49 protein-coding genes (2 of these 49 running past the window's edge) are annotated in these 57,430 nt (G+C 66.8%); 33 read left to right on the forward strand and 16 right to left on the reverse strand.

The window, feature by feature from the left end; genetic code table 11:
* The 3 genes from OSH07_RS14255 to OSH07_RS14265 form a co-directional block, all read right to left on the reverse strand.
* Window positions 1–1,018, reverse strand: the 5' portion of a protein-coding gene (locus tag OSH07_RS14255; protein ID WP_266339329.1) for an ABC transporter permease. Its footprint begins 47 nt before the window's first position; the window shows 1,018 of its 1,065 coding nt (coding positions 1–1,018); its start codon is at window positions 1,016–1,018; its stop codon lies beyond the left edge, outside the window.
* 86 nt (window positions 1,019–1,104) lie between these two features.
* A complete protein-coding gene (locus OSH07_RS14260) occupies window positions 1,105–2,226 on the reverse strand; it encodes a substrate-binding domain-containing protein (RefSeq protein WP_266339330.1) in 1,122 nt (373 codons plus the stop codon).
* A 204-nt stretch (window positions 2,227–2,430) separates the two neighbouring features.
* Window positions 2,431–3,252 carry an IclR family transcriptional regulator gene (locus OSH07_RS14265; protein WP_266339331.1) on the reverse strand — a complete coding sequence of 274 codons (822 nt, stop codon included), beginning with the start codon at window positions 3,250–3,252 and terminating at the stop codon, window positions 2,431–2,433.
* A gap of 441 nt (window positions 3,253–3,693) precedes the next feature.
* Here OSH07_RS14265 and OSH07_RS14270 point away from each other — a divergent pair, with 441 nt between their 5' ends.
* The 9 genes from OSH07_RS14270 (at window position 3,694) to OSH07_RS14310 (ending at window position 15,362) form a co-directional block, all read left to right on the forward strand.
* Entirely contained in the window at window positions 3,694–5,757 is a 2,064-nt protein-coding gene (locus tag OSH07_RS14270) for a hydantoinase/oxoprolinase family protein (protein WP_266339332.1), read from the forward strand.
* A gap of 14 nt (window positions 5,758–5,771) precedes the next feature.
* Window positions 5,772–7,538, forward strand: a complete 1,767-nt coding sequence (locus OSH07_RS14275; protein ID WP_266339333.1) for a hydantoinase B/oxoprolinase family protein — start codon at window positions 5,772–5,774, stop codon at window positions 7,536–7,538.
* A 375-nt stretch (window positions 7,539–7,913) separates the two neighbouring features.
* Window positions 7,914–8,939: a UDP-glucuronic acid decarboxylase family protein gene (locus OSH07_RS14280; protein WP_420909630.1), complete on the forward strand. Its 1,026-nt coding sequence runs from the start codon at window positions 7,914–7,916 to the stop codon at window positions 8,937–8,939.
* Window positions 8,939–9,925, forward strand: coding sequence for a UDP-glucose 4-epimerase GalE (galE, locus tag OSH07_RS14285; protein ID WP_266339335.1), 987 nt, complete (start codon window positions 8,939–8,941; stop codon window positions 9,923–9,925). The genes OSH07_RS14280 and galE overlap by 1 nt, the downstream gene beginning before the upstream one ends.
* Entirely contained in the window at window positions 9,922–11,763 is a 1,842-nt protein-coding gene (locus OSH07_RS14290; protein ID WP_266339336.1) for a glycosyltransferase family 2 protein, read from the forward strand. The genes galE and OSH07_RS14290 overlap by 4 nt, the downstream gene beginning before the upstream one ends.
* A 35-nt stretch (window positions 11,764–11,798) precedes the next feature.
* The gene (locus OSH07_RS14295) at window positions 11,799–13,223 is read left to right on the forward strand and encodes a UDP-glucose dehydrogenase family protein (RefSeq protein ID WP_266339337.1); all 1,425 of its coding nucleotides are present in this window, start codon (window positions 11,799–11,801) and stop codon (window positions 13,221–13,223) included.
* Between the two features lie 49 nt (window positions 13,224–13,272).
* Entirely contained in the window at window positions 13,273–13,767 is a 495-nt protein-coding gene (locus OSH07_RS14300; protein ID WP_420909634.1) for a DUF995 domain-containing protein, read from the forward strand.
* 7 nt (window positions 13,768–13,774) lie between these two features.
* Window positions 13,775–14,731 carry a glycoside hydrolase family 26 protein gene (locus tag OSH07_RS14305; protein WP_266339339.1) on the forward strand — a complete coding sequence of 319 codons (957 nt, stop codon included), beginning with the start codon at window positions 13,775–13,777 and terminating at the stop codon, window positions 14,729–14,731.
* A 121-nt stretch (window positions 14,732–14,852) separates the two neighbouring features.
* On the forward strand, window positions 14,853–15,362 hold the full coding sequence (locus OSH07_RS14310) for a DUF995 domain-containing protein (RefSeq protein WP_266339340.1): 510 nt from the start codon (window positions 14,853–14,855) through the stop codon (window positions 15,360–15,362).
* Window positions 15,363–15,495: 133 nt separating this feature from the next.
* Here the strand turns inward: OSH07_RS14310 and OSH07_RS14315 are convergent, their stop codons facing one another.
* Window positions 15,496–15,759, reverse strand: coding sequence for a hypothetical protein (locus OSH07_RS14315; protein WP_266339395.1), 264 nt, complete (start codon window positions 15,757–15,759; stop codon window positions 15,496–15,498).
* A gap of 457 nt (window positions 15,760–16,216) precedes the next feature.
* Here OSH07_RS14315 and OSH07_RS14320 point away from each other — a divergent pair, with 457 nt between their 5' ends.
* Complete coding sequence (locus OSH07_RS14320) at window positions 16,217–17,281, forward strand: helix-turn-helix transcriptional regulator (protein ID WP_266339341.1); 1,065 nt, start codon at window positions 16,217–16,219, stop codon at window positions 17,279–17,281.
* 37 nt (window positions 17,282–17,318) lie between these two features.
* Here the strand turns inward: OSH07_RS14320 and OSH07_RS14325 are convergent, their stop codons facing one another.
* The gene (locus tag OSH07_RS14325) at window positions 17,319–17,618 is read right to left on the reverse strand and encodes an adenylate cyclase (RefSeq protein ID WP_266339342.1); all 300 of its coding nucleotides are present in this window, start codon (window positions 17,616–17,618) and stop codon (window positions 17,319–17,321) included.
* A gap of 304 nt (window positions 17,619–17,922) precedes the next feature.
* On the opposite strand from OSH07_RS14325, the gene OSH07_RS14330 reads away from it, so the two are divergent.
* The 3 genes from OSH07_RS14330 to OSH07_RS14340 are packed head-to-tail and all read left to right on the forward strand — an operon-like array spanning window position 17,923 to window position 23,301.
* A complete protein-coding gene (locus OSH07_RS14330; RefSeq protein ID WP_266339343.1) occupies window positions 17,923–18,822 on the forward strand; it encodes a polyphosphate kinase 2 family protein in 900 nt (299 codons plus the stop codon).
* Between the two features lie 23 nt (window positions 18,823–18,845).
* The gene (locus OSH07_RS14335) at window positions 18,846–20,552 is read left to right on the forward strand and encodes a Na/Pi cotransporter family protein (RefSeq protein ID WP_266339344.1); all 1,707 of its coding nucleotides are present in this window, start codon (window positions 18,846–18,848) and stop codon (window positions 20,550–20,552) included.
* A complete protein-coding gene (locus OSH07_RS14340) occupies window positions 20,539–23,301 on the forward strand; it encodes a cation-transporting P-type ATPase (RefSeq protein WP_266339345.1) in 2,763 nt (920 codons plus the stop codon). Before OSH07_RS14335 ends, OSH07_RS14340 begins: the two co-directional genes overlap by 14 nt.
* Before the next feature lie 93 nt (window positions 23,302–23,394).
* On the opposite strand, the gene OSH07_RS14345 is transcribed toward OSH07_RS14340, so the two are convergent.
* On the reverse strand, window positions 23,395–23,961 hold the full coding sequence (locus tag OSH07_RS14345; protein ID WP_266339346.1) for an SIS domain-containing protein: 567 nt from the start codon (window positions 23,959–23,961) through the stop codon (window positions 23,395–23,397).
* Window positions 23,962–24,269: 308 nt separating this feature from the next.
* Between OSH07_RS14345 and OSH07_RS14350 the strand changes: the two genes are divergently transcribed.
* The gene (locus OSH07_RS14350; RefSeq protein WP_266339347.1) at window positions 24,270–26,000 is read left to right on the forward strand and encodes an FAD-binding protein; all 1,731 of its coding nucleotides are present in this window, start codon (window positions 24,270–24,272) and stop codon (window positions 25,998–26,000) included.
* Window positions 26,001–26,144: 144 nt separating this feature from the next.
* Here the strand turns inward: OSH07_RS14350 and OSH07_RS14355 are convergent, their stop codons facing one another.
* From OSH07_RS14355 to OSH07_RS14365, 3 genes are all read right to left on the reverse strand, one after another.
* Window positions 26,145–27,626: an aldehyde dehydrogenase family protein gene (locus OSH07_RS14355; protein WP_266339348.1), complete on the reverse strand. Its 1,482-nt coding sequence runs from the start codon at window positions 27,624–27,626 to the stop codon at window positions 26,145–26,147.
* Between the two features lie 55 nt (window positions 27,627–27,681).
* The gene (locus tag OSH07_RS14360; RefSeq protein ID WP_266339349.1) at window positions 27,682–29,313 is read right to left on the reverse strand and encodes a GMC family oxidoreductase; all 1,632 of its coding nucleotides are present in this window, start codon (window positions 29,311–29,313) and stop codon (window positions 27,682–27,684) included.
* A 73-nt stretch (window positions 29,314–29,386) separates the two neighbouring features.
* Window positions 29,387–29,818, reverse strand: a complete 432-nt coding sequence (locus tag OSH07_RS14365; RefSeq protein ID WP_266339350.1) for a MaoC family dehydratase — start codon at window positions 29,816–29,818, stop codon at window positions 29,387–29,389.
* 405 nt (window positions 29,819–30,223) lie between these two features.
* Between OSH07_RS14365 and OSH07_RS14370 the strand changes: the two genes are divergently transcribed.
* The 9 genes from OSH07_RS14370 to OSH07_RS14410 all read left to right on the forward strand — a co-directional run bounded on the left by OSH07_RS14370 (window position 30,224) and on the right by OSH07_RS14410 (window position 40,512).
* Window positions 30,224–31,453 (forward strand): CaiB/BaiF CoA transferase family protein, encoded by a 1,230-nt coding sequence (locus tag OSH07_RS14370; RefSeq protein ID WP_266339351.1) that lies wholly within the window; start codon window positions 30,224–30,226, stop codon window positions 31,451–31,453.
* A gap of 84 nt (window positions 31,454–31,537) precedes the next feature.
* On the forward strand, window positions 31,538–32,002 hold the full coding sequence (locus OSH07_RS14375) for a MaoC family dehydratase (RefSeq protein ID WP_266339352.1): 465 nt from the start codon (window positions 31,538–31,540) through the stop codon (window positions 32,000–32,002).
* 70 nt (window positions 32,003–32,072) lie between these two features.
* Entirely contained in the window at window positions 32,073–33,680 is a 1,608-nt protein-coding gene (locus OSH07_RS14380) for a choline dehydrogenase (RefSeq protein ID WP_266339353.1), read from the forward strand.
* Between the two features lie 92 nt (window positions 33,681–33,772).
* Entirely contained in the window at window positions 33,773–34,753 is a 981-nt protein-coding gene (locus tag OSH07_RS14385) for an ABC transporter substrate-binding protein (protein WP_266339354.1), read from the forward strand.
* A gap of 111 nt (window positions 34,754–34,864) precedes the next feature.
* Entirely contained in the window at window positions 34,865–36,394 is a 1,530-nt protein-coding gene (locus tag OSH07_RS14390; protein ID WP_266339355.1) for a sugar ABC transporter ATP-binding protein, read from the forward strand.
* The gene (locus OSH07_RS14395) at window positions 36,391–37,413 is read left to right on the forward strand and encodes an ABC transporter permease (protein ID WP_266339356.1); all 1,023 of its coding nucleotides are present in this window, start codon (window positions 36,391–36,393) and stop codon (window positions 37,411–37,413) included. The genes OSH07_RS14390 and OSH07_RS14395 overlap by 4 nt, the downstream gene beginning before the upstream one ends.
* The gene (locus tag OSH07_RS14400; RefSeq protein ID WP_266339357.1) at window positions 37,413–38,438 is read left to right on the forward strand and encodes an ABC transporter permease; all 1,026 of its coding nucleotides are present in this window, start codon (window positions 37,413–37,415) and stop codon (window positions 38,436–38,438) included. The genes OSH07_RS14395 and OSH07_RS14400 overlap by 1 nt, the downstream gene beginning before the upstream one ends.
* 129 nt (window positions 38,439–38,567) lie before the next feature.
* Window positions 38,568–39,692, forward strand: a complete 1,125-nt coding sequence (locus tag OSH07_RS14405; RefSeq protein ID WP_266339358.1) for a LacI family DNA-binding transcriptional regulator — start codon at window positions 38,568–38,570, stop codon at window positions 39,690–39,692.
* 10 nt (window positions 39,693–39,702) lie between these two features.
* Window positions 39,703–40,512, forward strand: coding sequence for an alpha/beta fold hydrolase (locus tag OSH07_RS14410; protein WP_266339359.1), 810 nt, complete (start codon window positions 39,703–39,705; stop codon window positions 40,510–40,512).
* Between the two features lie 74 nt (window positions 40,513–40,586).
* Here the strand turns inward: OSH07_RS14410 and OSH07_RS14415 are convergent, their stop codons facing one another.
* The 3 genes from OSH07_RS14415 to OSH07_RS14425 all read right to left on the reverse strand — a co-directional run bounded on the left by OSH07_RS14415 (window position 40,587) and on the right by OSH07_RS14425 (window position 44,461).
* Window positions 40,587–41,804, reverse strand: coding sequence for a CaiB/BaiF CoA transferase family protein (locus OSH07_RS14415; protein ID WP_266339360.1), 1,218 nt, complete (start codon window positions 41,802–41,804; stop codon window positions 40,587–40,589).
* A gap of 276 nt (window positions 41,805–42,080) precedes the next feature.
* Window positions 42,081–43,703, reverse strand: a complete 1,623-nt coding sequence (locus tag OSH07_RS14420; protein WP_266339361.1) for a GMC family oxidoreductase — start codon at window positions 43,701–43,703, stop codon at window positions 42,081–42,083.
* Between the two features lie 29 nt (window positions 43,704–43,732).
* The gene (locus OSH07_RS14425; RefSeq protein WP_266339362.1) at window positions 43,733–44,461 is read right to left on the reverse strand and encodes an FCD domain-containing protein; all 729 of its coding nucleotides are present in this window, start codon (window positions 44,459–44,461) and stop codon (window positions 43,733–43,735) included.
* 219 nt (window positions 44,462–44,680) lie between these two features.
* Between OSH07_RS14425 and OSH07_RS14430 the strand changes: the two genes are divergently transcribed.
* Together OSH07_RS14430 and OSH07_RS14435 are read left to right on the forward strand one after the other, a co-directional pair.
* Window positions 44,681–46,156 (forward strand): aldehyde dehydrogenase family protein, encoded by a 1,476-nt coding sequence (locus OSH07_RS14430; RefSeq protein ID WP_266339363.1) that lies wholly within the window; start codon window positions 44,681–44,683, stop codon window positions 46,154–46,156.
* Between the two features lie 52 nt (window positions 46,157–46,208).
* Entirely contained in the window at window positions 46,209–47,309 is a 1,101-nt protein-coding gene (locus OSH07_RS14435) for a mandelate racemase/muconate lactonizing enzyme family protein (protein WP_266339364.1), read from the forward strand.
* Between the two features lie 64 nt (window positions 47,310–47,373).
* Here the strand turns inward: OSH07_RS14435 and OSH07_RS14440 are convergent, their stop codons facing one another.
* A complete protein-coding gene (locus OSH07_RS14440) occupies window positions 47,374–48,303 on the reverse strand; it encodes an aldo/keto reductase (RefSeq protein WP_266339365.1) in 930 nt (309 codons plus the stop codon).
* A gap of 163 nt (window positions 48,304–48,466) precedes the next feature.
* Window positions 48,467–49,348: a LysR family transcriptional regulator gene (locus tag OSH07_RS14445; RefSeq protein WP_266339366.1), complete on the reverse strand. Its 882-nt coding sequence runs from the start codon at window positions 49,346–49,348 to the stop codon at window positions 48,467–48,469.
* 130 nt (window positions 49,349–49,478) lie between these two features.
* Here OSH07_RS14445 and OSH07_RS14450 point away from each other — a divergent pair, with 130 nt between their 5' ends.
* Entirely contained in the window at window positions 49,479–50,531 is a 1,053-nt protein-coding gene (locus tag OSH07_RS14450; RefSeq protein WP_266339367.1) for an NAD(P)H-dependent flavin oxidoreductase, read from the forward strand.
* Here OSH07_RS14450 and OSH07_RS14455 read toward each other — a convergent pair.
* Window positions 50,528–51,271 (reverse strand): GntR family transcriptional regulator, encoded by a 744-nt coding sequence (locus OSH07_RS14455; protein ID WP_266339368.1) that lies wholly within the window; start codon window positions 51,269–51,271, stop codon window positions 50,528–50,530. The two genes, OSH07_RS14450 and OSH07_RS14455, sit on opposite strands and share 4 nt — an antisense overlap.
* Window positions 51,272–51,519: 248 nt before the next feature.
* Between OSH07_RS14455 and OSH07_RS14460 the strand changes: the two genes are divergently transcribed.
* From OSH07_RS14460 to OSH07_RS14490, 7 genes are read left to right on the forward strand one after another with little or no spacing between them, the layout of a single operon-like run.
* Window positions 51,520–52,410, forward strand: a complete 891-nt coding sequence (locus tag OSH07_RS14460; RefSeq protein WP_266339369.1) for a carbohydrate kinase family protein — start codon at window positions 51,520–51,522, stop codon at window positions 52,408–52,410.
* A gap of 9 nt (window positions 52,411–52,419) precedes the next feature.
* Window positions 52,420–53,265 carry a BtpA family protein gene (locus OSH07_RS14465; RefSeq protein ID WP_266339370.1) on the forward strand — a complete coding sequence of 282 codons (846 nt, stop codon included), beginning with the start codon at window positions 52,420–52,422 and terminating at the stop codon, window positions 53,263–53,265.
* Window positions 53,262–53,999 (forward strand): hypothetical protein, encoded by a 738-nt coding sequence (locus tag OSH07_RS14470; protein ID WP_266339371.1) that lies wholly within the window; start codon window positions 53,262–53,264, stop codon window positions 53,997–53,999. The genes OSH07_RS14465 and OSH07_RS14470 overlap by 4 nt, the downstream gene beginning before the upstream one ends.
* A 1-nt stretch (window position 54,000) precedes the next feature.
* Complete coding sequence (locus OSH07_RS14475) at window positions 54,001–54,300, forward strand: hypothetical protein (protein ID WP_266339372.1); 300 nt, start codon at window positions 54,001–54,003, stop codon at window positions 54,298–54,300.
* Entirely contained in the window at window positions 54,297–55,061 is a 765-nt protein-coding gene (locus tag OSH07_RS14480) for an ATP-binding cassette domain-containing protein (RefSeq protein WP_266339373.1), read from the forward strand. Before OSH07_RS14475 ends, OSH07_RS14480 begins: the two co-directional genes overlap by 4 nt.
* A complete protein-coding gene (locus tag OSH07_RS14485; protein WP_266339374.1) occupies window positions 55,058–56,092 on the forward strand; it encodes an ABC transporter permease in 1,035 nt (344 codons plus the stop codon). The genes OSH07_RS14480 and OSH07_RS14485 overlap by 4 nt, the downstream gene beginning before the upstream one ends.
* A 38-nt stretch (window positions 56,093–56,130) precedes the next feature.
* Window positions 56,131–57,084: an ABC transporter substrate-binding protein gene (locus tag OSH07_RS14490; RefSeq protein ID WP_266339375.1), complete on the forward strand. Its 954-nt coding sequence runs from the start codon at window positions 56,131–56,133 to the stop codon at window positions 57,082–57,084.
* A gap of 54 nt (window positions 57,085–57,138) precedes the next feature.
* Here OSH07_RS14490 and OSH07_RS14495 read toward each other — a convergent pair whose 3' ends face one another.
* Window positions 57,139–57,430: the 3' end of an ADP-ribosylglycohydrolase family protein gene (locus OSH07_RS14495; protein WP_266339376.1), read on the reverse strand. 1,817 nt of this gene lie beyond the right edge of the window; 292 of the gene's 2,109 nt are visible here — the last part of the coding sequence; the start codon falls outside the window, past its right edge; it ends in the stop codon at window positions 57,139–57,141.

The raw sequence follows: 57,430 nt of genomic DNA on the forward strand, positions 1-57,430 counted from the left end.
TGCGGATCAGCTTCTGCGAGACAAGATCGAGCCAGACCGCGCCGATCGTCACCAGGCCGATGAAGAGAAGCTGGACGAAGGAGGAGACGCCGAGAAGCGCGAGGCCGTTGTTGAGCAGCGCCAGCAGGATCACGCCCAGAAGCGTGCCGAGGATGGTGCCGCGGCCGCCATTCAGGCTGGCGCCGCCGATGACGACCGCCGCGATGACCTGGAAGGACAGCGAGCTGGACTGGGTCGGGCCGACCGAGCCGACATAGGAGAAGTCGAGGATGCCGGCGAGGCCCGCCATCAGCGCGCTCAGGATGAAGACGACATATTTGTACTTCTTGAGGGGCAGTCGGGCGACCCGCGCCGCCTCGGCATTGCCGCCCATCGCCATCAGGCGGAAGCCGAAGACGGTGCGGTGGCGCAGGATCCAGAACAGGATGAAGGCGCCGACCAGCCAGAGCGTCTCGACGGGAATGTTGTAGGCCATCAGCGCGCCGCCGAGGCCGTGGAAGAACGAAAGCTCCCACTCCGGCGGCAGCGGGTCGTTATAGGCCGGCGTGAAGGTGGTCGCGTTGCTGATCAGGAGCGACAGGCCGTCGGCGACGTTCAGCATGCCGAGCGTGGTGATGAAGGAGGGCAGGCCGGCGCGCACGGTCAGGAAGCCGTTGAGCAGGCCGGTCAGCAGGGCGACGCCGAGGCCGGCGGCGAGCGCGACCAGCAGGGACGTCGTGAAGGGCAGGCTGCCGCCGCCGAGCCAGAGCGTCGCCGTCACCGTGCCGGCCAGTCCGTAGACGGCGCCGACGGAAAGGTCGATCTCGCCGAGCAGGATCACCAGCATCTGGGCGAACGCCACCATGCCGAGCGCCACCATGGAGCGGACCAGCGTCAGCATGTTCTCCGGGCTGAGAAAGGCCGAGCGCTGCGACTGGACGATGGCGGCGATGAGAAGGATTGCCAGCGCCAGGCCGAGGGTTCGCAGGCTGTTCAGGACTTTTTGCTGCCCCAGGAGGGCAAGGGCGGATTGGGTCATGGTGGCTCCGGGACGGCAGAGTCAGGGGACAGGCGAAAACGGCGCGGAGATGCTGGATCGCCGCGCCGCCATGTCGGCGCTGGAGGCTAGCGGGCGGCCTTGAGGCGCTCGCGGCCTGCGTCCACGGTCAGTTCGTTCTCGCCACCGGCCTGGGTGATGACGATCGGGCGCAGGAACTGCATCGGATCGGCCGGCGTCTCGCCCTTGGCCAGGAACTGGGCGCACTGCTCGACGGGAGCCTGGGCCTGGTTGTCGAAGCCCTGGTCGATCGTGACGAGCGTCGTGCCCTCGCCGATGGAGTCGAGGATGGCGCCGCTGACGTTGAAGCCGGAAGCGTACACCTTGCCGTTGAGCTTCAGGTTGCGGATGACGTTGCCGACGCCCTCGATGCCCTGGTCGGTGTGGAAGAACAAGGTGACGTCGGGGTTGGCGGTCAGGAACGGCGTGACCGAGTTCAGCACTTCCTGCGTCGTGAAGTTCTTGCCGGTCGGGATGCCGCTCTTCACGTCGTTGAAGAACTTCGCGTCCGGGAAGACCGACTTGTAGCCTTCCATGAAGCCTTCCATGCGCGCCTGCGCCCAGGGCTGGTCGGGAGCGCCGCTGCCCATGGCGATCTTGTTGACCTGAACGCCCTTTTCCTTGATCAGCCGGGCGGTCGTCTCGCCGTTGATCTTGCCGGCCTGGACCTCGTTCAGGGCGTAGAAGGCGAAGCGCCTGGCCTTCGGCGCGTCGATGTTCAGCGTGAACACCGGAATGCCGGCGTCGGCATATTTATTGATGATGCCGGTGAACTGGTTTGGCAGCGGCGGCTGCAGCGCCAGGCAGTCGACCTGGCCGGAATTCAGTAGCGTCTCCAGCTCGGAAAGCTGCTTGGCGGTATCGGGATTGACCGGGCCGACCATGCGGCACTCGGCCGAAAGCGCCTTGTTGGCGTTCTCGCAGCCCTTCTTGGTGCCGATGCGCATTTCCGCGCCCTGGATTGGCAGGCCGGTGCCCTCGATGCCGACCACGATGTTGGCGGTCTCGCCCGCCTCGAGCTTCTTGACGATGCGCGGAGCAAGCTTGAACTCGCCCCAGGGCATGGTGCGGCTCTTCGCGCCGTCCGGCACGGTGATGCCGCCGGCATGCGCCGATGTGGCTGCGCCGCAAACGCCGGCAAGCAGCGCGGATCCGATTACCGCGAGCATGCGGCTTCTCAGGCAGGACATGAGGATCTCCGTTCGGTTCTGGAAGGTGTTCTGTTATGCAGAACTATGTTTTGTGCACTTGAACTGTAACGGAGGGCCGACGCTTGTCAATACGGCCTCGGGGGCATCCGATTTCGGGCGGGAGCGGAGGTTCGCCGAGGCGCGCGTCAGCGCGCCCCTGCGGCATTCAGGTGCGGGCCCGGTCGAAAGCGAGGCGGGTAGCGGCTAGCGGCGGGGCGGCAGCGCGGCGTGCGTCGGGCCGCCAAGCAGGACGCTGACCCGGTCGGCGTGGGCGCGGACGATGGCGCCGAGCCGGTGGATATCCTCGTCGGTGCCGAGCTTCATCGTGGTGACGCTGATCGCCGCCACGGCGTCGCTGCTGCGGTCATGGATCGCGGCGCCGACACAGAGCACGCCGACATTGTCCTCCTCGTTGTCGAGGGCATAGCCGCGTTCGGCGACGATCTTCAGTTCGTCGATCAGCGCCGCCGGGGTGGTCAGCGTATGCTCTGTCCGGCGCGGCATGCCGAGCCGTTTCAGGATGGCCTCGACCTCCTCCTTCGGCAGGCCGGCGAGGAGCGCCTTGCCGACCGAGGAGCAATGCGGCAGCTCGCGCCTGCCGAGTGACGACATCATCCGGAACGGGCCGGGCGCATCGACGCGCCCGATCGCCACCGCATAGCCGTCGTCGAGCACGGCGAGGCGCGAGGTCAGCCGCGTCGTGTCGGTCAACTGCTGGAGGATCGGGGTGGCGAACTGGGTGATGCCCATTCCGGCGACGGCCCGGTCGCCGAGATGCACCAGCGCCAGGCCGAGCCGGTAGAGCCGGCCGTTGCCGATGCGGGTGTCGGCCACGAAGCCGCGCGCCACCATCGTCTGCAGCAGGGTGAAGGCGGTGCTGCGCGAGACGCCGATGGCGGCGGCGATCTCGCCGACTCCCATGCCCTTGCTGTCGCCTGCGCCCAGCGCCTCGAGCACGTCCAGCGCCCGGCCGACGCTGCGCAGCGGGTATTTGTCGTTGGGGCTCTCTTCCGGGGTCGTCGACACGTTTGCGCCTCTTGCTTTTTGGTCTCGCCTGAAACTGCAGGTCGGATCGGGCCATTCGTACAACCGATAAGCGGAACGATGGCCCGTTGACAACATCCACGAACTGCTCCTACGATTTGCATAACAGAACCATGTTCGGCTTAACAGAACAGATAATGGTCTCGACAGGGAAATGCAGGATGCGGTCCGAAAGCTCGACTTGCGGGACCGGGGGAGGCGCTTGATGCCGATCCCGTCCGAACTGGCCAATGCCGTCTTGGTTCGAGCCGCCCGGCGCTCCCGGCGGATCGCGATGTCGCCGCCCCGTGACGCGCGCCGGGCGATCGCCACGCTTTTCTAGGTTCAGCCTGTTTCCGGAGCCGCGATCGGCCTCCGGCTTTCACCGATCTCTTCCTGAAGGCGCCGCCGAACTCGGTCGCGCCCGCATCCCTGGAGCCGACAATGGGCCTTCGTTTTGCCGTCGATACCGGCGGCACGTTCACCGACCTGATGGTCGCCACGGAAGATGGCGTGCTCAGCATGCACAAGGCGTCGACGACGCCCTCCGACCCCGTAGCCGGCGTGATCGACAGCCTGCGGATCGCGGCGGAGGCGGCCGGCGAGGAACTCGGTTCCTATCTCGGCCGGGGCGAGATCCTCGTCCACGGCACGACGCACGCGATCAACGCCATCGTCACCGGCTCGACCGCCCGCACCGCCTTCCTGACCACCAAGGGTCACCCGGATACGCTGGTGTTCCGCGAGGGCGGGCGCATCGAGCCCTTCAACTTCACCGTCCCCTATACCGAGCCCTATGTGCCGCGCGCGCTCACCTATGAGGTGCCGGAGCGCATCACCGTCAGCGGCGCGGTCAAGACGCCGCTCGACGAGGCGGCGGTCGTCGAGATCCTCGCTTCCCTGAAGGCGGCCAAGGTCGAGGCGATCGGCGTGTCGTTCCTGTGGTCGGTCGTCAATCCGGCGCATGAGCTGGCGGTCGGCGCGCTGATCGAGAAGCATCTGCCGGGCGTGCCCTATACGCTCTCGCACGAGATCAACCCGTCGATCCGCGAATATCGCCGCGCCTCGTCGACCTGCATCGACGCCTCGCTGAAGCCGGTGATGGGCGCCTATATGCGCGGTCTTGAACAGCGCCTGCGCGACGCCGGCTTCCAGGGCCGCGTGCTCGTTGTCACCTCGCAGGGCGGCGTCATGGACGCCGCGCGGGTGGCCGAGGCGCCGGTGCACCTGATCAATTCCGGACCGAGCATGGCGCCGGTCGCCGCCAAGGCCTATGGCGCCGACGACGCGGCCGAGACCCTGATCGTCGGCGACACCGGCGGCACCACCTTCGACGTCTCGCTGGTGCGGCGCGGCCGCATTCCGCGCAGCCGCGAGACCTGGCTCGGCCAGCCCTTCCGCAGCCACATGACCGGCATGCCGTCCGTCGACGTGAAGAGCATCGGCGCCGGTGGTGGTTCGATCGCCTGGGTCGATGCCGGTGGCCTGCTGCATGTCGGCCCGAAGAGCGCCGGCGCGGTTCCGGGTCCCGTGTGCTACGGCCGTGGCGGCACGCGGCCGACGCTGACCGACGCCTCCGTGGCGCTCGGCTTCATCGATGCCGAGTTCTTCCTCGGCGGCAAGATGGCGCTGAACAAGGCGGGCGCGCTCGACGCCATCCGCACCGACGTCGCCGAACCGCTCGGCAAGACCGTCGAGCAGGCGGCCGAGGTGATCGTCGCGCTTGCGACCGAGCACATGGTCCAGGCGATCATGGACATCACCGTCAACCAGGGCATCGACCCGACGCAGGCGACCTTCGTCGCCGGTGGCGGCGCGGCCGGCATCAACTGCGTCGCGATCGCCCGGCGTCTCGGCTGCAAGCGCGTCCTGGTGACCGAGGCCGGCGCGGCGCTCTCCGCTTCCGGCGCGCTGATCTCCGACCTGACGGCGCACCAGCAGGCGATGTTCCATTCGCGCAGCGACGGCTTCGACGTCGAGGGCGTCAACAAGGTGCTCGCCGGCCTCCAGGCCGCCTGTGACGCTTTCGCGGCAGGCCCCGGCGCCGGCGCCAAGGCGGTCGAGATCGACTGGTCGACGGAGGCGCGCTATCAGGACCAGGCGTGGGAGATCGAGGTGCCGCTGCGGGTGCCGCGCTTCGCCGGCGGCGACGACGTGCGCGAGCTGGTTTCCGACTTCCACCAGATGCACCAGGACATCTTCGCCGTCAGCGACGACAAGGCCGAGATCGAGACGGTTAGCTGGAACGCCGAGGTGCGTTGCCGCATCGGCTCCGGCGTCCCGGGCCGTCTCGCGGCGGACAGCCGCCCGGCCAAGTTGCCGTCGCGCCCGGTCCGCTTCCTCGGCACCGACTGGATCGACGCCGACGTCTGGCGTCTCGAATCCATTCCCGAGGGCCAGCCGCTGCTCGGTCCGGCCATCGTCGAATCCGATTTCACGTCGATCGTCATCGATCCGGGCGCGAAGGCTTGGCGCGACGCTTCCGGCAATCTGGTCATTGAAGTCTGAGCGGAGAGAGAACCATGTCCGACACCAACAAGATGGATGGCTCGACGCTCGCGGTGCTGACCGCCCGCTTCGAGGGCATCGCCCGCAAGATGGCGAACACGCTGCACCGGACCGGTCGCTCCGGCATCCTGACGATCGCGCGCGATTTCTCCTGCGTGGTGCTGACGGCCAAGCACGAACTGCTCGCCACGGCGGAAAGCCTGCCCAACCACGTCCTGCGCGGACCCGACATCATGTCGCGCACGATGACCGACAATCATCCCGTGCTGAAGCGCGGCGACGCGTTCCTGCACAATTCGCCCTATCACGGCTGCACCCATCCGGCCGATCACTCGATCCTGATCCCGATCATCGACGAAGCGGGCGTGCATCGCTTCACCGTGCTCGCCAAGGCGCACCAGGCCGATTGCGGCAACTCGCTGCCGACGACCTACATGGGCGCCGCGCTCGACGTCTATAATGAGGGCGCGCTGATCTTCCCGGCCGTGAAGGTGCAGGACAACTACCAGCACGTGATGGACATCATCCGCATGTGTCAGATGCGCATCCGCGTTCCCGACCAGTGGTGGGGCGACTATCTGGCGACGCTCGGCGCCGCCCGCGTCGGCGAGCGCGAGATCCTGGCGCTCGGCGCCGAGATCGGCTGGGACCGGCTGGAGGATTATTCGCAGCAATGGTTCGACTACAGCGAGAAGCGGATGATCGAGGTCATCCGCGCGCTGCCGAAGGGCCGCGTCACCCGCACCAGCACGCATGACGCCTTCCCGGGAACGCCGGCCGAGGGCGTGAAGATCACCGCGACGGTCGAGGTCAAGCCGGAGGAGGCGATGATCGAGGTCGACATGACCGACAACCCGGATTCGATGCCGAACGGCCTCAACCTGTCGGAAGCCTGTTCGCTGTCGGCGCCGATGATCGGCATCTTCAATTCGATCGATCATACCGTGCCGAAGAACGAGGGCAGCTTCCGGCGGGTGAAGATCCATCTGCGCGACGGCTGCGTCGTCGGCAGGCCGCGCCATCCGACCTCCTGCTCGGTCGCGACCACCAACATCGCCGACCGCGTCGCCAATCCGGTGCAGGCGGCGCTGGCCGAACTCGCCGATGGCCTCGGCCAGGCCGAGACCGGCGCGCTGATCCCGCCCTCCTGCGGCGTCGTCTCGGGCGTCCATGACGGCAAGCCCTTCGTCAACGAGGTCTATCTCGGCTGCACCGGCGGCGCCGGCACGCCGTGGACGGACGGCTGGCTGACCATCCTGCATGTCGGCAATGCCGGCATGTGCTACCAGGACTCGATCGAGATCGACGAGCTTCGCCACCCGATCTTCGTGCATGAGCGGCGTCTGATCGCCGATTCGGAGGGCGCCGGCCGGTTCCGCGGCGCGCTCGGCGCCTATTCCGAATTCGCGCCGGTCGATTGCTCGATGACGGTCGCCTATGTCAGCGACGGCAACGTCAATCCGGCGCTCGGAACGCGGGGCGGCCTCGCCGGCGCGACCTCCGCGCAGTTCCGCCGATTGGCCGATGGTTCGCTGCAACCAGTGCCGGCCTGCGCCGAAGTCGTCATTGGCCCCGACGAGACGATGGTCTCGATCAGCGGCGGCGGTGGCGGCTACGGTCATCCGCACGAGCGCGATCCGGCCCGCGTCCTGCATGATGTGAGGGAAGGCTGGGTCAGTAGCGAGCGGGCCGCCTCCGTCTATGGCGTCGTGCTGACGGATGACGGCCAGGTCGATCCGGAGCGGACCGCGCGCGCAAGGGGCCAACTGGTTCCCGCCTGAGATTCGGCGAACCCGCGTCAACGCGCGGATGGCAGATCGATGAAGTGGAGGCCGGGCCCCTCGCGGGGCTCGGCCTTCATCGTTCTGGTGGTCGGCATCCGGGTGCCGGTGAGGCGTCCGGATGGTCCAGTATTAGTTTTTCGATATGAATTAAATCTTTATTAAAATCTCTCGTCGCGCCGGGGCGAGAAATGGACGCGAAGACAACTTTCCGGATCCCCTGATAACGACCGGCCCCTTCAGGGTTGATACCGTCAATCATCAAACACAAGAACATCTATGGACGTATAGGTGCTCGGCATCGTCGGGCATTGGGGGAATTTTCTGAAGATTTTCTTGTATTCTCGGTGATTGGTCAGAATTTCAACCATTCTGATGGAGGGCGAATTGGGCGAGCTTTTTAGAGCTTCGACTGTAATCTCGGAGAAGAAGCCAAGACGTCGCATACTTGTTGCCGGTGGCGCGGGGTTCCTGGGATCGCATCTGTGCGAACGACTTCTGCAGGAAGGCAACGCAGTCATCTGTGTCGACAGCTTTTCGACGGGCCGGATGGAGAATGTCCAGGGCCTGCTGCGCTCGGATGCCTTCACGGTCATCCGGCACGACATCGTCGATCCGCTCGATCTGCCGGTCGACGAGATCTACAACCTGGCCTGCCCGGCGTCGCCGCCGCACTACCAGGCCGATCCCATCCATACGATGAAGACGAGCGTCATCGGCTCGCTCAACCTGCTCGAGCTGGCGCTCCAGCACAAGGCGCGCATCTTCCAGGCCTCCACATCCGAGGTCTATGGCGATCCGCATGTGCATCCGCAGCCGGAAGCCTATTGGGGCAACGTCAATTCCTTCGGTCCGCGATCCTGCTACGACGAAGGCAAGCGTTCGGCCGAGACGCTTTTCCACGACTTCCACGATCGCCATGGCGTCGATATCCGCATCGTCCGCATCTTCAATACCTACGGTCCGCGGATGCGCGCCGACGACGGTCGCGTCGTCTCCAACTTCATCGTCCAGGCCCTCAAGGGCGACGACATCACCGTCTATGGTGATGGCTCGCAGACGCGCTCCTTCTGCTATGTCGACGACCTGATCGAAGGGTTCCACCGGCTCATGTACAGCCGGAGGGCGATCCGCACGCCCGTCAATCTCGGCAATCCGGGCGAGTTCACAGTTCGCGAGCTCGCCGAGCGGATCATCGCGATGACCGGCTCCTCGTCGAAGATCGTGCATCGGCCGCTGCCGACCGACGATCCGCGCCAACGCCGGCCCGACATCTCGGTCGCCAGGCGAGACCTCGACTGGTCACCGGACATCAGCCTGGTGGAAGGGCTGACATCCACCATCGCCTATTTCGAACGCCAGCTGACCAGGCAGGTCGGGAAACTCGTCGGGGTATCGTGATGAGCAGGCAAGCCGTCCTCGTGGTCGGTGGCGCGGGCTTTATCGGCAGCCACACGGCCAAGCTCCTTGCCGGACAGGGCTATGATCCGGTCGTCTACGATAATCTTTCGACGGGAAGCGCCGGCTCGGTTCGCTGGGGGCCGCTGGTCGAGGGCGACATTCTCGAAACAGACCGGCTGATCGCGACGATCGAGGCATTCGAGCCTGTCGCGGTCATCCACTTTGCCGCCTCCGCCTATGTCGGGGAGTCGGTCGAGAATCCGGCCAAGTACTACCGAAACAATGTCAACGGCACGCAGTCCCTGCTGGAGGCGTGCCGCCGGACCAGTGCGCCGCCCGTCATCTTTTCGTCGAGCTGCGCCACCTATGGCGTGCCGGACCATCTGCCGATCCGCGAGGGCGAGGCCCAGCATCCGATCAATCCCTATGGCCGCACCAAGCTGATCGCCGAGCAGATGCTGGCCGACTACGCGACGGCCTATGGAATCCGCTACGTGGCGCTGCGCTATTTCAACGCCTGCGGCGCCGATCTCGATGGCGAGCTTGGCGAGGCGCATGATCCGGAGACCCACCTGATCCCGCGCGCCATGCTGGCGGCGGCCCGGTTCATCGATTTCCTCGAGGTCTATGGCGACGATTACGACACGCCGGATGGCACCTGCATCCGCGATTATATCCATGTCATCGACCTGGCGCGGGCGCATGTGCTGGCCGTGGATCACCTGATCCGCGGCGGCGGCAATCTCGCCGTCAACCTCGGCACCGGGCGCGGCACCTCGATCAAGGAGATCCTTGACGCGATCGGCCGGCTGACCGGCCGCGAGGTGCCCGTGGCGCTGCGCGCGCGGCGGGCCGGCGATCCGCCGATCCTCTATGCCGATCCGGCGCTCGCGGCGGAGACGCTCGGCTTCCGCGCCCAGCATTCGGATCTCGACACGATCATCCGCACCGCGGCCCCCTTCTTCGGCCTCGAGGTGCGGACATGAAAACGCCCCGCATTGCGGCGCCGGATGGAGCGGAGGCGCCGTTCCTGGAGCCGATCTTCGTCGGCCGCAAGCGGGTCGAGTATTGGGCCATCGTTGCCCTGTGGGCGGCGGCCGTCGGCTATTTCTGGCACTGGTGGTTCTTCACCGCCGTGCATCTCCATCCCATTGGCTCGGCCTTCGTCTCGGTGGTTCTTGCGTGGGTGACGATCCAGCCGGGCTATTTCATCGGCGTCTTCAGCCATGCGCGCCGGCCTTCCGGGCCGCTTCGCATCCCGAGCGACAGCCGTGTCGCCATGGTCGTCACCAAGGCTCCCTCCGAACCGTTCCCGGTTGTCGCGGAGACGCTCAAGGCCATGCTGGCGCAGGACGTGCCGCATGATACGTGGCTGGCCGACGAGGATCCGTCGCCGGAGACGCTCGCCTGGTGCCGCGAGCATGGCGTGTTCGTCTCCACCCGCAAGGGACGCGAGGACTATCACCGCAAGACCTGGCCGCGCCGCACGCGCTGCAAGGAAGGCAACCTCGCCTTCTTCTACGACCACTATGGCTATGATCGGTATGACTTCGTGGTCCAGCTCGACGCGGATCACGCGCCGCAGCCTGGCTATCTCCTGGAAGTCCTGCGCGCGTTCTCGGATCCGGCCGTCGGTTATGTCACGGCGCCGAGCATCTGCGATCGCAACGCCGGCGAAAGCTGGTCGGCCCGGGGCCGTCTCTACTACGAGGCCAGTCTGCATGGCCCGCTGCAGGCCGGGTACAATGGCGGCGGCTTCACGCCGATCTGCTTTGGCTCGCACTATGCCGTCCGCACGGCGGCGCTGAAGGAGATCGGAGGCCTTGGACCGGAGCTGGCCGAGGATCATTCGACCACGCTGTTCATGGCTGCGCATGGCTGGCGCGGCGTGCATGCAATCGACGCGATTGCCTATGGCGACGGGCCGCGGACCTTCTCCGACCTGATCACGCAGGAATTCCAGTGGTCGCGCAGCATGGTGATGATCCTGCTGCAATACACCCCCGGGCTCCTGAAGCGGCTGCCGGCGCGGCTGAAGTTCCAGTTCCTCTTCGCGCAGTTCTGGTATCCGATCTACACGACCTTCCTCGCCATGACGTTCCTGATGCCGATCATCGTCCTGGCCTATGGCGAGAGCATCGTCGACGTCACCTATCCGGATTTCCTGCTTCATTTCCTGCCGCAGACCCTGGTTCTGCTGGCGCTGTCGTTCTGGCTGCGGTCGCAAAAGACCTTTCGCCCGGTCGATGGCAAGATCTTCAGCTGGGAATCGACCTTCTTCGTCCTCGCCCGCTGGCCCTGGGGACTGGCCGGATCGCTGGCGGCGTTGCGCGACTGGGCGACGGGTTCCTTCGTCAATTTCCGCGTCACCCCGAAGGGCGCCTCTGAAGTCGATCCGCTGCCGTTCCGGGTGCTGGCGCCCTATGGCCTGGTGGTCTTCTTCTCGATCCTGCCGGTGCTTTGGGTGGACGAGGCCTATGACACGCGCGGCTTCTATCTCTTCGCGATCATCAATGCATGCTTCTACCTGCTGCTGATCGCCATGATCGTGCTGCAGCACGCCCGGGAAAACCGGGTTCGGACGCGCAGTCGCCTCTATCGCCCGGTTCTGGCGAGCAGTCTCGTCACGCTCTGCGCCTTCATCACCGTCGCATCCGCCGAGCGCGGCATGGACGGCATGGCGGCGCTGACCCGGGGTTCCAAGAGTTTCTCCCTCTTCGACGACCGTTTCGCCGCCGCCGGCGCGGGCGTCGGGCGCCGCGACCTGCACAGAACGGTCTTCAACCCCCGTTGGCGCGACAGTTCGGCCGGCGGGCAGGAATAACCAAGACGAATGAAAATCCAGCAAGGAGGCTCAGCATGAAAGTTGCCGTAATTGGAACAGGTTATGTCGGGCTGGTGAGCGGTACCTGCCTTGCCGCCTGGGGACACGACGTCGTTTGCGTCGACAAGGATGCCCAGAAGATCGCCGGTCTCCAGAAGGCCGTGCTGCCGATCTACGAACCGGGCCTGGCCGATCTGGTCGAGAGCAACGCCGCCGCGGGCCGGTTGAACTTCACCTGCAACCTCGCCGAGGCCCTGGCGGGCGCGGCGCTGGTGCTGATCGCGGTCGGCACGCCGGCCCGAGCCGGCCATGGCGATGCGGATCTTTCCTTCGTCTACATGGCGGCGCGCGAACTGGCGCCGCATCTGGAGACGGGGGCGGTCGTGACGATCAAGTCGACTGTTCCGGTCGGCACGGGCGACGTCGTCGAGAAGATCATCGGCTCGATCCGGCCGTCCGGCAGCTTCTCGGTCGCCTCCAACCCGGAATTCCTGCGCGAGGGCGTGGCGGTCCGCGACTTCCTCGACCCCGACCGGGTCGTGATCGGCGTCGAGGACGAGCGTGCGCGCAAGGCGCTGATGGACCTCTACCGGCCGCCGCTCGAGATGCGTGGCACGCCGATCGTCGTCACCCGTCGCCGCACCTCGGAGCTGATCAAGTACGCCGCCAACGCGTTCCTGGCGACCAAGATCACCTTCATCAACGAACTGGCCGATCTCTGCGAGGAGGTGGGCAGCGATGTCGGCGAGCTTGCGCTCGGCATGGGCCTGGACAAGCGCATCGGCGCGAGCTTCCTGAACGCCGGGCCCGGCTATGGCGGCTCCTGCTTCCCGAAGGATACGCTGGCACTGCTGCGCACGGCGCAGGATCATGGCGTGTCGCTGCGGCTGGTCGAGGAGACCGTCACCGCCAACGAGGCGCGCAAGCGCCGCATGGCCCTGAAGGTGATCGACGCGCTCGACGGCGACGTTGACGGCGCGACGATCGCGGTGCTTGGCCTGACCTTCAAGCCGGACACCGACGACATGCGCGATGCGCCTTCCGTGCCGCTGATCGAGACGCTGCAGCGCTTCGGCGCCAATGTCCGCGCCTACGATCCCGTGGGCCAGGAAAACGCCAGCCGCCTTCTCTCCGACGTTGAATTCTGTCTCGACGCCTATGAGTGCGTTCGCGGCGCCGACGCGGTGGTGGTGGTGACCGAGTGGGAGAGCATCCGCAAGCTCGACCTCGCCCGCGTCAAGCGGGCGATGCGGCAGCCGGTGCTGGTCGATCTGCGCAATGCCGTGTCTCACGGCGTCGCCAGGGAGCTCGGCTTCCACGTTTCGGCGATCGGCCGGTCGGCTTCGGCATGGCGGGAAGCGGAGGGCACGCAGGCGGGCGAGCGGCGCGCACGCGCGCGACTTGGTGGGGGCGACAAACAGACAACGGCAGGAGGTTCGAATGAGAGGATGGAATTCTGAGGCGCGTCGGGCCTCGACCCGGCTGAAGGCCGGCGGGCTTGCGATCCTGATGGCGTCCGCCCTGGCCGGAGCGGCCGCGGCATCCACCACAGCCGCGGCGGACAATGGTTTGCCGGCGGGGGCGACGCCCCTGTCCGCGGCCGAGCTCTACGCGCTCTACCACGACAAGAGCTGGCAGTGGCCGGACGGCGCCGGCCGGATGGACACCGCCGACCGGCGTTTCACCGCCTGGGTCGACGGCGAGAAGGGTAAGTCCTGGGCCGAAGGTCGCTGGCAGATCACCGATGCCGGCAATCTGTGCTTCACCGCCGACTGGCATGTCGGCCAGGAGGTCTTTCCCGCAAGGACCTGCTTCGCCCATCGCGTCGCCGGCGGCACGATCTACCAGAAGAAGGAGCCGGAAGGGCAATGGGTCGTGTTCCGCCACGCCCCCCTCCGCGCCGACGACGAGGCGACGAAGCTCGTCTCGGAGGACATCGTTTCCGGTCGCCTCGATGAGTTCAAGTCGGCGCCTCCGGCTCTGAAGCAACAAGCCAAGCAGTGAGGCGGTCATGAAGCCGCAATTCGTAATGGTCGCGGCCCTGCTGTGCGGGGCCTTCTTCTCCGGCGCGGTCTATGCCGCCAGCGGCGTTTCCGGCGCCAATGTCGACAACCGGAGCCAGTTCCAGGACAAGCGGCCGGTCATCGGGCCGCAGTCGCTGGTTGCCGGCGCCTATGATCCGCACGGCGACTTCGCCACCGACACCAATTCCAGGATCGAGCATCTCTTCCTGCCCTGGGAAGACGTCGACCTGGAGAGCCTCGCCGTGGCGGATGCCTACGCTCTCCAGCGGGGCCGCTCTCTGCTCATCAGTGTCGAGCCCTGGTCCTGGGCCCGGGACTGGCGGGCCACGCCCGAAGACCTGCTGCACGGCATTCTCACGGGACGCTACGATTCCAACATGGCGGGCGTCTGCTCGGCGGCCGCGAAGCTGAAGAGCCCCGTGACGATCCGCTGGGCCCAGGAAATGGACGACAAGTCGGGGCAGTTCACCTGGTCCGCCTGGAAGCCGGAAGACTACATCAAGGCCTATCGGCACGTGGTGGACGTGTGCCGGCAGCATCTGCCTTCCGCGCAATACATGTGGTCTCCGAAGGGCGAGGAAGGTCTCGAGGCATACTATCCGGGCGACAACTATGTCGACACGATCGGCCTGTCCGTGTTCGGCTACCAGCCCTACGATCACCTGACGATGGGGCGGGACGTCGGCTTCGTCGAGCGCACCCGGCCCGGCTATGACCGCGTCAAGGGCTATGGCAAGCCGGTCGTCGTCGCCGAGCTCGGCTATGCCGGCAAGGACGACTATGTCCGCGCCTGGGCGCTGGAGGCGAACCGGCCCCATCCGGAATTCCCGGCCATGACGGCGGTGATCTACTTCAACGACCGGGAAGTCTATCCCTGGCCGAAGAACGTGGGACGCCCGGATTGGCGGGTCGCGAACCATCCCCTCGACTGGCCCATGAACTGATCCTGGAAGCGGCCCCGCTCTTCCGCGCCGGGGCCGCTCCCAAGTCCTTGTTGGCATGCGCATCCGCCCCCGGAATTGTCATCGAGTGTGCGCGGATGCCCCCTGGCGAAAGGAAATCAAGATGTCCCTGATCCGTTTGTCCGTGGTGAGCGTGGCCTTGTCCGCTCTCTTCGTGATGGGGGCTGACGCCGCCCCCCAATCGGCCTCGGCGGCGGCGACCGCCAAGCTCGCGGCCGCCGCCACGCCGATGACCGCCGCAGCGCTGGATGCGCTCTATACCGGCAAGACGTGGAGCTGGAAGGACGGCGCCGGCTATTTCGGCGACGGTCACCGCTTCTCCGGTTGGATCCAGCGCGGCGCGCTCTGGTATTATGGTCGCGGCAAGTGGCAGACGACCAATACCGGCAAGCTCTGCATGCAGGCCGTCTGGTACTATCGCACCGGATACGGCAACAACCCGTCCTGCATCCTGCATCGCGAGAAGGACGGCGTGATCTACCAGAAGCCCGCCCTCGGCGGCGAATGGTATGTCTTCAAGCACAATCCCGCCCGGCCGGACGACGAGATCCGCAAGCTCGTCCCGGGCGACCATGTCGCCAAGAACATGGCCCGTCTCGAGGCTATGCGCTGAACAAGGCAAGGCGGTCTGCCGGCCGCCGGCGTCAAATGACGACATCCGGAAAGCGTGGAAACGCTCTCCGGATGTTTTTGTCTGTCCGCCGGTCGTCGTGGCCGCCCAGAATTGGCCGCCCGGAATTGGCGGCCTAGAACATGTCGCGCCGGAAGCAGCGCGACCTCTGGCCGAAGCCGCTCGCCGTGCAGACGAGGGAGTTGCTGTTCAGATACTCCGTCTCGGAAATCTGGACGACGGTGCCCTTTGCCGCCTTGTTGTAGCGGACATCGCCATTGACGCGGTACTTCACCAGATAGACGGAACGGGTGTCGTCCTTCTTCTTGCGAAGCTCCTTCGCCTCGGCCCCGGCCGACATCGCGACCGTGGCTGCGAGGCCGATCGTGGCGGCCGCCATCCACTTCAGGCTCTTCCGGCGGGCATTGTGAACCAGTTCATTGCGTCTCACGGGATTTGCCTCCAGGCTCTTGATCCAGGGACGTATTACGGCCTGTCCTCTAACATTCCTGCCGGAAAGTCCGGACAATTTTCCTCAAATCCGCGTCATCGCGGGACCAGTTTCGGCGTGGTTGGCCGGTGCCGCGCCGTCGGGTGCCGGAGTCTTAAGGGACTTTGGTAAGGCAATATGACTTCTTGATACAACTTTGTGGTGTGACGTTTTCTCAAGTGAAATTGATAAGTTGTCCATATTTACTTGGCTTCGACATGAGATGGCCGCGCTTGAAACGAGCAAGGTCTGGAATTACTCTGATCTACAGACGTGACGGGGTAGTGTAGTGGTATTCAGCGAGCCCAGGGGTATTCGCCCGAAGTCCGAATTTGTCGAGCGCCGCCGTTCGCCACGCTTGCAGCTGATGCCGCTTGGCGAAGATGTCGGTAAGCCTCCCGCGCTTGTTCCGCAGTACTTCTCGACGGAAAGCCTGCCGGACGACCAGCAGTTCGCTGCTTGGCGGGCGCATCTGTCGCCGGTGCTGGGCGTCCGATTGCCGGACGACGTTCGCGCGGAAGATGGCTTCGTGGCGCACCAGACGATCTGGAACCTGCGCGGCATCCTGCTGGTGGAGCAATCGGCTCCGGCCTTCAGCTATGAGCGGTCGCGGGATCAGGTCCGCTTCAGCCCGATCGACCACTGGCAGCTTACCTTTCTCCGTTTCGGCCAGAGCTGGACGGCGGTCGACCAGCGCGTCGCCGCGAACCGTCCCGGCATGGTCGAGATCTGCTCGCTCGGCCAGTCGTTTCGTGGACGGGCGACGGCGACGAAATCGGTCACCCTGGTCGTTCCGGTCGACCAGTTTGCCGAGCGGGGAGGGCTGCCGGCGGGCAGCCATCACGCGGTTCTGGGCGGTCATCGCGCCAAGCTGCTGATCGACTTCGTGACCAGTATCGAGGACAGCCTGAGCCGCCTGTCGCCGGAGGGCCTCGCGAGCGTACGGAGCAGCCTGCTGGAGATCGTATTCGATACGGTCACCTTCCTGGTGGGGCCGTCCAACGAGAACGATCCTGTGTCGCATACCGGCCTGATGACCCGGGCGCGCCGGTTCATCCAGGGCCATCTGGCTTCCGAGGATCTGACGCCGGACGCTCTTTGTCGCGAACTGGCGATTTCCCGCACCCGGCTCTACGAACTGTTCGAGAGCTCGGGCGGCGTGCAGAAATACATCCGCGAGCGCCGCCTGCTCGCCGCGCACGCCATGCTTGCCGATGAACTGAACACGCGAAAGGTCGTCGACGTGGCGATGGCCCTCGGCTTCGACTCCGCCGCCAATTTCAGCCGCGCCTTTGCGCAGCAGTTCGGCTACAGCCCGAGCAGCGTTCGTCGTCATGCTGCCCGGTCGGAGGCGCAGGCGGATCTGGCCCCTGCCGTCGGGACGGCCGAGACCTATGAGAGCATCCTCGAAAGCCTGACGCGCTCGCCCTGACGTCTGGCGCCGGTTATCGTGGAGCGGTTCGCTTCCGTCAGTTGTGCGACTGCTGGAAGCCGGCCACGTCGTATTGCGAAACGCTCTTCGGGTTGTTGGAGTTCTGCGGCTGCGTTCCCGCGTAGTGCGTTCCCGATGTTCCGTCTGGATTGAAGGCAGAGCCCGGCGCGCCGGCGGCATTGCCCGGCGTTGCGCTTCCGGTCTCGGCGCTGCCGATCGTCTGGTTCGGCTGGCCTGTCGTGCCGGTCACCGTATGGACGTTGGCGGCGAGTGCGGGGCCGACGGAGATCAGGATCATCGATCCGCCCAGGATCATCGGACCAAGGAGATGTCTCATGATATTCTCCCAGATGTTGCCGTCCTCAGGAGTGACCAGCGCCGGTGGCACCTGGCCAGGCCTCCATTTTCCTCCCCCGGGTGAGGCAACGCCACCGCCTTCTACGGGTGTCCAGGATTTGTGATGTCGAGGCCGCGCCGGGCCGCTGCCGGACGGTTCCGGTCGCTTCGACATTCCGTTTGACAGTCGTAGGGAAAGGGGCTTGCGTCGGGGTGTCCGGGCGACGCTGCGCGCCGCGCCCGGGAAGCCGGTCGTTTCGTCCGGCCGAAATGCCGAACCTTGGCACAAGGCGAGGGGAACCGAGATGTCTCGCAAGGAAGTCATCGAGGTCGTGAGGCAATATACGGAGCCGTTCCGTGTCACCAAGGGCAAGAACTTCCGCCTCGCCGATTATGATCCCGGCGATACGCTGGGGCTGAAGATGGACAAGAAGGACGCGGCCGACCTTCTCCGTCGCGGCGCCGACTGGCTGGCGATGGAGCAGGACATGCTCTACGCGCAGGATTCCTGGTCGGTGCTCCTGGTGTTCCAGGCCATGGACGCGGCCGGCAAGGACGGGACGATCAAGCACGTCATGTCCGGCATCAATCCGCAGGGTTGCGACGTCTATTCGTTCAAGCAGCCCTCGGCCGAGGAACTGTCGCGCGATTTCCTCTGGCGCTATGCGATGAAGGTGCCGCAGCGCGGCCGCATCGGTATCTTCAACCGATCCTACTACGAGGAAGTGCTCGTGGTGCGCACGCACCAGGAGCTTCTGAAGGCGCAGAAGCTCCCGCCGAAGCTGGTCGGCAAGAATATCTGGGACGAGCGGCTCGCCGATATCGCCCGCTTCGAGGACTATCTGACCCGGCAGGGCGTGATCATCCTCAAATTCTACCTGAACCTCTCCTATGACGAGCAGAAGCGGCGCTTCATGGACCGGCTCGACAAGCCGGACAAGAACTGGAAGTTCTCGGCGAGTGACGTCCGCGAGCGCCGCTACTGGGACGACTACATGAAGGCCTATGACGAGGCGATCCGGGCGACCGCCTCGAAGAACGCGCCCTGGTTCGTCGTGCCGGCCGACAACAAGTGGTTCACGCGCCTCGTCGTGGCGGCGGCGATCGTCGATGCGGTCGAAAAGCTCGACCTTGAATATCCGACGGTCTCGGACGCGCAGCGGAAGGACCTCGCAGCAGCGCGGGAAGAGCTGGAGCGCGAATAGCGCGCGACGAGGAGGGCGGCGGCATGTCGACGGCGATCGCGATACTCGGGGGGATCGGCCTTTTTCTGCTCGGCATGACGGTGATGACCGACGGGCTGAAGGCGCTCGCCGGCTCGTCGCTGCGCACGGTCCTCGGCAAGGCGGCGGCGACGCCGCTTTCCGGGGCGTTCTGGGGCGCGATGATCACCCTGCTGGTGCAGTCGTCGAGCGCGGTGACGATGACCACCATCGGCCTCGTCAGCGCCGGACTTCTGACCTTTCCGCAGGGGCTTGGCCTGGTGTTTGGCGCCAATGTCGGCACCACCGGCACGGGCTGGCTGGTGGCGCTGATCGGCGTGCGGGTTTCGTTGTCGAGCTATGCGCTGCCGTTGATCTTCATCGGCGCGCTGGCGAAGTTGCTGGCCAGCGGCCGGGCGGCGGCGGCCGGAGGCGCGCTCGCGGGCTTCGCCCTCGTTCTCTATGGCCTGACCACGCTGCAGCAGGGCATGGGCGGCTTGGCCGAGAGCCTGCATCCGTCCGACCTGCCGGCGGTGCTCGGCATGCCCGGCGTCGGCTGGGCTTCCGGCGCGTTCGGCCTGCTGGCGCTGATCGCGATCGGTCTGGTGATGACGGCCGTGATGCAATCCTCGACCGCTTCCATCGCCGTCACCATATCGGCCTTCTTCGCCGGCGCCGTCAGCCTGGAGCAGGGCGCGGCGCTGATCATCGGCCAGAACATCGGCACGGCGACGAGTTCGGCTCTGGCGGCGATCGGCGCCAGCACGACCGCCAAGCGCCTGGCGCTCGCCTATGTGCTGTTCAAGCTGATCGCGGCGCTGATCGCCATCGTCGCCTTCCCCTTCACGGCGGCGCTGATGAGCCGCTTCTCCGCATCGGTCGACGGCACGACGCTGCTCGCCGCTTACCACACGGTTTACAACGTGGTCGGCGTCGCGGTGCTTTTGCCGGCGACGCAATGGTTCACCCGCGTCGTGGAGCGGCTGCTGCCTTCGAAGGAGACGGCGCTGGAACGGGCGCTGGATCCGAGCGCGCTCGCCAGTCCGGTGGTCGCCGTCGAGACCGCGCGGCGGGTGGTCGCCGAGGTCCTGCAGACGGTCGCTGCCTCGGTTTCGGCGGCGCTTGCGGGTAGCCGCGCGGAAGTTGGCATTGGGAGCGCGGCGGCAGCCCTTCGCAAGGTGCGGGATTTCCTGTCCGAACTGAAGGAGCCGCCGGAAACCGGGGCCGAACGCCATCGCATGACCAGCACGCTGCACGCGCTCGATCATACCTCGCGCCTCGTCGAGGTGCTGGCAACCAACGGGCTTCCCCGTCCGCTTGCCGGCGAGGCGCAGGATCGGGACGCTGCCGTGCTTTGCGAAAGGGCGATGCGGGCGGCGGAGACGGTGGCCAACTCGATCACCACGGAATCGGCGATCAGCGAGCAGGCGAGCCCCATCGGCTGGAACCTTTCGCCGGAGATGGCGTCAGCGCTCTCCGAGGCGGAAGCGGCAGCGGGCGAGCTCAAGGCCAACCAGCGCGACTACCGCACGAAAACGCTCGCCGCCGTCGCGGCGTCGCAGCTGAGCGCCGCCGATGCCCTGGCGCAGATCGACGCCGTGCGAGCGCTCGACCGGATCGCCAACCACGCCTGGCGCGCCGCGGCGCATCTGCTCGGCCGCGGCAGGGCGGAGGATCTCGACGCGCAACCGCAACTGGAAGACACGGTGAGGGAGCAACATGAGCACACATGAAGCCACCGTTTCCGGCGCGGAGGGCGCGCCCTGGCATGCCTTGCCGGGGGCGCAGGTCGAAAGCGAATTGCGGGTCGATCCCGCACGCGGCATCGACCCGACCGAGGCGGCCGAGCGCTTGAAGACCTATGGGCCCAACCGCTTGCCGCAGGGCAGGAAGAAGGGCCCGCTGATGCGCTTCCTTGCCCAGTTCAACAACATCCTCATCTACGTCCTGCTCGTCGCCGGCTTCGTCAAGCTCATGCTGAGCCTGTGGCTTGACGCGTCGATCATCTTCGCGGTGGTCATTCTCAATTCGCTGCTCGGCTTCCTGCAGGAAGGGCGGGCCGAGAAGGCGCTCGATTCCATCCGCAACATGCTGTCCGCTGAGGCCCGCGTCCTGCGTGGCGGCGAGACGCGGCTGATCCCGGCCGAGGAACTGGTGCCGGGCGACGTCGTGCTGCTGGAATCCGGCGACAGGATCCCGGCCGACCTGCGCCTGGTCGACGCCAAGAACCTCCGCACCGAGGAAGCGGCGCTGACGGGCGAATCCGTGCCCGCCGACAAGACGACAGACCCCGTGTCGGCCAAGGCGACGGTCGGCGACCGCCATAACATGGCATTCTCCGGCACCATGGTGGTGTCCGGCCGGGCGACCGGCGTCGTCGTGGCGACCGGAAGCGGGACGGAACTCGGCCGCATCAACCAGATGCTCGCCGAAGTCAGCGCGCTGGAGACCCCGCTGCTGCGCCAGATCAAGAAGTTCGGCTACGTCATCACGGTCGCCATCGCCGTCATCAGCGTGTTGCTGTTCGCCTGGGGGCACTGGCTCGGGCACATGACCTTCGTCGAGCTGTTCCAGGCGGTGGTGGGCATCGCCGTGTCGATGATCCCGGAGGGATTGCCGGCACTGATCACCATCACGCTGGCGATCGGCGTGCAGCGCATGGCCCAGCGAAACGCCATCATCCGTCGCCTGCCGGCGGTCGAGACGCTGGGCTCCGTCTCGCGCATCTGCTCGGACAAGACCGGCACGCTGACGCTGATGGAGATGATGGTGACCTCCGTCGTGACGGCGGAGGCGGCCTATGACGTTTCCGGTGACGGCTATGCGCCGGAAGGCGAGATCAAGGCCGACAGCCAACCGGTCGGAACGGCGCCGGGCGTGCTCGCGCTGATGGGGCGGGTGTCGATGCTGTGCAACGACGCGGAACTGTTCCAGGAGGACGGCAAGTGGAAGGTGGAGGGCGATCCGACGGAGGGCGCGCTCTATCCCTTCGCCACCAAGCTCGGCCTCGACCGGGCCGGGGAGGCGGCGGCCGCGCCGCGCATCGATGCGATTCCCTTCGAATCCGAGCACAAGTTCATGGCGACGCTGAACCGCGCGGCCGAAGGCGAGATGCTGCTGGTCAAGGGCGCGCCGGAGGTGATCCTCGAGCACTGCAACCGGCAGCAACTGGCGACGGGCCCGGCGCCGCTCGACCGCGACCGCTTCCTGCAGCAAGGTGACCGGCTCGCCGCGCAGGGCGAGCGGGTGCTGGGCCTCGCCTGGCTAGAGAATCCCGGCCTCACCGCCGGAGGCCTGGGGCCGGCGGATCTGCCCCGCGACCTGGTGCTCCTCGGCCTCGTCGGCCTGATGGATCCGCCGCGCAAGGAGGCGGTCGACGCCGTGCGCGAGTGCCATGGCGGCGGCATTCGCGTCACCATGATCACCGGCGATCACAAGATCACCGCCGCGGCGATCGCCAAGATGCTCGGGATCGGCGACGGCAAGACCGCCGTTGCGGGCACCGAGATCGAGGCGATGAACGATGCCGCGCTGCAGGAATGCGTGCGCGACGTCGACGTCTTCGCCCGCGCCAGCCCGGAGCACAAGCTGCGCCTGGTCAGGGCGATCCAGGCCAACGGGCAGATCGTCGCCATGACCGGCGACGGCGTCAACGACGCCCCGGCGCTGAAGAAGGCGGATATCGGCGTCGCCATGGGCATCAAGGGCACCGAGGTGACGAAGGAGGCGGCGGGCATGATCCTTGCCGACGACAATTTCGCCTCGATCTCGGCGGCGGTGAAGGAGGGGCGCACCGTCTACAACAACATCGAGAAAGCGATGCTGTTCCTGCTGCCGACCAATGTCGCGCAGGGCGCGGTGATCGCGATCGCCATCCTGTTCGGCTTCACGCTCCCGATCACGGCGCCGCAGGTGCTGTGGGTCAACATGGTGACCTCCGTCGCCCTTGGGCTCGTCATCTCGTTCGAGCCGCACGAGGCGGACGTGATGCGGCGGCCGCCGCGGGCCGTCGACCGGCCGATCGTCACCGCCTTCGGCCTCTGGCGCATCCTCTTCGTCGGCGCGGCGCTGGTGCTCTATACGCTCGCGGCTTTCTTCTGGATGAAGGCGCAGGGGGCGTCGGACCCGATGGCGCGCACCGTCGCCGTCAACGCCATCACGCTCGGCCAGATCTTCTATCTGCTCAACAGCCGCTATCTGCTCGATTCATCCCTGTCGGTCCGCGCCCATCTCGGCAATCCCTATCTCTGGTACGGCATCGCCGGCGTCGTCGTGCTGCAGCTGCTTTTCACCTACGCGCCGCCGTTCCACGCAATCTTCGATACGGACGCCTTGCCGATCTATGCCTGGCTCTGGCTGCTGGTCGGCGGCGTCTTCTTTTTCCTGGTGGTGGAACTGGAGAAGTTCGTTATCCGCTCCGTGCCGGCGCTGCGGGACGCCGCGACGTCCCGCCCTGAAATCCTGCCGACCCCGGCGTCCTGAAGAGGCCTCTTCGCGCCGGGGCGGCGTCTTGGCGGGAGGACCAACTCTGCCTTTGACAGATGGCCCATCCCGACTGTGCTGGTCGGAGATGCGCTATTCCAGATTGGTGTGACGGGCGCGCATGGCCTCGGGCGTGATGGAAACCCGTTCACGAAGCTTCAGCACCATGACCTCGAACAAGACGAAAAGCGCGCCTTCGTAGAGCGATCCCATCGGCAGGATCGAGCTCTTCGCCGCGCCCTGGTCGTCGGCCATGGTCTGCGCCGGCAGATGCAGCACCAGGTCGGCGAGCGCGGGCGCTCGGCCATTCGGCTGCGCCGTGATCACGATCACCGTTGCGCCGGCCTCGTGCGCGACACCGATCAGCGCCAGCGCCGTCGAGATTTCGCCCGGTCCGACCGTGACGAGGAACACGTCTCCGGGGCCGACCGGCGGCGTCGTCATGTCGCCCTCGACGGCGACCGGCACGCCCATGTGGTAGAGGCGCATGGCGAAGCCCATGATCTGCAGCCGCTCGCGGCCACCGCCGAACACCACCGTGCTCTTGGCCTTCGCGATGGCGTCCACGACCGCGTCGACCTTGGCGTCGTCGAGGCGACTGAAGACGCTTTCAAGCTCTTTGAGGGCGGTATGATATGGGCTGGTGCTGACGTCGTTCACTTGTCTGTTTCCTCCTGCGGCGGGATGCTCCCCGACGGAGTGAAGCACAGAGAGCGGTCGGACTGCAAAGCCTGACCGCATGAGATAACAAAGCTTTCCGTTTTCCCCGGATGGTGGGTTCGTGGTGGGTTTTCGATCCCGGCCCGGCGCCCTGCTCGGAAGCTGGTCCGTGGATCGGGATCCGCCGATTGCCCTCCGCCTCGCGACTGGCTATATCATTTATGAAACCGCTTTCATTTGTGGTTCAGCAGGCTCGTTCACTCGACGACCGACCGGCCGGTTGCAGGCGCCGGCGGGAAAGGACCGGAATGCGCAGGGATGTGAGGGAAATCAGGACCGACGTGCTCGTCATCGGCAGCGGCGGAGCGGCGTTGCGCGCGGCACTGGACGCCCAGGAGGGCGGGGCCGAGGTCACGGTGGTGATCAAGGGCGAGTTCCGCCGGAGCGGCGCCACTTTCCATAGCGTCGCCGAGGTGGGCGCTTTCAACGTGCCGGACGGCGCCGGCGATGCGGGCGACAGCCCGGACGTGTTCCTGCACGACATCCTGACGGCCGGGCAGGGCATGTCGGATCCGCGCCTCTCGGCGATCCTTGCCGAGGAGGCCGAGAATGCCCTGCGCTACCTGGAGGGCTACGGCGTCCATTTCGAGCGCGTCGGCCCCGAGGAAGGCGAGCCCTACCTGACCTTCCAGGCCTGCTTCTCGTCGAAGCCGCGTTCGCATGTGATCAAGGATCACTTCAAGCCGATCGTGAAGGCGCTGGGATCAGAGGCGACGAAGCGCGGCCTCTCCGCCATGGACAGGTTGATGATCAAGGACCTGATCGTGCGCGACGGCGAATGCCTCGGTGCGGTTGCGGTCGACGCCGAGGGCAGGCTGGTCGTCATCCGCGCCAAGGCGACGATCCTGACCACCGGCGGCGCCAGTCAGCTTTTCCGCACCAACCTCTATCCGTCCGACATCACCGGCGACGGCTACGCGATGGCGCATCGCGCCGGCGCCCATCTCGTCAACATGGAGTTCATGCAGGCCGGCGTCTCGATCATCGATCCCTTCGTCAACCTGTTCGGCAACTATCTCTGGGACGCGCGGCCGAACCTCTCCGACCGCGACGGGCGACCCTTCCTGTCGGACTACCTGCCCGAGGGGCTCGGCATCGCGGCGGTGATCCGCGAAAAGCAGCGCCACTTCCCGTTCAGTTCGAGCGACATCTCCCGCTTCATCGAGATCTCGATCCAGAAGGCGATCAACGAGGGTCGGGGCACCGACAAGGGCGGCCTGCTGCTCGACTTCATCCACGACGACCTTGATTCCATCCTGGCGGACCAGAGCCGAAGCGTCGCCAAGATGTGGCCGCTGACCTATGACTGGTACAAGGAGCGCGGCACTGACCTGCGCAAGGACAAGGTCGAGATCACCTGTTCGGCCCACGCCATCAATGGCGGGTTGCGGATCGATCCCGACGCCCAGTCGAACATCAAGGGCCTGTTCGCGGCAGGCGAAGTGGCGGCGGGGCCGCATGGCGCCGACCGGCTCGGCGGCAACATGTCGGTGACCTGCCAGGTGTTCGGCCGCCGCGCCGGCCGCGCCGCGGCGGCGCGGGCGCGCGAGATCGATCACCGCGCCATCGCCGACCCGCTCGAGGGGCATGATCCGCTGCCGGCCGGGGCCGGCGCTGGCGCTACGGTGGATCTGGCGACGCTGCGGCAGCGCCTGCAGAACGCCGCCAACCGGCACCTGCTGATCCTGCGCGACGCGCCGGGCCTGCAGGCGTTCCGCGTTGAGTGCGCGCAACTGCGGCACGAACTCGCCGGTTCCGCGCGGATCGAGACGCCCGCGGATGCGGTCCAGGCGCTGGAGCTCAAGAACCTGATCGAGGTTGGCGAACTGATGGCGCTCGCGGCGCTGGCGCGGCCCGAAAGTCGCGGTAGCCACTATCGCGAGGACCATCCCGACCGCGATCCCGCCTTCGAGCACAACATCCTGCTCGATCGTCACGCCCAGGGCGGCTTCTTCCGCGCCCGGCTCGGCGATCTATAGCCTCTGTCCTGTCGGCGTGCCCGAGCCGGGCGCGCCGGTTGCCGTCGGTGGTGGGCAAAAAAGGGGCGCTACGAAGGATCGTAGCGCCCATGAGTTTGAGGCCGGCTTGCTATCGGGAGGGGGAGGTCGCCGGCCCCGGGGTTGTCATCCCTTGGACGGGTAGTAGGGCTCGCGCTTGCCGAGATGCGCGAACACCGTCTTGATGTTGGTGAATTCGTCGAAGCCCGCCTGGCCCATTTCGCGGCCGAAGCCCGACGCCTTGTAGCCGCCGAACGGCATCTGCGGCGCGCCGTCGATCGTCGTGTTGATCCAGACCGAGCCGCTGCGCAGCTTCGGCGTGATCTGGTGGGCGGTGTCGAAGTTCTTGGTCCAGAGCGAGCTGGCGAGACCATAGGCGGTGTCGTTTGCGAGGCGGACGGCCTCGTCCTGGTCCTTGAAGCGGATGATCGATAGCACCGGCCCGAAGATCTCCTCGCGGAAGATCGTCATGTCGCGCGTGACGTTGTCGAAGATGGTCGGCTGGACGAACAGGCCGTCCGCCTGCGCCCCGGCCTCGCCGCCGAGCCGAAGCGTCGCGCCCTCAGCCTTGCCCCTGGCGAGATAGGAGCAGACCTTGTCGAAGTGCTTGTCGCTGATCATCGCGCCGACATCGGCGTCGTCGGCATGCACGTCGCCGAGCTTCAGCGTGCGGGCGCGGGCGACGAGGCGTTCGACGAAATCGTCGGCGATCTTCTCGTCGACGAGCAGGCGCGTCGCCGAGCAGCAGCATTCGCCCTGATTGTAGAAGATGCCGTAGAGCGAGCCGTCGATGGCGTCGTCCAGGTCGGCGTCGGCGAAGACGATATTGGCCGATTTGCCGCCGAGCTCGAGCGACACCCGCTTCAGCGTTTCGGCCGAGTTGGCGAGGATGCGGCGGCCGACCGCGGTCGATCCGGTAAAGGAGACGAAGTCGACCTCCGGGCTCTTGACGATCGTCTCGCCGACCGGGTCGCCATAGCCGGTGACGACCGAGAGCGTGCCGTCCGGCAGGCCCGCCAGCTTGCCGAGGCGGGCGAGTTCGAGCGCCGTGCCGGAAGTAAACTCGGACGGCTTCACCACCACGGTGCAGCCGGCGGCGAGCGCGAACGGCACCTTCTGGGCGAAGATCAGCGCCGGGAAGTTCCACGGGATGATCATGCCGACGACGCCGACCGGCTCGCGGTGGATCCAGCCTGCCTTCTGCGGGCCGAGATTGGTGTAGGTCTCGCCGTGCACCTGCATGGCGAGGCCGGCGGCGAAATGGGTGAGCGAGACGACGTTGCGCAGGTCGCCGCGCGCCTGGCGGATCGGCTTGCCGACCTCGTCGACCTCGATGCGGGCGAGGCGCTCGAGGTTCTCCTCGATCAGGTCGGCCCAGCGCCGCACGACGGCCGCACGCTCCATGCCCGTCATCTGCGGCCAGGGGCCGTTGTCGAAGGCTTCGCGCGCCTCGGCGATGGCGGCCGCTGCGTCCGCGGCGGTCCCCTCGGCGAAGCGGGCGACCAGGCGGCCGGTCGCGGGCGAGTGACGCTCGATCATGGCCGCCGGAGCGCGGTCGCCGCCGGAGACGTGGTGCGCGTAGTCGCGCGTGGTCGAAACTTGGTTCATCGGTTGGTTCCTTGCTGAGCTTCGGATGGGCGGAAGGGAGGGGAGCGGGCGGCGGCTAGCCGGCCCGCTCCAGCGCCGGGGATCGGGAGGCGATCCCGGCGCGGTTGCCTCGGATGAAATCGGCGGCGCGCTCGCCGATCATGATGCTGGGGGCGTTGGTGTTGCCCGAGACGAGGCGCGGCATGATCGAGGCGTCGGCGACGCGCAGGCCATCGACGCCATGCACCCGCAATTCGGTGTCGACGACGGCCATCTCGTCCTGGCCCATCTTGCATGTGCCGACCGGGTGGTAGCCGGAGCGCGCCCGCTCGCGGACATAGGCCTCGTAGTCGGCGCGGCTGCGGCACTTCGGGCCCGGCATGAACTCGTCGGTGACGAAGCGCTTCATGGCGGGCTGCGTCATGATCTCCTGCCCGACTTTCACGCAGTCGATCGTGCGTTCGAGATCATAGGGATCGCCGAGGAAGTTCGGATCGATCGAGGGCGAGACGCGCGGGTCGGCGCTCTTCAGCGTCACGGCGCCACGGGCGCGCGGATGCATGAAATAGCCGTTCAGCGTGCAGCCATTGCCGGTGACCGTGGCGTCGGTGTCGTTGACCTCCTCGACGCCGGTGCCCGGCAGGAAGTGATATTGCAGGTCCGGCGCCGGCAGCTTCGGGTCGCTCCAGCAGAAGGCGCCGCCCTCGACGATGGTGCCGGCGACCGGGCCGTTGCGGAACAGGGCGTACTGGATCGCCGGCATGATCTTCCGGCTCGCCTTCTTGTAGACGTCGTAGCTGTCGACGTTCTTGACGTTGTACATCATGAAGACGTCGAGATGGTCGTGCAGGTTCTGGCCGACGCCGGGCAGTTCGACCAGCGTGCGGATGCCGTGGCTGGCGAGATGGGCAGAGGGACCGATGCCGGAGAGCATCAGCAGCTTGGGCGAGCCGATTGCCCCTGCCGTGACGATCACCTCGCGCGCAGCGCGCTCGGTCACCACGCTGTTGCCCTGGAAAAACTCCACGCCGACGGCGCGGTTGTTCTCGATCAGGATGCGCTTCGCCAGCACGCCGGTCCGGACGGTCAGGTTCGGTCGGTTGCGCGCCGAGCGCAGATAGGCCACCGCCGCACTGCAGCGCCTGCCGTCGCGGTTCGTCGTCTGGTAGAGGCCGGTTCCCGGCTGCGTCGCCCCGTTGAAGTCCGGATTGTAGGGAATGCCGTATTCCTGGCAGGCTTGGACGAAGGCCTTGCTCAGCTTGTGCGGATGGCGCTGGTCGACCACGCTCAGCGGGCCGTCGATGCCATGATAGGGGGCAGAGTACTTCTCGTTGCTCTCGGCGCGCCGGAAGTAGGGCAGCACGTCGCGATAGGCCCAGCCGAGGCAGCCCATTTCCTCCCAGGTGTCATAGTCCTCGGCATTGCCCCGGATATAGACCTGCGCGTTGATCGAGGAGCCGCCGCCGAGCACGCGCGCCTGCGGATAGAGCGGCGTGATCCCGCCCTGGTGCTGCTGCGGCGCCAGTTCGTAGCGCCAGGTGAGCGAACCCTTGGTCGTCTTGTAGAAGCCGACCGGCATGTGGATATAGGGGTTCCAGTCGCGCGGTCCCGCCTCCAGCAGCAGCACCTTGGCGTCCGGATCCTCGGACAGGCGGGTCGCAAGCGCGGACCCGGCCGATCCGCCGCCGACGACGATGAAATCATACATGGCTGTCCTCCCGATTTTCTGCTCTTCGGGGTCCGGACCCCTCCCGGTCCGATCCCGGCTGTTTTGCTCGTCGTCAGTTCACCCATTTCAGGATGTGTTCGCCGACGCAGACCGTGTCGCCATTCTGGTTGGTCACGGTGATTTCGGAGCGCGCGCGACGGCGCTCGGGATCGACCTCGCGGACGGCGTAGCGCAGACGCACCGTGTCGCCGATATAGACGGGCTTCAGGAAGCGGATCCGGTCATAGCCGAGCGAGACGGGCGTCTCCGTCGCCCGGACATTCGGCACGCGCTCGACGATCTGGGTCGAGCAGGTCGACATGAAGGCGATGATCAGCGCGCCATGGGCGATGCGCCCCTCATAGGCCGTTCCCGACATGGCGGTTTCGTCGACATGGTTGGGCGAATGATCGCCGCTGACCTCGGCGAAGGCGTTCACGACCGCCTCGCTGACCTCGCGCTCGAGCGTCACGGCGTCGTCGACCTTCAGGTAGAAATCCGTCACGCGTCTATCCTCCCTGGCCTCAATCCGGGCGTGCGCCGGTGGGCCCGCTCTGTGGCGCGGCGGCACTGCGGCCGGCTTTCATCCACGCGGGCGTCGCTTGGGGCGGTCTCGACTTCTCGCGCGGCGCCTGTCCCTACCGCGTCGCCGACTATCAAATGAAACCGCTTTCATTAAGGCGATGCTATCGACTTTTCTCGGGGGATGCAACGCCCAATCACGGTTGTTGTGGCGTATCGGTCGTCGGCATGTCGCGCCGATATATAAGGTTTCGGTTGATTTGCCGGGCGGCCCGGGTCACGATCGGGCTCTCTGGCAGGGCCTTGCCCGGCCCCATTGCCAAGGCCGAAAACTTGCGTTATGCGTTTATGAAATCGCTTTCAGAAACCGGTTTCGTGCGGAGGAACAGTGCGTCATCTCGAGGGTATTCGGATCGTCAGCTTCAATCATTTCCTGATGGGTCCGGTCGGCATCCAGTTCCTTGCGGACCTCGGCGCCGACGTCATCGCGATCGAGCCGGTCGAAGGCGCGTTCCAGCGCAAATGGGGCGGCGCGAACCGCTTCCTCGATGGCCAGACCATGCTGCAGCTGACCGGCAACCGGAACAAGCGCAGCCTTGCCCTCGATCTCAAGAGCCCTGCGGGCCTGGCGATCGCCCGCAAGCTGGTGGAGGGCGCCGATGTCGTGGCGGAGAACTATCGTCCCGGCGTGATGAACAAGCTTGGCCTCGGCTTTGAGGATATCCGCAAGGTCAATCCGCGCATCATTTATGCTGCCGCATCCGGCTTCGGTCCGGATGGTCCCTATGCGGCGCGGCCGGGCCAGGACCTGATCGTGCAGGCGATGTCCGGCCTTGCCGCGATCACGGGCACCCAGGAGGACGGGCCGCGCGGCGTCGGCGTCTCGGTGGTCGACCACCATGGCGCAGCGTTGTTCGCTGCCGGAATTCTCGCAGCCCTCCTGCGGCGCGAGCGCTCGGGCGAGGGTGGCCGCGTCGATGTCAGCCTGCTCAATGCCGCGCTCGACCTGCAGATGGAATCGCTGGTCTGCTACATGAACGGGCCGGGCGACGACGACATACGCCAGACCGGTCGCATCTCCGGCTGGTATTATGGCGCGCCCTACGGGATCTACGCGACGAGCGACAGCTTCATCGCCATCTCGCTCGGCACGATGGAGGCGATCGCCGAGGCGATCGACATTCCCGAGGCCGAGCGCATCCCGAACAGCGAGGCCTATGCCCGGCGCGAGGAGGCGGCGGCGAGCATCGCGCGGGCGTTGAAGAAGGGCACTACCGAGACCTGGAGCCGGATCTTCGCAGAGCGCGGCATCTGGCATTCGTCGGTGAATGACTACAGCCGCCTCGCCGAGGATCCGCAGGTCCTCCACAACGGCAATTTCGTCACCGTCCCCGGCGCGACCGGCTCGCCCGTGACCCTGGTTGCGCATCCGGTCCGCTATGACGGCCAGGCGCCGGAGGTCCGGCTGCCGCCGCAGAAGCTGGGCGCGCAGACCGCCGATATTCTCGCCGAGCTTGGTTACGACGAGGCCGCCATCGCCGCCTTGCTTCGCGACGGGGTCGTCGGCGGCGAATTCGACGTCGATGGCGCGGCGCGGAGCGCTGTCGCCTCGGCCTGAACCACGCTCCACCGCGCGGCCCGCTGTCGGGTCGCCTTCCATTCTTCATAGGCACGGCCCGGAAACCGGGCAGGGGATGAGACGATGACGATGAAATCGATGCATGCGGAGATCGGCGACGCGGTCCGCTTTTCCAAGACGGTAAGCGAGGCGGATGTCTATCTCTATGCCGGCATCACGGGCGACTTCTCGGGCAACCACGTCAACGAGGAGTTCATGAAGAAGTCCGTCTATGGCCACCGCATCGCCCATGGCGCGCTGACCATCGGCTTCATGTCCACCGCGTCGACCCTGATGATCGAGCGCAGCCTGTCGCAGGGCATCGACTCGACGCCGGTGTCGCTCGGTTATGACCGCGTGCGCTTCCTGGCCCCGGTCTTCTTCGGCGATACGGTGAACGTGACCTACACGATCAAGGAAGTCGACGAGGAGCGCCGCCGGACCCGGTCGCAGGTCGAGGTGCATAACCAGAACGGCATTCTGGTCGCCGTCGGCGAGCATCTGCTGAAATGGGTGAAGAACGAGGATTCCGAGCGCGAGGCTGCCTGAGCGTTTCGGCACCAGCACCGCGGGCGGCTCCGGCCGGGAGGACCGCGGGCAGGATCGGGAGGAAGAGACTATGACCGACTATGTGATCGTGGGCGCGGGCTCGGCGGGGTGCGTGCTCGCCAACCGGCTGAGCGCGGATCCCTCCATCAGCGTCGTGCTGCTGGAGGCGGGCGGGCGCGACCGCAATCCGTTCATCCACATGCCGGCCGGCTACCGCCAGCTCATGATATCGGGCGCGGTCGACTGGGGCTACCAGACGGTGCCGCAGAAGCATTGTTATGGCCGCTCGTTTCATTGGCCGCGCGGCAAGGTTCTCGGCGGTTCCAGCTCGGTCAACGGCATGGTCTATATCCGCGGCCACGCCTCCGACTATGACGGCTGGGCCCAGATGGGCAATCGCGGCTGGTCCTATTCGGACGTGCTGCCCTATTTCAAGCGCGCCGAGAGCTGGGAACTCGGCGAGGACGAGTTCCACGGCGGTAGCGGTCCGCTTCATACGACGCGCGTTCACGAATTCCATCCGCTGGCGCGGGCCTGGCTGGAAGCGGGCGTGCAAGCCGGCTATCCGCGCAATCCCGACGTCAATGCGTCGAGCCAGGAGGGCTTCGGCCCTCTCGACAGCACCATCAAGAACGGCCGCCGCGCCAGCACGGCCTATTGCTATCTGAAGCCAGCACTGGCGCGGCCCAACCTCAAGGTGATCACCCGCGCGCTTGCCTCGCGCGTCATCATCGAAGGCGGTCGCGCGGTCGGTGTCGAGTATGTCCGCAACGGCCGTACCGAAGTGGTGCGCGCCGATGCCGAGGTGATCCTGGCCGGTGGCGCGATCAACTCGCCGCAGCTCCTGCAGCTTTCCGGCGTCGGTGACGGCGACCATCTGCGCTCGGTCGGGATTCGCGCCGTGCATGAGCTCCCGGGCGTCGGTCAGAACCTCTCCGACCATGTCGCGACCGAGATCCAGCAGCAATGCACCCAGCCGATCTCGCTCCTGCGGGAATTGAAGCCACTGAACGTCGCCAAGTCGCTTGTGCGCTACGCGCTGACCCGCGGCGGTCCGGTCGCCCATCCTGGCATTCAGGCCGTTGGCTTCGTCAAGTCTCGGCCGGAGCTGGTCGCTCCGGATATCCAGTACCATTTCATCATGATCATGTATGGCGAGCACGGGCGGAAGCTGCACGAGCTGCATGGCTACCAGCCGCTGATCAACGTGCAGCGTCCGGAGAGTGTCGGCACGGTGCTGATCCGCTCCAGTGATCCTACCCGGCATCCGGAGATCGATCCGAACTATCTGGCCTCCGAGGAGGATGTGCGCGTGCTGCGCGATGGCATCAAGATCTGCCGGGATGTCCTGGGCCAGAAAGCCTTTGATAGTTATCGCGGGGCCGAAATTTCCCCTGGACGTGACGTCAGGACAGATGCTCAGATCGATGACTATGTGCGTCATTCGGCGCACACGCAGTACCATCCCGTGGGGACATGCAAGATGGGGGTGGACTCGAAGGCTGTAGTCGATACCAATCTGAAGGTCCACGGGTTGGCGGGTCTGAGGGTGATCGATGCTTCGATCATGCCGAAGATGGTAAGTGCGAATACTAATGCCGCGACGATCATGATCGCCGAGAAGGGCGCGGACATGATACTCCGGCAAGGCACGGACTACGCGGAAAGCGTGGCCTGAAGTGGGGAATGGGGAGCCCTTTGGGAGAGGGGCTTCCGTCAGAGGATGCGGAGATCGGACCCCGCGCAAACCGGTCCGAGGGAGGAACTGAAATGATCAATCGTCGTTCGTTGCTGCAGATCGCCGCCGGTGGAGCCGCCATTGGAGCCTTCGGTCTGCGCCCCGCCTACGCGAATATGCCGAAGCTGAAGGAGAAGGACACCTACAAGATCGGCTTCGCCCAGACCGAGAGCAACAACCCCTGGCGCCTGCAGCAGACCAAGAGCATGCAGGACGAGGCCAAGAAGCGCGGCTGGCAGCTGGTCTACACCGACGCCGCCGGCTCGGCTGCCAAGCAGGTCGCCGACGTGCGCTCGATGATCGCCCAGAAGGTCGATGTCATCCTGCTCGCCCCGCGTGAAGAGCGCCCGCTGATCCCGGCCGTCATGGAAGCCAAGAAGGCCGGCATTCCGCTGTTCCTGATCGACCGTGGCGTCGATCCGAGCCTCGCCAAGGGCGGCGAAGACTACGTCGCCTTCATCGGCTCGGACTTCGTCGAGGAAGGCCGCCTGGCCGCCGAGGCGCTGGTCAAGGCCGTCGACGGCAAGGCCAAGATCATCGAGCTGGTCGGAACCGTCGGTTCGTCGCCCGCCAACGACCGCGCCAAGGGCTTCGCAGACTACATCAAGGACCATCCGGGCATGGAAGTGATCGCCTCGCAGTCCGGCGACTTCGCCCGCGACAAGGGGCGCCAGGTCTTCGAGACGCTGTATCAGGCGCATCCCGAGGCGACGGCGCTTTATTCGCACAACGACGAAATGACGATGGGCGCCATCGCCGCGATGGAAGCGGCCGGCAAGGTTCCGGGCAAGGACCTGATCATCGCCTCGATCGATGGCACCAAGGACGCCGCTCAGGCGCTGCAGGACGGCAAGGTCGTCGTCGTCGTGGAATGCAACCCGAACTTCGGTCCGGCCGCCTTTGATGCCGTCGTCAAGTACAGCAAGGGCGAGGCCGTGGCGCCGCGCCTGGTCAACAAGGACCGCGTCTTTACCAAGGACAACGTCGCGGCCTATCTGCCCGAGGCTTACTGAGCCTTGCAGGCGGGCGCCCTGGGGCGCCCGCCGATCCGGCCCAGACCATTCCTTGCGACAGTCGCTGCCGGCCATCGGCGGCGGCTGCCGTCAGCTACGAGACAGTCGTCCATGGCTACCGCAGAACCATTTCTGTCGATGCAAGGCATCGACAAGTCCTTCGGCAATGTTCCCGCCCTGACCGGCGCATCGCTGGAAGTGCGCGAAGGCGAGGTGATGGCCCTGATCGGCCAGAACGGCGCCGGCAAGTCCACCATGATCAAGGTCTTGAACGGCTTCTGCCGCAAGGACGCCGGCACGATCACCTTCAATGGCGCGCCCTGGTCGGCGTCCTCGCCGGAGATGGCCCAGCGCGGCGGCATTTCGACGATCTTCCAGGAAATCAACCTCATTCCCTTCCGCACCGTGACCGAGAACATCTATCTCGGCCGCGAGCTCAAGAACCGCATCGGCCTGCTCGACCTCAAGCGGATGCATGACGGCGCGCGGAAGCTGCTGGCCGAGTTCGACGTCGATGTGGACGTGCGCCGGCCGCTCGGCGAATTCTCCACCGCAATCCAGCAGATGGTCGCCATCGCCCGGGCCGTCTCGTTCGAGGCCCGGCTGGTGATCATGGACGAGCCGACCTCCTCGCTCGACGAGACCGAGGTTGCCGTGCTGTTCGAGACCATTCGCCGTCTCAAGGCAAAGCGGGTCGCCGTCGTCTTCGTCAGTCACAAGCTGGACGAGCTCTACGCCGTCTGTGACCGCGTCACCGTCATGCGCGACGGGCGCACGGTGGCGGTCTCGTCGATGGCGGACATGTCCAAGCTGCAACTGGTCGCCACCATGCTCGGCCGCGATCTCGCGGAAGTGCGCCGCGCCGGCGCGACGGCCTTCACCGAAGGCACGCGCGCGATCGGCGAGGAACTGCTTTCGGTTCAGGATGTGGCCGTCGGCCGCCGCGTGCATGATGCGAGCCTTTCGGTTCGCCGCGGCGAGATCGTCGGCCTCGCCGGCCTGCTCGGCGCCGGCCGCACCGAAACCGCGCGCGCGATCTATGGCGCGAGCCCGCACGAGAAGGGCGAGATCCGCCTGCTCGGCAAGAAGACCGATTTCACCGAGCCGGCGGACGCCATCCGCGCCGGCATCGGCTTCTGTTCCGAGGACCGCAAGCACGAGGGCATCATCCCCGGCATGTCGGTGCGCGAGAACCTGACGCTGGCCCTGCTGCCGGCGCTCGCCCGCGCCGGCATCGTCGACGAGGCGCGCCAGCGCGAAATCGTGCTGCGCTTCATCAAGGAGATCGGCATCAAGTGCTCGAGCCCCGAGCAGAAGATCCGCGAACTCTCGGGCGGCAACCAGCAGAAGGTGCTGCTGGCGCGCTGGCTCTGCATGAACCCGAAGCTCCTGATCCTGGATGAACCGACGCGCGGCATCGACGTCGGCGCCAAGGCCGAGATCCAGCGTTTGATCCGCAAGCTCGCGGATGACGGGCTGGGCGTGCTGATGATTTCGTCCGAAATCGAAGAAATCGTCGAGGGCGCCGATCGCGTCTTCGTCCTGCGTGATGGCCGCACCACCGTCGAGCTCGACGGCGAGGCGATCACCGAGCCCGCCGTGATGGGGGCAATGGCCCACGGACATGGAGACGCCGTATGAGTTCCGCCCTCGAAAACGCACCCGCGCCGGTGCCGGGAAGCGTCGGCACTCCGCGGCGCGCGGGGCTCGCCTCGATTCTCTCGCGCCGGCATGTCGGCACGATCGCGGCGCTGATCGCGCTGCTCGTCTTCAATTTCCTGTTCACGCCGCACTTCGCCACCATGCAGACGCTGTCGGTGAACCTGACGCAGGTCTGCGTCATCGTCATCGTCGGCGTTGGTATGACGATGGTCATCGCCACCGGCGGCATCGACCTCTCGGTCGGCTCGATCATGGCGATCGCCGGGGCGTTCGCACCGCAGATCTTCCAGGGCATGCTGTTCCCGGTGCCCAATCTCTACGTCGGCATCGCGCTCGGCATCATCCTGCCGGTGATCCTCGCCGGCTGCTTCGGCCTGTTCAACGGCTGGCTGGTCGCGAATGTCCGCGTGCAGCCGATCATCGCGACGCTGATCCTCTTTATCGCCGGTCGCGGTATCGCGCAGGTCTGGACCAATGGCGACCTGCAGGTCTTCAAGGTTCCTGAATTCCAGCAGATCGCCATTGGCCGTGTGTTCGGTGTGCCGTTCCAGGTCTGGATAATGCTGGCGCTCGTGCTGCTTTCGGCCTGGGCGCTGCAGCGGACGGTGTTCGGGCGCCAGGTGCTGGCGGTCGGCGGCAACGAGCAGGCGGCCTGGCTCGCCGGCATCCCGGTTCGCCACGTCAAGCGCCTCGTCTATGTCATCTCCGGCGTCTGCAGCGGCATTGCCGGCCTCATCGTCATCGCGATGAACTCGGCCGCCGACGCCAACCTGATCGGCATGGGCATCGAGCTGGACGTGATCGCGGCGGTCGCGGTCGGCGGCACGCTGCTGAGCGGCGGCCGGGCGACGATCATCGGCACGCTGCTCGGCGCGCTGATCATCCAGCTCGTTCGCTACACCCTTCTCGCCAATGGCGTGCCCGATGCGGCGGCGCTGGTCGTCAAGGCCGGGCTGATCGTTCTCGCCGTCTGGCTGCAAAGGCAGGATCGCGCCTAATGCCCCGTCTTCACGCCTCTGCCGGCTTCGGCGCCCTTCTCGCTCTCGTCCTGATCATCGCCTTCGGCGCCTGGCGCTATGACGGCTTTATCAGCGAGTACAACGTGCTCACCGTCCTGCGCTACAATTCGATGTTCGCGCTGGTCGGCCTCGGCATGTGCTTCGTGATCATGACCGGCGGCATCGACCTGTCGGTCGGCTCGGTCGCGGCGCTGTCGAGCGTGGTTTCGGCCTATCTCAGCCCCTATGGTCTGCTGCCGGGTCTGCTGGGCGGCCTCGCCGCAGGCCTTGCCGCAGGCATCATCAACGGCTTCATTATCTCTAAGATGAAGATCCTGCCGTTCATCGCCACGCTGGCGACGATGCTCGCCGCCTCCGGCGTCGCGCTGCTGCTGTCGAACCAGCAATCCGTGCCGGCCTCCTACGACACCAATTTCATGGCGCTCGGACAGGGCGATTTTCTCGCCTACGCCCCCGAATGGGTGACGGGCGACGATGCGGGCCTGCTCGGCGGATTGATCCGTATCTTCTTCGGCTTCCCGATCCCTGCCTGGATCGCGCTCTTCGCCTATCTCCTTGGCTCGCTGATCCTCAACCGCACCCCGTTCGGACGCCATGTGCTGGCGGTCGGCGGCGGCGAGGAGGCCTCGCGGCTGATGGGCTTGCCCACCGACCGGACGATCTTCCTGGTCTATGTCTTGTCCGGCTTTCTCGCCGGCATGGCGGGCGTGATCCTGGCGGCGCAGTTCGGCGCCGGACAGCCGATCGAGGGCGTGGGCTGGGAACTCTTCGCGATCGCCTCGGTCGTGGTGGGCGGCACGCTGCTTACCGGCGGCAAGGGTTCGGTCGGCGCCACACTGGTCGGCACGCTTCTGCTCGGCATCCTGTTCACCGTGCTCAACTTCGAGAACGGCATGGGCTGGATCAGCCTCAGCGCCTATTGGCAGTCCGTGCTGCGCGGCGCGTTCCTGCTGGTGGTCGTCATCCTGCAGAGCCGCCTGACCCGCTCGGCCGCGACTGCCTGACGGCGGTCGTTGCGGCATATCGTTGGCCGGGGCGCTGCAGCCCCGGCGGCGCGGCGACGTTCTGCGCATCCCGTGGCAATTCAGGCCGGCCGTCTTGCGGCGTCCGGGCTTCTGATCCAGAGTCCCGGCATGGATAAGACGGACAAGAAACCGCCCTCGCAGCGCAAGGCGCAGGCCGACGCCTCGCCGGCCCCGGCGCGCGCCAAGCTGGAGCATGTGGCGCGGCTCGCCAAGGTTTCACTGGCGACTGCGTCGCGGGCGATCAACCAGCCCGAGATCGTGCGTCCCGAGATCCGCGAGCGCGTGCTGCATGCCGTCGAGATGCTCGACTATACGCCCGATCGCATGGCGAAGGCCCTGAGCTCCGGCCGCACCCATACGGTCGGCGCCGTGGTGCCGACGCTCGGCAACGCCATCTTCGCCGATGGCGTCGAGGCGCTGGAGGCGCGGCTTGGCGCGCGCGGCTACACGTTGATCCTGTCGCATTCGCAATATGACCCGGCGCGCGAGTTCCGCCAGATCCGCGGCATGCTGGAATATGGCGTCGACGGCCTGGTCCTCGTCGGCGATACCTTCGCTCCGGATTCGCTGCCGCTGATCCGTCATCACCGCACGCCGCTGGTCACCACCTATGTCTGCGCCTCGCGCCAGGGAATTCCGGCGATCGGCATCGACAATCGCCAGGCGACCCATCGCATGGCGCGCTACCTGCTCGAGCTCGGGCATCGCGAATTCGCCGTCATCGCCAATACCGGCCTGCCGAACGACCGCTCGCAGGCGCGGCTCGACGGCCTCCTCGACGCCATCGCGGAGGAGGGCATCCGCCTGCCGCCGGATCGCATCTTCGAGGCGCCGCTGCCGAGCATCGCCGCCGGTCGCGAGGCGTTCCGCCGCCTGCGGGCCGCCCATCCCGGCGTCACCGCCTTCCTGTGCACCACCGATGCGATGGCGGTCGGCGCGGTCGCAGAAGCGCGGCGCGAGGGAATTCGGGTGCCCGAGGATGTCTCGATCACCGGCTTCGACGACGTCGAGATCGCCGCCGAGACCGATCCGCCGCTGACGACCGTCAAGGTTCCTGCCGCCGAGATCGGCGCCATCGCCGCCGACCGGTTGATCGGCATCATCGAGGGCGGCCCGGCGGCGACGATCGCCCCGATCGCGCCGCTGGAGGCGGCCCTGGTGGTGCGTGGGTCGACCGGGCCGGTCGCCGGCCCCGTCGCCCGCAAGCGCCGCACGCGCGCGGCCGCTGCCTGAGCGGTCCGTCATGACGGTGGAAATGGAGACGCTGGCGGTCCGCCTGCCGGAGGGCATGGTCCAGGTTGCTCGCTGGACGCCATCGGACGGGCCGGCGCGTGGCGAGATCGTGCTGCTGCACCAGGGGCTTGGCTCGATCACGCAATGGGGCTCGTTCCCCGAGGCGCTCGGCGCGGCGACGGCTTGCCGCGTCACCGCCTATGACCGGCTTGGCTATGGCCGCTCGGATTTTCCCGATGACGAGCGCGGCGATTTCCTGGAGCGGGAGGCATGGGAGCGGCTGCCGGCGCTGCTCGACGCGCTCGGCGTCGAGCAGCCGATCCTCTACGGCCATAGCGACGGCGGCACCATCGCGCTGCTCTACGCGTCGGAGCGTCCCGCCGCACTGGCGGGCCTCGTCAGCGAGGCCGCCCATGTCTTCTCCGAGGTGGCCGAGACCGGCGGCATCGAGGCGCTGCGCGCGGAATTCGAGACCGGTGATCTCGCCCGTAAGCTCGCCAGGCACCATCCGCGCCATCTCGATCGGATGTTCCATCGCTGGGCCGACTTCTGGCAGGCGCCGGGGCGCGACGACTGGACGATGCTCGAAAGGCTCGCGGCGATCGAATGCCCGGTTCTGATCGTGCAGGGCGACGCGGACGAGCATGGCAGCCTGCGCCAGGTCGACGAGATCGTCGAGCGCGTCCATGGGCCGGCGGAGCGGCGGATCCTGCCTGGCTGTGGACACTCGCCGCACCGCGAGCAGCCGCAGGCCGTGCTGGCGGCGGTGGCGCCCTTCGTTGCCGCGATCTTGCAAGGCAATCGAGCGCCTCACACCTGAGCGAGCCGGCGTTTCCGGTGAAAGCGCTTTCTGTTGCCGAACCTGGCGGATGCCAAGTTCGGCCGGCGACGTGGCTAGACTGCCTCGGCCACGCGGGCTTCCGCCTGTCGCGAGGCAGCGACGGCGCGCGTCGCGACCAGCCTTGCCACCTCTTCGGGAGCGTAGCCGAGTTCGTCCATGATCTCGTGCGTGTGCTCGCCGATCTCCAGCGCCAGCACGCGCAGTTCCGGCACCTGGCCGTCATAGCGGTTGGGGTGATTGACCAGATGGACCGTGCGGCCGCGCACGGTGATCTCCCGGAAAACCTCGGCATGCTGGATCTGCGGATCGGCGAGCAGGTCGTCGTAGAAATTGATCGGCGCCCACCAGATGGCATGGGCATCGAGCCGTTCGCCCAACTCGTCGCGCGAGAAGCGGGCGGTCGCGGCGCGCAGCCGGCGGGCATAGTCGTCGCGCTCCTGGTAGCGATCGACGCCGGCGACCTCGCGCAGCGCGTCGCTGTCGAGCGCTTCCGCCAGCACGCCGGCGTCGCAGAGCGAGATCACCATGTGGCCGTCGGTCACCGGATAGACGCCATAGGGCGCGGCGTGGAACCAGGTGGCGAGGTTGGATTCGCGCTTGAGGATGTCGCGGGTCATGCCGCCGGCGAAGAAATTGACCAGCGCCTCGCCCTGTAGGTCGAGGCCGGCATTGAGCAGGCTGGCCTCGACGCGGGTGCCGACGCCCTCGCGCAGGCGGCGCACGAGCGCGCCGAGAATGCCGAGCGCCAGCAGCGCGCCGCCATGCTGGTCGACGATGGCGGCGCCGACGGGCGTGGGGGCGCGGTCCGGCGTGCCGGTGACGCCGATCAGCCCCGAGCGCGCCTGCATCAGGATGTCCTGACCGGGCTTCTGCGCCATCGGCCCGGTAGAGCCGAAGCCGGAAGCCGAGGCGAAGATGACGTTCGGATTGATCGCCTTGAGTTCCGCCTCGCTCAAGCCGAGCTTGCTGAACACACCGGGGCGGAAATTCTCCATCACGACGTCGGCGCCGGCGATCAGCCGACGGGCGACCTCACGGCCTTCCTCGCTCTTCAGATCGATGCCGATCGAGCGCTTGTTGCGGTTGGCGCAGAGATAGAAACCGCTGATCCCCTCGACGAAGACGTCGGCGCCGGACCAGCGCCGTTCATGCGCGCCATCGACCGGCTCGACCTTGATCACGTCGGCGCCCATGTCGGCCAGATATTGCGCGCCCGCAGGACCCTGCAGGAAGTGGCAAAAGCTGACGATGCGAATTCCGTTGAGCAGCATTTTCCTATCCCGGAACGTTCCCTGGAGCGGCTCCAGACTTTCGTTTGAAAACGCTTTCATGATTTGCCGCGCGCGGTCAATCGCTAAATGCCCGTCTTGCGGTCACAGGCGAATTTTGAAGCCAGCAAGACCCTCACCCCAGCCCTCTCCCGCCGCGCGGGAGAGGGGGCTTTCTTGGCCTTCAGTGATTCGGGTGCGTCGGAACGGCGAGGACGTCAGACACCGGCGGTCTCCCTCTTCCGCCGCGCGGGAGAGGGTAGGGCGAGGGGGTGCCACTTAGCGCGAATTGAGGATGAAGTCGGCGCAGCGGTCGCCCAGCATCATCGCCGGCGCATTGGTGTTGCCGGCATTGATGTTCGGCACCGCCGACATGTCGCAGACGCGCAGGCCTTCGACGCCGCGCACCCGCATGCGGGAATCGAGCACCGCCATCGGATCGCCATCGGCGCCCATCTTGCAGGTGCCGGCGGGGTGATAGTTGGTCTTCACGAAGCGCCGGCAATGGCTGCGAAGCGCCTCCTCGTCCGGTTCCGGTTCGGCAGGGAGGGCGACACGCTCGATCCGCCTCGCGAGCGGCTCGGTGTGAAAGGCGCGCAGGAAGAAGCGCTGGCCGGCCACCATCTGCCGCATGTCGTCCTCGTCCTTGAGCAGATTGGGCGAGACCAGCGGCATCGCCGCGGGATCGGCGGAGCGCAGCTTCACGTAGCCGCGCGACTTCGGCTTCACCACGACGGTGGTGATGGTCAGGCCATAGGTATCCTTCATCGATTTCCGCGTGTCGCGGTCGAGATAGACGATCGGCACGCAGAAGGCCTGGATGGTGGGCGGCGCATCGGGATCGAGCGGATTGACGAAGGCGCCGGCCTCGACGCCCGCCGAAGTGATCGGGCCGCTGCCGAACAGCTTGAACTGCAGGCCGTTCTTCAGCATCCGCCAGCCATTGCCCTGGTTGAAATAGCCGTACCGGCCATTGGCCGTGCTGGTGATCGGCACTTCCGGATGGTCGATCAGGTTGGCGCCGACGCCGGGCAGATCGACCTTGCAGGCGATGCCGTGCTCGGCGAGATGGGCGGCCGGGCCGATGCCGGAGAGCATCAGGAGCTTCGGGCTGACCAGCGCGCCGGAGCAGACGATCACCTCGCCCTTCGCATGGGCTGTGTGCTCGGTGCCGCCGATGCGATAGGCGACGCCGACCGCCCTGCCGTCCTCGATCAGCACGCGCGAGACTTCGGCATGCAGGCGCACCGTCAGGCGCGGATCGTTCTTCAGCGGCTCGACGAAGGCATAGGCGGCGCTGCTGCGCTTTCCGGCCCGGTTCATGAACTGGTAGAAGCCGACGCCGCGCTGCGTGGGGCCGTTGAAGTCGGGATTGAACGGCTCGTCCAGCGCCTGCACCGCCTGCACGAACCAGCGCGACAATTCGTTGACATGTCCGGGGTCGGAGACGAGCAGCGGCCCGTCGGCGCCGTGCGCGGCGTTGTTCAGCCGGTTGTTGCCCTCCATGCCGCGAAAGTGCTTGAGGACGGCGTTCCAGCTCCAGTCGGCGCCGTCATTGTTGCCGCGCAGGATCTGGTCCCAGTCGTCATAGTCGGAGGGGCGGCCGCGGATATAGACCTGCGCGTTCACCGACGAGCCGCCGCCGAGCACATTGCCCTGCGGGATGTCGTGCTCGCGACCGTCGAGATGCGGCTGCGGCACCGTCGTGTGGTACTTCATGTACTTGCTGCCGTTGATCATCTTGAAGATGCCGGGCGGCATGTCAAGCAGCGGATGGTGGTGCGAATGCCCGGCCTCGAGCAGCAGAACGCGATGGTTGCCCTTGGTGACCAGCTGCGCCGCGGCGACACAGCCGGACGACCCGCCGCCGACGACGATGTAGTCGAACTCCTCCCGAGCCACTCCCGAAATCCTCCCTGATTTCTTGTTAGCTAGAACGTGCCGCGAACCGTCTCCCAGGCCTCGCCGAGATGGGCGAGCAGCGCTTGCTCCGCGGCGTCGGGGTCGCGATCGATGATGGCGTCGAAGATCGCCTTGTGCCCCGCGTAGTAGATGAGGTTCTGCTCCGGCGAGCGGTTCATGCTCTGCCAGTGCTCGAACAGCCAGCTGACGAAGGCCTTGTGCACGGCCGGGAAAACTGGATTGCCGAGGATCCGGTAGAAGATGGCGTGGAAGGCGACGTCGGTGTTGTCGAACAGCACGGGATCGTCGATCGCGGCGCGGTTCTGCTCCAGCGCGGCGCGCAGGGCGGCGATGTCCTCCTTGCGCGCGTGCAGGGCCGCGTGGCGGACCAGCGACGATTCCAGGAAAATGCGCACGTCGTAGAGCGTCTTCACCCCGCCATCCTGGCGCAGCAGGTGGCTGACGACGCCGCCGACGGCGGAGAAGGCGGCGTCATAGCCGGGCTTGCGCACGATCGGCCGGTGGCGCGGCTTGCTTTCCAGCAGGCCGCGCGTCGTCAGTGTCGCGATCGCCTCGCGCACGACGGTGCGGCTGATGCCGAAGCGGCCCATCAGGTCGCGCTCCGGCGGCAGCGGGCTGTCATTCGTCAGGACGCCGGAGACGATGTCCTGCTCGATCGTCGCCACGACCGCGTCGGCGGCGCGGTGCTCGCCGGATCGGGCCGGCAGGTCGTCGAGCGGGGAAACGTCGTTCGGCATAAGGCTCTATCCGGCGCGAAGTCGATTTTGCAGCAATCCACCAATCGGCGCTCAAGATCAAGAGGCGACCATTATGGACGGACCAAATCTGGATAGCTTTGGAAAGAAATGGCCGGAGCGTTGGTCTAGCCGCCGAAAATTGGTCCGGATTTGACAGATATGTGCTTGTGTGGTCCAACGCATGAGAATATTTGGTCGGACCAAAGTGGGGGAGGGGACGTGCTCGACAAGCTGAGGAGCGCGGTGGCGGGGACGCCGTCGCATCTGGGCATGTATATCGGCGGCCAGTGGCGGGAGGAGGCGTCCGTGCCGACGGTCGAGGTCGAAAACCCGGCGCATGGCGACGTCGTCGCGACCGTGCCGGCCGGCTCGCCCCAGCATGCCGAGGCGGCGCTCGATGCCGCTGGCGAGGCACAGCCGGCCTGGGCCGCGATCCCGGCGCCGGAGCGCGGCCGGCTGGTCTCGCTGCTTGCCGATGCGGTGCGCGACCATCGCGACCTGCTCGCCCATGTCGTCGTCGCCGAGCAGGGCAAGCCGCTCAATCAGGCCTATGGCGAGATCGGCGCGACGGAAACCTTTCTGCGCTATGCGGCCGAGAGCGCCCGCCGCATCGAGGGCGATATCATGCCGTCCGATGCCGCGAACGAGGAGGTCTGGATCCGCCGCGTTCCCTATGGCGTCGTCGTCGGCCTGACCGCCTGGAACTATCCCTCGGCGCTGACGGGGCGCAAGCTCGGCCCCGCTTTGGTCGCCGGCAACAGCTTCGTCCTCAAGGCGCATGAATTCACGCCGCTATCCGGTCTGGCCATTGCCGCTCTGGCGGAAAAGGTCGGCATTCCGGCCGGCGTCTTCAACGTGGTGACGGGAACCGGTCGCTCGGTCGGCCAGGCCCTGGTCGAAAGCCCGCACTCCGACCTGATCACCATGACCGGCAGCACGCGGGCCGGGCGCGAGATCTATGCGTCGGGCGCGGCGCGGATCAAGCCGATCCGCCTCGAACTCGGCGGCAAGGCGCCCTTCATCGTCATGGAGGACGCCGACATCGACCGTGCGGTCGAGAGCGCGGTGACGGCGCGCTACACCAATTGCGGCCAGATCTGCACCTGCAACGAGCGCATGTATCTGCACCGCTCCATCGCGCAGGAATTCATCGAGAAGTTCGTCGCCCGCAGCCGGGCGCTGACGATCGGCGATCCGCTCGACAACCCCGACATCGGCCCGAAGATCAGCGGCCCCGAGGTCGACAAGATCGCCGACATTGTCCGCCGTAGTGTCAAAGCTGGGGCCGAGGTGCTGCTCGAGGGCGGAAGGCTGACGGAGGGCGTCTATTCGAAGGGGCATTGGTACGCCCCGACCGTCCTGCTCGCCAGGGACAATGCCATCCCGGCGATGCGCGAGGAGATCTTCGGTCCGGTCGTACCGATCGTCATCGTCGACGATTTCGAGCAGGCGCTCCGCCTCGCCAATGATTCCGACTTCGGTCTTTCGGCTTACGTCTACACCGGCAGCCTGAAGCGGCTGATGCGCGTCGCGGCCGAGCTCGAATTCGGCGAGATCTATTTCAACCGCACCAATGGCGAGCTTATCCAGGGCTTCCATACCGGCTGGGGCCAGTCCGGCCTCGGCGGCGAGGACGGGAAGTACGGCCTCGACGGCTATTTCCAGAAGAAGACCATGTACGTGAACTGGAGCTGATCCGGCACCAGGCCCGGATCGCTCGGCATCCTTTCTCCAGGGGAAGAGAAACATGTCCAGCCGACAGACCATTCGTGACATCCGGACGCGTGTGTTCCACGTGCCGCTCGAAGAGCCGATGCAGGATGCGCGGCACGGGCTGCAGACGTTTTACGAGCTGGTGACGGCCGAAATCGAGACCTCGGACGGCCGGACCGGCGTCGGCTACACCTACACGATCGGCACCGGCGGCCATGCGACCAAGGCGATGATCGACCACGATCTCTCGCCAATGCTGGTCGGCCATGACGCCGACGACATCGACACGCTCTACGACGAGATGCAGTCGCGCCTGCACTATGTCGGGCGCGGCGGCATCGCCTCCTTCGCCATCTCGGCGGTCGACATCGCGCTCTGGGACCTGCGCGGCCTTAGGCAGGACCTGCCGCTCTGGAAGATGGCGGGCGGCGCCGGCAACTCGCCGCTCACCTATCGCGGCGGCGTCGATCTCAACTATCCGCTGGAGAAGCTCGTCGAGAGCGTCGCCGGCTATCTGGCCCAGGGCTATCGCGCCATCAAGATCAAGGTCGGCAAGCCCGACCTCGCCGAGGACGTGGCGCGCCTCCGCGCCATCCGCGAACTGATCGGCCCGTCGGCGAAGCTGATGGTCGACGGCAATTTCGGCTACGATCTCGAACGCGCCACCGCCGCCGCGCAGGCCTTCGAGCCCTTCGACCTGACCTGGTTCGAGGAACCGATGGAGCCCGACGATTTCGAGGGCTATGGCCGGCTCGCCAGCGCCACCTTCGTGCCGCTGGCCCAGGGCGAGAACCTGCACACCTTGCAGGAATTCAAGCACGCCTTCGCCCATTCATCGCTCGGCTTCATCCAGCCGGACGCCTCGAACTGCGGCGGCGTCACCGGCTTCCTGCGCGTGGCGAAACTCGCCGAGGAGCTCGGCATTCCCGTCTGCAGTCACGGCATGCAGGAGCTCCATATCAGCCTAGTGCCCGCCGTGCCGAACGCCGGCTGGCTGGAGGTGCACGCCTTCCAGATCGATCGCTGCACGCACCGGCCGCTGGTGGTCGAGAATGGCCGCGCCATCGCGCCGGACGAGCCTGGCACGGGCGTCCGGTTCGACTGGGCCATGCTGGAAGCCTACGCCGTCGGCTAGCCAGACGCCGCCCGCCGCCGCGATGGTGGCGGGGCTCGGCGCTATCGTGCCGGGTGGTATCCCGCTAGGGCAGTACGTGCCCGGCTGCGATGAACAGGCGATACCACTCCTCGCGCGTCAGAGGCACGGCCGAACCGGCCGCTGCCTCGGCGACGCGGCCGGGCTTGGTGGTGCCCACGACCACCTGGATCCTGGCCGGATGCCGGGTGATCCAGGCGACGGCGATGCCGGTCGGCGTGACGCCATAGGCGCTGGCGAGGTCGTCGATCACGTCGTTGAGCGCCGCGTACGCGTCGCGGTCGCCGAGGAAGACGCCGTTGAACAGGCCCTTCTGGAAGGGCGACCAGGCCTGCAGCATCATGTTGTTGAGGCGCGAATAGTCGAGCAGGCCGTTGTCGCGATCGACCGACTGGTCGAGCCCGGCCATGTTGGCGGCGACGCCGGCGGCGATCAGCGGCGCGTGCGTGAGGCTCAACTGCACCTGGTTGGCGATCAGCGGCTGGCGAACTGCGCTCTTGAGCAGCTCGATCTGGCCGGGCGTGTGGTTGGAGACGCCGAAGTGGCGCACCTTGCCGGCGCTGTGCAGCGTCTCGAACGCCTCCGCGACCTCCTCGGGCTCGACCAGCGTATCGGGCCGGTGCAGCAGCAGGAGATCGAGATAGTCGGTGCGGAGCGCTGCAAGCGACTCGTCGACGGACCGCAGGATGTGCTCCTTTGAAAAGTCGAAGAAGCCCTTGCGGATGCCGACCTTGCTCTGGATGACGACCTGCTCGCGTTCGGCCGCCGTGAGGCTGACCGCCTCGCCGAACCGCGCCTCGCAGAGGTGGCGCTCGCCGCCATAGATGTCGGCGTGGTCGAAGACGTTGACGCCGGCGTCCCGCGCCGCGCCGACCAGGTGCTGGATCTCGGCCTTGCTCATCGTGGCGATGCGCATGAGGCCCAGAACGACGCTCGAGACGCTGAGGCCGGTTCGCGGCAGCGGATACATTTTCATTTTTCGGAGACCCTGGAGCGGTGGGGGGGCGACGGGGTGGATCGACGGGCAGCTTCGCGCATCGACGCCGAATGTCCAGCATCCCGACGTTCGTGTCCCGGGAGTTTTCGCGGTTCCGCGCCAGGAGGCTCCGGCCGGCCAACGCAGAGCGCGCCGTATCGCCTCAGTCCCCGATGTGCGCGAACGCTTCGAGCGTGTCGCGGAACGCGGCGAAGGCCGGCGTGGCGAAGCCGGGGCGGCTGGCCAGGTAGGTGTCGACCGTCATCAGCGGCTGTTCTTCGACGGCGCCGAGATGGCGCATCAGGTCGACGACGCTGCGCGGCATGATGCTGATGCAGGAGCCGGCGGCCGTGCAGGCGAACATGGCGTGATAGGAGCGCACTTCCTGGACCGCGAAATGCGCCTTGAGCGAACCGAAGCCGGTCAGCCATTCCTCCGCCAGCAGGCGGTAGGTGCAGCCCGGTGCAAAGGCGGCCAGCGCCCTCGGCCGGATCTCGTCCGCATGGCGGATTTCGGGATGGCCCGCGGGCAGCAAAAGTACCAGCTCCTCCCGGAACACCGGCAGCTTGTCCAGTTCGCCCGGGCCGAGCCACCATTCGCCGGCTGGCACGGCGATCAGGGCGCAGTCGATGTGACGCGCGAGCAGCGCGTCGATCAACTGGCGCGTCGGTGCGGTCGAGAGGTCGATCACAACCTCGGGCCATTGCTTGTTGTAGCGGGCGAGCGGGATCGGCAGGCGGCTCGCGACCGTGCTCTCCATCGAGCCGACGCGCAGCGTGCCGGCCGGCCCCGATGGATTGACGACCTGCTGTGCTTCCTCGGCGAGGTTCAGGATCCGGCCCGCATAATCGAGATAGGTCTGCCCCTCCGCGGTCAGCGTCATCCGCTTCCTGTCGCGCTGGAAAAGCGCCACGCCGATCTCCGCTTCGAGCTGCTGGATGCGGGTGGTGACGTTGGACGGCACGCGCCCGAGCCGCTCGGCGGCGCGGGTGATGCTCTGTTCGCGGGCGACGGCGCGGAACACCGCGAGAGCGGCGAGGTCCATGGAAATTCTCCATTGCGGAATATCTTTCGATATGTATTCTTTTAATGTGAATTCAAGTCAATGAGAATTCCCGAATGAAGAACGAGGCGAGGGGGCGGCTGTCGGCGCCGGCGCGTCTCAGGGAGGGCATATGCTCGACAGGCTTGGTGTGAACTTGCCGATCGTCCAGGCGCCGATGGCCGGTGTCTCGACGCCGGCCCTCGCTGCCGAGGTTTCGAATGCCGGCGGCCTCGGCTCCATCGGCGTCGGCGCAACCGATGCCGGCGGGGCGAGGGCGATGATCGAGGCGCTGCGCGCCGGGACCGGGCGCGCCTTCAACGTCAACCTTTTCGTGCATGGTGCGGCGAAGGCCGATCCGGTGCGGGAGGCCGCGTGGCTGGCCTGGCTCGCTCCGTTCTTTGCCGAATTCGGCGCGGAGCCGCCGCGCCAGCTGCGCACGATCTACAGGAGCTTCGCGGAAGATGCCGAGATGCTGGCGCTCTTGCTCGAGACGAAGCCGGCCGTCGTCAGCCTGCATTTCGGCCTGCCGCCGGAGGGCGTCATCCGTGCGCTGAAGTCGGCGGGGATCGCGCTTTGGGCGACGGCGACCAGCCTCGACGAGGCGCGCCGCGTCGAGGCGGCCGGCATCGACGCCATCGTGGCGCAGGGCATCGAGGCCGGCGGACATCGCGGCGTCTTCGATCCGGCGGCGCCGGATGACGGCCTCGGCACGATGGCGCTGACGCGGCTGCTCGTCCGCCGGACGAGGCTGCCCGTCATTGCCGCCGGGGGCATCATGGACGGGGCGGGCATTGCCGCCGCGCTCGATCTCGGTGCGGTCGCGGCCCAGCTCGGCACGGCCTTCATCGCCTGCCCGGAGTCCGCTGCCGATGCGGCCTATCGCGAGGCGCTCACCGGGCCCAGCGCCGGCCACACCCGCCTGACCGCGCTGATCTCCGGCCGCCCGGCGCGTGCCCTTGCCAACCGGTTCACGGCGCTGGAAGCGAAGGCGCAAGGGCGCCTGCCGCCGGATTATCCGATCGCATACGACGCGGGAAAGGCGCTCCACGCCGCGGCCAAGGCAAAGGGCGAGCATGGCTTCGGCGCGCAATGGGCGGGGCAGGGCGCGCCGCTGTCGCGTGCCATGCCGGCGGCAGAACTCGTCGCGACGCTGGCCCGCGAGCTGGCTGACGCGCGGGGCTAGAGTTCGACGCGGAAGCGGTAGCGGTCGGCGCGGTAGGTCACGACGGCGAATTCGACCGGCATGCCGCCGGCCGCCTTGGCGATGCGGGTCACCACCAGCACGGCGGAGCCCGGCTCTACGTCGAGCAGTTGCGCAATCTCGTCGCTCGCCAGATTGGCCTCGATGAACTCGACGCCGCCCGAGATCTCTACGTCCAGTTTTTCGCGCAGCCAGGCATAGAGCGAACCATCTGCCAGCTGCGCCTCTGTCGGCGGTGCGACGCTGCCGAAGAGGTCGGGCCGGATCCAGGATACTGAATAGCCCATTAGCCGGTCGTTCGCCCTGAGCAGGCGGTCCGAGCGGAACGGCTTGTCCGATGAGGCGAGGCCGAGCGCGTGCGCGACCTCGCCGCTCGCCTGTTCCCAGCCGGCCGATAGCACGGCGAAGGACGGCTTCAGCCCGCGCAGCAGCATGTCCTCGGTAAAGCCGCGGATCTGGTTGACGGGCTGGTCGACCCGGCCGCCGAGCACGATCGAGCCGACGCCCGAGCGACGGGTGATCAATCCTTCCTGGACGAGCTTGTTCAGCGCCGAGCGCGCCGTGGTGCGGCTGACGTCGAACACCTCGTTCAGATGCGCCTCGGTCGGCATGACGTCGCCGGCCTGGAATTCGCCCTCGACGATCGACTGCCTGAGGATATTGGCGATCTGAAACCACTTCGGCGCGCCGTCTTCCGAAAGCCGTGTCGCGTTCCAGCTCATGATGCCCCGCCAAATGTCATGACAATTGCATCCTGTATCACTCCCGCTGGTTGAACGGCAAGGGCGTAGCGACCCGGGCCGTTCCCATTGCCTGGAGCTCGTCTGCCGCGCCGAGCCAGGGTTGCTGTGGATTTAGTCCATATGATCAAATTTTAGCCAATTCGATCTGCAGCGCATTTTTTGCGCAATCCCGGCTTGCTCAAATGTAATGACAAAGTTACAAATCGAAACATCGCATGGAGGCCCCCTTGGCGCATTATCTTTTTGTCGGTGACGTCAGCCTGGATCTGAGCCTGCAAGCGCCGCACATGCCGGCGCCGGACGAGAAAGTTCATTGCACCGCTTCGACCGAGGGAATGGGCGGCGTCGTGACCAACACCGCCGTGGCCTTCTCGCGGGCCGGCGGCAGCGCGGCGCTCGGCATCCAGCTCGGCACCGATTTGGCCTCGAGCCAGGTGCGCGGCGAACTGGAGGCTGTGCTGCGCCTCGATTTGCGGCCGGCGGTCGTGCCGGGCGGCCTCTGCCGTGTCGTGACGATGATCGAGCCGCATGGCGAAAAGCGGCTGCTGCTCTATCCGGGCGTCTCGATCTATCCCGATGCCGCCGCGGTGGCTGCGCTCCGTCTCGACGACATCGCCCATCTGCACACCGCCTGCTTCGGCCCCGCCGCCGAGGCGCTGGTCTCCCGGGCGCGCCAGGCCGGCATAAGCTGGTCGATCGATCTGGAGCCGGCGAGCTTTTCGGGCGGTATCGCGACCCTCGCCCCCGTGCTCGACGGCGCCCGGGTCGTCTTCGTCAACGATCGCGCCGCCGACGCGATCGGCGGCGATCCGATCGCCCGCCTGCGTGACCTGGGTGTCGGCGACGTGGTGCGCACCCGCGGGCCGCTGGGCGCCGAGCTGCATCGCGAGACCGGCGAGGTGCTGTACGCGCCGCCGCCCAAGGGGCTCGTCATCGTCGACACGACCGGCGCGGGCGATTGCCTCGCCGGCTGGTTCCTCGCCGGCATCGCCGCCGGCTGGCGCATCGACACCGTGCTGGCGCGCGCCGTGCGGGCCGCGTCGATCGCCTGCACGAGGGTGGGCGCGCAGACCGCCTATCCGACGCTTTCCGAACTCGAACTCCACGAAAAAGACTGAAGAGGTAGGATGTCTCCCCCCATCGTCATGCCGGCCAAGCCGAGCGCGCTTGCAACCCATTTCGACAAGAAGAAGCCGATCATCGGCGTGGTGCATCTGCGCCCGCTTCCCGGCGCTCCCCGCTACGAGGGCGAAGCGATGCGCGACGTCGTCGCCGCGGCGCTGCGCGACGCGCGCACGCTCGCCGATGGCGGCATCGACGGCATCATGGTCGAGAACGCCAGCGACATGCCCTTCTCGCGGCCCGAGCATATCGGCTTCGAGACGGTGGCGGCGCTCTCGGTCGTCTGCCAGGAGATCCGCAACGCCGTCAGCACGCCGATCGGCATCACCTGCGTGGCGAACGGCGCCATTCCCGGCCTCGCCGTCGCCAAGGCGGTCGGCGCGCGCTGGGTGCGTGTCAACCAGTGGGTCAACGCCTATGTCGCCAATGAAGGCTTCCTGAATGGCCCGGCGGCGGAAGCGCTGCGCTACCGCGCGCAGATCGGCGCCAAGGACGTGTCCATCTTCGCCGACGTGCATGTGAAGTTCGGCGCGCACGCCATCACCGGCGACCGTTCGATCACCGAGCAGGCGACGGATGCCGAGTGGTTCGACGCCGACGTGCTGATCGCGACCGGCACCCGCACCGGCTCGCCGACGCAGCCGGAAGAGGTCGGCGAAGTCCGCGCCGGCACCAATCTGCCCGTCATCGTCGGCTCCGGCCTGTCGCCCGAGCAGGTGCCCACCCTGATGCCGGTCGCCGACGGCGCGATCGTCGGCCAGTGGCTTAAGGTCGACTCGCTCTGGTGGAACCCCGTCGATCCGGCCCGCGTCGAGCGGCTGATGAACGCCGTCGAGAAGGCGCGGACATGACGAGCCTCACCGGAGATACCGACGTCTTCTCGTCGGCGCCCCCGTCCGGCGCCGCGCCAAAAGCCTCGGTGATGTTCGTCGCCACCCGCCAGGACGAGTTGCCCGGCGTCTATGGCGAGGAACACCGCCGCGCCATCCTGGCCGTGCTCGACGAACTCGCCGCCGAGGGCTGGACGCTGTCGCTGCGCCGCGTCTTCGATCCCGAGGCGCCGAACGCGCCGCGCGCGCTCGACACCGGCTTCACCCACACGCACGACATCGCCGGCGTGTTCGAGGCGCCCGACCTCGACAGCGCGATCTCAGGCACCATCCGGCTCGAGAAGGCCGGCTGGGCGCGCGCCTTTCGCACCGAATGGCTCATGGGCGTCAAGGAGTTCGCCCCGGTCATGGGCAAGGGCGCGCTCACCGACCACGGTTGGTCCTTCCTCGCGCTCTGGGAATGGAACGACCAGTGGTGCGAGGCGACGTCGGAAGAGCGCACCGAATACGACTTCGAGTGCGACATCGCCTTCAAGGGCGACCTGGCGCTCGGCGTCAACATCGCCGGCCGCCACCGCATGGACTGGTCGCATTCCTGGCACCATCTCGGCGCCTGGGAGATCGACGGCCCCGACACCGCCGACGCAGCCATCCGCGGCCACGAGCGCGTGGCCGACTTCAAGTTCACCACATCGCGTCACATCGTGGGCCGCCTCGCGCCGCTCGCCGACCTGATCGCTCCGAGGCACGCCTGACATGACCCAATCCGTCTGGATCCACTATTCCCGCCCGCGTCCGCACTGGTACCTGCTCGCCGATCCGGAGAAGCAGGCGCTGGCCGAGGCCTGGCAGGCCGTCCGCGACGGCGCGAAGGCCGCCGGCGCCGAGTTTCACGGCCGCTTCCACATCCGCGGCCAGCACGACTTCCAGGAGGTCGAGATCTGGAAGTTCGCCGGCACCACCGAGGCGTTCAACCATTGGCAGGCGCTTTGCGCGGCGCGCTACAACGAGTTCTACGCCTTCTCGAACAATATCGGCCTGGAAACGGCCGCATGAGTACGCCGCTGCTGGAAGCAACAGGCATCCGGCGCACTTTCGGCCATGTGCAGGCCCTGAAAGGCGCCGATTTCCGGGTAATGCCGGGCGAGATCGTCGCACTGATCGGCGACAACGGCGCCGGCAAGTCGACCCTGGTCAAGATCCTTTCCGGCGCCGACAAGCCGGACGAGGGCACGCTCCGCGTCGAGGGGAGGGAGGTGAGCTTCACCTCTCCGCTCGACGCGCAGGAATGCGGCATTGCCACGGTCTACCAGGACCTGGCGCTCGCCCCGGACCTGACGCCGGCCGACAATCTCTTCCTCGGCCGGGAGCTCACCCGCAGCGGTTTTCTCGGCAAGCTCGGCTTCCTCGATCGCCGCACCATGCAGCGCCAGGCGGTCGAGCAGTTCTCCAAGCTGGGGGTCCAGCTTAAGTCGCAGCGCGTCGCGATCGCCTCGCTTTCGGGCGGCCAGCAGCAATCCGTCGCCATTGCTCGCGCGGCGATGTGGGCTAGCAAGCTCGTCATCCTCGACGAGCCGACCGCCGCCCTTGGCGTCGTGCAGACGCAGCGCGTGCTCGATCTCTGCCGGCGCGTCCGCGACGCCGGCACGTCGGTGGTCCTGATCAGCCACAACATGCCCCAGGTCCTGGAGGTCGCGGATCGCGTGCACGTGCTGCGCCTCGGCCAGACCGTCGCCGACCTCCGCGCTGCCGACGCCACCGTCGCCGACCTGGTGCGCGAAATGACCAGCGGGCAAGCCAAGGAGCTGGCAGCATGAGCAACGACCTCGCCATCGCCCCCGTCGAAAGCACGGAGGACCGCCTGCTGCGGCTCGTTGCCGGCGGCTGGATCTTCCTCCTGCTGCTCGCGCTCGTCGCGATCTTCCTGGTGCTGAAGCCGGCGCAGTTCGGCTCCGGCTACAACGTCCAGCAGCTCTTCATCAACGCGGCCATCCTGCTCGTGCTGGCCGTCGGCCAGACCTATGTGGTGATCACCTCGGGCATCGACCTCTCGGTCGGCTCGGTGCTGGTCTTCGCCTCGGTCGTCTCGGCCAAACTGATGCTGTTCCTCTCCGGCGCCGGCGGCACCACCTACGGCACCACGGCTGCGGGCTGGGACATCATCGCGATCGGAACCGTCGCGGCACTGCTCGTCGGCGCGGCCTGGGGCGCCTTCAACGGCATCCTGATCGCGGTGACGAAGATCCCGCCGCTCATCGTCACGCTCGGCACCATGGGCATGGCGCTCGGCGGCGCGCAGATCCTCTCCGGCGGCGTCGACGTCCGCGCCATGCCGGAGCTGCTGGTGACCCAGGTCGGCTCCGGCCGCATCCTCGGTATTCCGGCGCTGGTCGTGATCGCGACTGTAACCGTGATCATCGCCGGCATCGTGCTGCACATGACCCGCTTCGGCATGCATGTCTTCGCCGTCGGTTCCAATGCGGAAGCGAGCCGCCGCAGCGGCATCCCGACCATGGCGCGGCTGATCCAGGTCTACGCCATCTCGGGCCTGATGGCCGGCATCGCGGCGGTCATGTCCAACGCCCGCTTCTCGACGACCACCATCAACGGCCACGCCATGGACAACCTCGCCACCATCTCGGCGGTGGTTCTCGGCGGCACCAGCCTGTTCGGCGGCGTCGGCAGCGTGTTCGGCACGGTGGTGGGCGTCTTCATTCCCATCATCCTGCTCAATGGCTTCGTCATCCTTGGCATTCCGCCGTTCTGGCAGACGGTCGCCATGGGTGCCGTTCTGATCCTCGCCGTCTGGATCGACCAACTGAAGCGACGGCTTCGCAAACGGGGCTAGCGCCACGCACGCTCCGCAATACCAAAGGGGAATAAGCAATGACCAAGACGATCGTATCGGCGGCGGTGGGCCTCGTGCTTACCTCGCTCTCCGCCTCGGGTGCCTTCGCCCAGGAGGCCAATTCGGTGGCCCTCGTGCTCGGCTCGAGCGGCAGCCCGTTCTACCAGGCCATGCAGTGCGGCGCGCAGGCCCGCGCCAAGGAGCTCGGCCTCACGCTCACCGTCTCGGCCGCCGACCAGTTCGCGGCCGATGCGCAGATCCCGGTGGTCAACGCCGTGACGGCGAGTGCCCCGAAGGTCGCCGCCATCGTCCCGACCGACATGCAGGCGCTGATCCCGCCGATGCGCGAACTCGCCGGCCGCGGCACCCAGGTGATCACTGTCGACCAGACCATCTCCGACCCGTCGATCCTGAAGACCCAGGTGCTGACCGACAACAAGGCCGGCGGCGGCATGGCGGCCGACGCGCTGGCGGCGCTGATCGGCAAGAAGGGCAAGGTTCTGGTCATCACCCAGCCGCCGGGCTCGCTGGCGCAGGACGCCCGCGAGGCCGGCTTCGCGGAGACGCTGAAGGCGAAGTACCCTGATATCGAGTATCTCGGCCCGCAGTACCAGTCGAACGACCCGCAGCGCGCCGCCGAGATCATCACCTCGACGCTGTCGGCCCACCCGGACCTCGCCGGCGTGTTCTCGACCAACGACCAGGGCGCGATCGGCGCGATCACCGGGCTGCGCCAGGCCGGCGCCGTCGGCAAGGTGAAGATGGTGGCCTATGATGCCGCCAGCGCCGAGGTCGCCGCGCTGAAGAACGGCGAGCTCCAGGGCCTGATCGCCCAGAGCCCGAGCCAGCAGGGCGCCGTCGCGATGGACATCGCGGCGAAGCTGATCGCCGGCGAGGCCGTGGAGCCCGTCACCATGGCCGAGATCGTCGCCATCGGCGCCGACCAGCCGGAACTCGCTGACAAGTACGAGTACGTCGCCGGCTGCATGTAGCCGCCTCCGTGGCCGCCCGCCTCCCGGGCGGCCACTTTTTTCGTGCTCCCGGCGTCAGGCGGCCGAGATCTTGACGACGTCGGTCGAAAGAGCGCCCTCGCGGACGGTGAGGCCGATGCCGCCATCCCGGAACGCTTCGGCGCTGTCGTCCGTCGCCTCGATGGCGACGCCACCAACGGTGGCCGCGATCGTCGAGCCGACGACCTTGGCGCGGACGGGGATGGCCTTCTCCAACGCGAACTCGAAGGGTTTCGACGCCAGCACCACTTCCTTGTCGTCGCGGACGCGCACGATCTGCAACTCGCCAGCCTTGGTGATGCGCAGGTCGTAGTAGCGGCGCAGACCC

The sequence above is a fragment of the Kaistia nematophila genome (genome assembly GCF_026343855.1).
In the GTDB taxonomy this organism is placed as follows: Bacteria; Pseudomonadota; Alphaproteobacteria; order Rhizobiales; family Kaistiaceae; genus Kaistia; species Kaistia nematophila.

Bases quoted from the DNA above. Each gene is read 5' to 3' on its own strand.
- OSH07_RS14260 (WP_266339330.1), bottom strand. From the start codon at position 2,226: ATGTCCTGCCTGAGAAGCCGCATGCTCGCGGTAATCGGATCCGCGCTG.
- OSH07_RS14270 (WP_266339332.1), top strand. From the start codon at position 3,694: ATGGGCCTTCGTTTTGCCGTCGATACCGGCGGCACGTTCACCGACCTG.
- OSH07_RS14275 (WP_266339333.1), top strand. From the start codon at position 5,772: ATGTCCGACACCAACAAGATGGATGGCTCGACGCTCGCGGTGCTGACC.
- OSH07_RS14280 (WP_420909630.1), top strand. From the start codon at position 7,914: ATGGAGGGCGAATTGGGCGAGCTTTTTAGAGCTTCGACTGTAATCTCG.
- galE (WP_266339335.1), top strand. From the start codon at position 8,939: ATGAGCAGGCAAGCCGTCCTCGTGGTCGGTGGCGCGGGCTTTATCGGC.
- OSH07_RS14290 (WP_266339336.1), top strand. From the start codon at position 9,922: ATGAAAACGCCCCGCATTGCGGCGCCGGATGGAGCGGAGGCGCCGTTC.
- OSH07_RS14295 (WP_266339337.1), top strand. From the start codon at position 11,799: ATGAAAGTTGCCGTAATTGGAACAGGTTATGTCGGGCTGGTGAGCGGT.
- OSH07_RS14300 (WP_420909634.1), top strand. From the start codon at position 13,273: ATGGCGTCCGCCCTGGCCGGAGCGGCCGCGGCATCCACCACAGCCGCG.
- OSH07_RS14305 (WP_266339339.1), top strand. From the start codon at position 13,775: ATGAAGCCGCAATTCGTAATGGTCGCGGCCCTGCTGTGCGGGGCCTTC.
- OSH07_RS14310 (WP_266339340.1), top strand. From the start codon at position 14,853: ATGTCCCTGATCCGTTTGTCCGTGGTGAGCGTGGCCTTGTCCGCTCTC.
- OSH07_RS14315 (WP_266339395.1), bottom strand. From the start codon at position 15,759: ATGGCGGCCGCCACGATCGGCCTCGCAGCCACGGTCGCGATGTCGGCC.
- OSH07_RS14320 (WP_266339341.1), top strand. From the start codon at position 16,217: ATGCCGCTTGGCGAAGATGTCGGTAAGCCTCCCGCGCTTGTTCCGCAG.
- OSH07_RS14325 (WP_266339342.1), bottom strand. From the start codon at position 17,618: ATGAGACATCTCCTTGGTCCGATGATCCTGGGCGGATCGATGATCCTG.
- OSH07_RS14330 (WP_266339343.1), top strand. From the start codon at position 17,923: ATGTCTCGCAAGGAAGTCATCGAGGTCGTGAGGCAATATACGGAGCCG.
- OSH07_RS14335 (WP_266339344.1), top strand. From the start codon at position 18,846: ATGTCGACGGCGATCGCGATACTCGGGGGGATCGGCCTTTTTCTGCTC.
- OSH07_RS14340 (WP_266339345.1), top strand. From the start codon at position 20,539: ATGAGCACACATGAAGCCACCGTTTCCGGCGCGGAGGGCGCGCCCTGG.
- OSH07_RS14350 (WP_266339347.1), top strand. From the start codon at position 24,270: ATGCGCAGGGATGTGAGGGAAATCAGGACCGACGTGCTCGTCATCGGC.
- OSH07_RS14355 (WP_266339348.1), bottom strand. From the start codon at position 27,626: ATGAACCAAGTTTCGACCACGCGCGACTACGCGCACCACGTCTCCGGC.
- OSH07_RS14360 (WP_266339349.1), bottom strand. From the start codon at position 29,313: ATGTATGATTTCATCGTCGTCGGCGGCGGATCGGCCGGGTCCGCGCTT.
- OSH07_RS14375 (WP_266339352.1), top strand. From the start codon at position 31,538: ATGACGATGAAATCGATGCATGCGGAGATCGGCGACGCGGTCCGCTTT.
- OSH07_RS14380 (WP_266339353.1), top strand. From the start codon at position 32,073: ATGACCGACTATGTGATCGTGGGCGCGGGCTCGGCGGGGTGCGTGCTC.
- OSH07_RS14385 (WP_266339354.1), top strand. From the start codon at position 33,773: ATGATCAATCGTCGTTCGTTGCTGCAGATCGCCGCCGGTGGAGCCGCC.
- OSH07_RS14390 (WP_266339355.1), top strand. From the start codon at position 34,865: ATGGCTACCGCAGAACCATTTCTGTCGATGCAAGGCATCGACAAGTCC.
- OSH07_RS14395 (WP_266339356.1), top strand. From the start codon at position 36,391: ATGAGTTCCGCCCTCGAAAACGCACCCGCGCCGGTGCCGGGAAGCGTC.
- OSH07_RS14400 (WP_266339357.1), top strand. From the start codon at position 37,413: ATGCCCCGTCTTCACGCCTCTGCCGGCTTCGGCGCCCTTCTCGCTCTC.
- OSH07_RS14405 (WP_266339358.1), top strand. From the start codon at position 38,568: ATGGATAAGACGGACAAGAAACCGCCCTCGCAGCGCAAGGCGCAGGCC.
- OSH07_RS14410 (WP_266339359.1), top strand. From the start codon at position 39,703: ATGACGGTGGAAATGGAGACGCTGGCGGTCCGCCTGCCGGAGGGCATG.
- OSH07_RS14415 (WP_266339360.1), bottom strand. From the start codon at position 41,804: ATGCTGCTCAACGGAATTCGCATCGTCAGCTTTTGCCACTTCCTGCAG.
- OSH07_RS14425 (WP_266339362.1), bottom strand. From the start codon at position 44,461: ATGCCGAACGACGTTTCCCCGCTCGACGACCTGCCGGCCCGATCCGGC.
- OSH07_RS14435 (WP_266339364.1), top strand. From the start codon at position 46,209: ATGTCCAGCCGACAGACCATTCGTGACATCCGGACGCGTGTGTTCCAC.
- OSH07_RS14440 (WP_266339365.1), bottom strand. From the start codon at position 48,303: ATGAAAATGTATCCGCTGCCGCGAACCGGCCTCAGCGTCTCGAGCGTC.
- OSH07_RS14445 (WP_266339366.1), bottom strand. From the start codon at position 49,348: ATGGACCTCGCCGCTCTCGCGGTGTTCCGCGCCGTCGCCCGCGAACAG.
- OSH07_RS14450 (WP_266339367.1), top strand. From the start codon at position 49,479: ATGCTCGACAGGCTTGGTGTGAACTTGCCGATCGTCCAGGCGCCGATG.
- OSH07_RS14455 (WP_266339368.1), bottom strand. From the start codon at position 51,271: ATGAGCTGGAACGCGACACGGCTTTCGGAAGACGGCGCGCCGAAGTGG.
- OSH07_RS14465 (WP_266339370.1), top strand. From the start codon at position 52,420: ATGTCTCCCCCCATCGTCATGCCGGCCAAGCCGAGCGCGCTTGCAACC.
- OSH07_RS14470 (WP_266339371.1), top strand. From the start codon at position 53,262: ATGACGAGCCTCACCGGAGATACCGACGTCTTCTCGTCGGCGCCCCCG.
- OSH07_RS14475 (WP_266339372.1), top strand. From the start codon at position 54,001: ATGACCCAATCCGTCTGGATCCACTATTCCCGCCCGCGTCCGCACTGG.
- OSH07_RS14480 (WP_266339373.1), top strand. From the start codon at position 54,297: ATGAGTACGCCGCTGCTGGAAGCAACAGGCATCCGGCGCACTTTCGGC.
- OSH07_RS14485 (WP_266339374.1), top strand. From the start codon at position 55,058: ATGAGCAACGACCTCGCCATCGCCCCCGTCGAAAGCACGGAGGACCGC.
- OSH07_RS14490 (WP_266339375.1), top strand. From the start codon at position 56,131: ATGACCAAGACGATCGTATCGGCGGCGGTGGGCCTCGTGCTTACCTCG.